Below are 57,671 nucleotides of genomic sequence, written 5' to 3'. Positions count from 1 at the left end.
ACGAGGTGGTCCCGCTCGGCCTCGGTGAGCAGGTCCAGCTCGCCGACCGGGGTGCCCGGCGCTTCGGCGATGCGGGCCAGCAACGTCGTGAAGTGGCCGGCGAGCCGCTCGATGGTGGTGGTGTCGAACAGCGCGGTCGGGTACTCGAAGATGCCGGTCAGGGCGCCATCGGCGTCCTGGGCGAGCGCGAGTTCGAGGTCGAACTTGCTCACCCGCGTGTCGACGGCGAGCTTCTCGACGGCCAGCTCCGGCAGCGCCCAGCCCGCCTCCTCGTTGTTCTGCAGCGCGAACACGATCTGCACCAGCGGGGTGCGGGTGAGGTCGCGCTGCGGGCGCAGCAGCTCGACGATCCGGTCGAACGGGACGTCGTCGTGGTCGAACGCGGCGAGGGTGCTCGTGCGGACCCTTCGCAGGAGTTCGGTGAACGCCGGGTCGCCGGTCAGGTCCGCGCGCAGCGGCACGGTGTTGACGAAGTGCCCGATGAGCGGCTCGGTCTGCGGGTGGCTGCGGCCGGACACCGGGGTGCCGATCGCGAAGTCCCGCATCGCGGTGTAGCGGCTGATCAGGACCTCGAAGGCGGCCAGGACGGTCATGAACAGGCTGGCGCCGTGCTCGGCCCCCAGCGTGGCCAGCCGGCTCACCACGGGTGCCGGGACGCGCACCGGGACCTTGGCCCCGGCGATGTCGCGGGTGAGCGGGCGCGGCCGGTCGGCGGGCAGCTCGGCGACGTGCGGCATGCCGTCGAGCGCCTGCCGCCAGAACGCGAGCCCGGCTTCATCGGACGCCGCGGCCTGCCACGCGGCGACGTCGCCGAACTGCACGGGCAGGGCGGCGGGCCGGATCCCGGCGTAGTGGTCCCGCAGTTCCGAGGCCAGCACGCCCATCGACCACCCGTCGGCGACGATGTGGTGCAGCAGCAGGACGAGCACGTGGTCGGTGTCCGACACCCGGCCCAGCGCGGCGCGGAAGACGGGCCCGTGCTCGAGGTCGAGCGGGGTGTCCACTTGCGACCGCACGAAGGCCTCGACGTCGGCCACGTCCGTGACCGGCAGCGGGACCGGCCGGACCGGGTCCACGACCTGCGCGGGCTCGCCGTCGACTTCCACGAACCGGCTCCGCAGCACCTCGTGCCGCGCCACCACCGCGGACAGCGCGCCCGCCAGCGCCTCGACGTCGAGGTCGCCACCGATCCGCAGGGCCAGCGGGACGAGGTACTCCGCCGAGCCCGGGGTGAGCCGTTCGGCGAACCAGAGTCCCCGCTGCACCGGCGAAAGCGGCGTCCGGGCCGCCGCCGCGCGCACCGGGATCGGTTCGAAGTCCACAGTGGACGCTTCGGGCACCAGCCGGGCCAGCGCCGCGATCGTGGGTGCTTCGAACAGCGCCCGCACCCCCAGCCGGACGCCGAACTCCGTGCGCATCCGGCCGGTCACCTTGGCCGCCAGCAGCGAGTGCCCGCCGAGGGCGAAGAAGTTGTCCGTCACCCCCGGTTCCGGCACGCCGAGGACGTTCGCCCAGATCGCGGCGAGCGCGGTCTCCACGGCGTTCCGCGGCGCCACGTGCCCGGCGACGGTCTGCTGCGGCGCGGGCAGCGCGGCCCGGTCCAGCTTGCCGTTGGCGGTCCGCGGCAGCTCGGCCAGCGGCACGATCGCCGACGGCACCAGGTACTCCGGCAGCCGCGCGGCGGCGAACTCCGAAACCGCGGCCGGGTCGGCGGTGCCGACGACGTAGGCGACCAGCACCCCGTCCCGGACCACGACCGCCGCCTGCGTGACACCCTCGTGCGCGGCCAGCACGGCCTGCACCTCGCCGGGTTCGACGCGGAAGCCGCGGATCTTGACCTGGTCGTCCGCCCGGCCGGCGTAGGCCAGCACGCCGTCGCCGGTCCACCGGGCGAGGTCACCGGTGCGGTACAGCCGCTCCCCCGCCCGGAACGGCGACGCCACGAACCGCTCGGCCGTCGCACCGGGCTGCCCGAGGTAGCCGTGCGCGGTGCCGACGCCCGCCAGGTACAGCTCGCCGACGACCCCGGCGGGCACCGGCCGCAGCCGGGCGTCGAGGACGTAGGCGTGCTTGCCGGTCAGCGGCCGCCCGATCGGGACCGGGCCGTCGATCGCCGTGACCTCGTGGAACGTGCTGAAGCCCATCGTCTCGGCCGGGCCGTAGCCGTTGACGACGGCGACGTGCGGGTACTCGCGCAGGACCTTCGCCAGGTGGGCGGGCGAGGCCGCCTCGCCGCCGGTCAGCGCGCGGCGGACCGTCCCGAACACCGCCGGGTGCTCGTCGACCAGGAAGTTGAACAGGCTCGCCGAGACGTCCAGGACCGTGACGCCGTGCGCCAGTACCAGGTCTTCGATCAGCGCGGGCTCGGGGCGCTGGCCGGGCTGGAGCACGACCGTGCCGCCGGCCAGCAGCGGGCCGAGCAGCTGCGTGCCGAACGCGTCCCACGACACCGGCGCGCACTGCAGCCAGACGTCGTCCGGGCCGAACCCGGCGTAGTCCTGGCCGGTCAGCGTGCCCACGACGGCGCGGTGCGGGGCCGCGACCGCCTTGGGCACACCGGTCGAACCGGAGGTGAACATGACGACGGCGAGGTCGTCCGGGCTCCCCGGCAGGCCAAGCACGCCGCCGTCGCGGACGGCGATCGCGGCCGCGTCCGCCACGACATCGATCCGCCGCCACGGCAGCTCGCCGCCGTCGGTGAGCACGACCGCGGCCGACGTCCGGCGCAGCGCGCCGACCAGCCGTTCTTCCGGGAAGTCGGTGTCCAGCACGGTGTAGGCGGCCCCGACCTTGAGCACGGCCAGTAGCGCGACGGCCAGCCGCGGCGAGCGTCCGATGTGGACGCCGACCAGGTCGCCCCGGCCGACCCCCTCGGCGATCAGGTGCCGGGCGAGCCGGTTGGCCTCGGTGTCGAGCTGCCGGTAGGTCAGCGCCGAGCCCTCGAAGACCAGCGCGGGCGCGTCCGGGGCCCAGGCTGCCTGCCGCTCGACCAGCTCGTGCAGCCGCAGCGCCGGCGCGGTGACCGCGGTCGTGCCCTGGGCCAGCAGCGCGGCGCGTTCCTCGCCGGTGAGCAGGTCCAGCTCGGTCACCGGCACGTCCGGCGTGGTGACGGCGGCGGTGAGGAAGCGGGCGAACCACCGCGCGATCGAGGCGGCGGTGGCCGCGTCGAACAGGTCGGCCGCGTACTCCAGCTGCCCGGTCAGCCCGGCCGGGCTGCCGTCGGCCGCGTGGTTCTCCTCGATGCCCGCGGTCAGGTCGAACTTGGCGACGTCCCGGCGGACCGCGACGCCCTCGGTGACCAGCCCCGGCAGGCTCAGCCGCGCGGTAGTGTTGTTCTGCAGCACCAGCATCACCTGGAACAGCGGGTGCCGCGCCGCCGAACGGGCCGGGTTCAGCTCCTCGACGACCCGCTCGAACGGGACGTCGGCGTGCGCGAGCGCGGCCAGGCCGGCGTCGCGGACGCGAGCCAGGAGCTGCCGGAACGTCGGCTGCCCGGAGACGTCGGTGCGCAGGACGAGGGTGTTGACGAAGAACCCGGCGAGGTCGTCCAGCGCGGTGTCGCCGCGGCCGGCGACCGCGGTGCCGAGCGGGACGTCGTCGCCCGCGCCGAGCCGCGACAGCAGCGCCGCGAACCCGGCCTGCAGCGCCATGAACAGCGTCGCGCCGCCGTGGCGGGCCAGCTCGGCCAGTCCCATGTGGACATTGGCGTCGAGGGCGAACTCCACCGAGCCGCCCCGGTGGCTCGCGACGGCCGGGCGGACCCGGTCCGCGGGCAGGGCCAGCTCCTCCGGCGCCCCGGCGAGGGTGTCCCGCCAGAACGCCAGCTGACCGGCGATCTCGCCGTCGTCGAGGACTTCGCGCTGCCACAGGGTGTAGTCCGCGTACTGCACCGGCAGCGGCGCCCAGCCCGGTGCCTCACCGTCGACGCGGGCCGCGTAGGCGGTGGCCATGTCGCGCCACAGCGGCGCGGCGGACCAGCCGTCGGACGCGATGTGGTGCAGCACCAGCAGCAGCACGTGGTCGTCAGCGGCGACCGAGACCAGGTGTGCCCGGATCGGCAGCTCGGTGCGCAGGTCGAAGACGTGCGCGGCGGCCTCCGCGAGGACGTCGTCCAACCTGTCCTCAGTGGACTGGGTGAACGTCCACGGCACCGAAGGCGCGGTCAGGATCTCCTGCCACGGTTCGCCTTCGTGGGAAGGGAACACCGTCCGCAGCGACTCGTGCCGCTCGACGACGTCGGCCAGCGCCGCCCGCAGTGCGGCAACGTCCAAGGTGCCACGCAGGCGCAGGGCACGCGGGACGTCGTAGCCCGCGTTGGGCTCCTCGGCCTGGTCGACGAACCACAGCCGCTGCTGCGCGAACGACAGCGGCAGCCGCCCGGGCCGCTCGCGCCGCGTCACCGGCGGACGCGCCGGAGCCGCGTCGCCGAGGACCTCGGCGAGCCCGGCAACGGCCGGGGTGCGGAACAGGTCGCGGATGCCCAGCTCGACGCCGAGCACCGCGCGGACGCGGCCGATCAGCCGGGCGGCCAGCAGCGAGTGCCCGCCCAGGTCGAAGAACCCGTCGTCCAGGCCGACCTCGTCGAGGCCGAGCACCTCGGCAAAAAGTCCACAGAGGACGTTCTCGGTGACGGTCCGCGGCCGGCGCCGGGACCCCGCGGCGAAGTCGGGGGCGGGCAGCGCGCGGCAGTCGAGCTTGCCGTTCGCCGTCCGGGGCAGCTCGGCCAGCGGCACGATCGCCGACGGCACCAGGTAGTCCGGCAGCCGCTCGGCCAGGTACGCCCGCAGCGCGGCCGGTTCGGCGGTGCCGACGACGTACCCGATCAGGCGCCCGTCGCGGACGACGACCGCGGCCTGCTCGACGCCGTCGTGCCGGGCCAGCACCGCCCGGACCTCGCCGGGCTCGACGCGGAAGCCGCGGACCTTGACCTGGTCGTCGGCGCGGCCGACGTACTCCAGCACGCCGTCGGCGCGCCAGCGGACGAGGTCACCGGTGCGGTACATCCGCTCCCCCGGCACGAACGGCGAGGCCACGAACCGCTCGGCCGTCGCCGCGGGCAGGCCGCGGTAGCCGTCGGCGAGGCCGTGCCCGCCGAGATACAGCTCACCCGTGACGCCGGGCGCGGCCAGCGCCAGGTGCGCGTCGAGGACGTAGGCGCGCTTGCTCGCGACCGGCCGCCCGATCGGGATCGCCGTGCCGGTGAGGTCGGCCCCGGTGATCGGGTGGAACGTCGTGTAGCCCATGCTTTCGGCCGGGCCGTACCCGTTGATCAGCTCGACGTCCGGGAACTCGCGCAGCGCCTTCGTGACGTGCTCGACCGACGCCGGCTCGCCGCCGGTCATCGCGCGGCGCAGCACGGTGAAGACCTGGGGCTCCTGGTCCAGCAGGTAGTTGAACAGGCTCGCGGACGCGTGCAGCACGGTCACGCCGTGCTCGGCGACGAGCGCCGCGATCCGCTCCGGCTCCGGGTTCTGGCCCGGCTGCAGGGCCGTGCGGCCGCCGTAGAGCAGCGCGCCGAACAGCTGGAGCGCGAAGCCGTCCCACGACACCGGCGCGCACTGCAGCCACACCTGATCGGCGTCGAACGTGGCGTAGCCCTGGCCCATCGTGGCGACGACCCCGCGGTGCGAAGTCGCGACGCCCTTGGGGACGCCCGTCGAGCCGGAGGTGAACATGACGCAGGCCAGGTCGGCCGGGGCCAGCTCGACGTCCGGGTTCGCCGTGTCCGGGTGGCTCGGCAACGAGTCGAGGACCCGCTTGACACCTGCCTGCTCGGTGACCGCGGCCAGGCGCTCGGCCGGGTAGCTCGGGTCGAGGAGCGTGTAGGCGGCCCCGGACTTGAGCACGCCGAGCACCGCGACCGCGAACTCGAAGCCGCGCTCCATCAGGACGCCGACCACCTCGCCGCGCCGGACGCCGTCGTCGAGGAGGTGGTGGGCGACCTGGTTGGCGCGGGCGTTCAGCTCGCCGTAGGTCAGCGACTCGCTCTCGAACAGGATCGCGACGGCGGCGGGGTCCTGCCGTTCGACGATCGTGTGCAGGCAGTCCACCGGCGCGTCGCTCACCCGCACGGCGTTCCCCGCGGCCAAGACGAGATCGCGCTCCTCGGCGGCGAGCACCTCGAAGTCCGCGACGGACGTCGAAGGCGCCTCGGCGATCTGCTCCAGCAGCCGCACGAACGCCGTCGCCAGGCGCTCGGCGGTGGCCGCGTCGAACAACGCCGTCGCGTATTCGAAAGCACCGGTGACTCCGTCGCCGTGGTCCTCCAAGGCGACCGTGAGGTCGAACTTGGCGACCGCACGGGCCACCTCGTACGGCTCGGTGTCCACTCCGGACAGTGCGACGGCCGGGGCGTCCTGCTGCAGCACCAGCATCACCTGGAACAGCGGGTGCCGGGCGGCCGAGCGGGCCGGGTTCAGCTCTTCGACGAGCCGCTCGAAGGGGACGTCGTCGTGCTCGAACGCGCTCAGGTCGGCTTCGCGGACGCGGTCCAGCAGCTCGGTGAACGCCGGGGCGCCGCTGAGGTCGGTGCGCAGCACGACGGTGTTGACGAAGAACCCGACGAGGTCGTCGAGGACCGGGTCGGGGCGCCCGGCGACCGGGGTGCCGATCGGGATGTCGTCCCCGGCGCCGAACCGCGCGAGCAGGGTGGCGAGCGCGGCCTGCAGCACCATGAACAGCGTCGCGCGCTGCCCGGCCGCCAGCTCCAGGAGCCGGGCGTGCAGCGCGGGCGGGATCACGACGGGCGCGGACCCGCCGGCGTGGTCGGCGGTGGCGGGCCGGACGCGGTCGTAGGGCAGCGCCAGTTCCTCCGGCAGCCCGGTGAGGGCGCCCGCCCAGTAGGCGAGGTCGGTGTCGAGTTCCCGTTGCCACAGCGTGTAGTCCGCGTACTGCACCGGCAGCGGAGTCCACTTCGGACCGTTGCCGTCAAGCCGGGCCGCGTACGCCTCGGCGAGGTCGCGCAGCAGGACCGGGATCGACCAGCCGTCGCCGGCGATGTGGTGGGTCAGCACGAGCAGGACGTGCTCGTCGCCTTCGCCGAACAGCCACGAGCGCACCGGCGGTGCGGCGGCGAGGTCGAACGGCGTCCGCGCGGCCTCGGCGACCGAGCCGGTCGCCACCTCGAACGGAACCTCGAACGAGTCCAGGATCACCTGGTACGGCCCGGCTTCGTCCTCGGCGTAGTACGTGCGCAGGGATTCGTGGCGGCCGGCCACATCGGACAGTGCCGCCGCCAGCGCGCCGGTGTCGACGTCGCCGCGCAGCCGCAGCGCGATCGGCATGTGGTAGGCGGTGTCCTCGCGGTCCATCCGGGCCAGGAACCACAGCCGCTCCTGGCCGGGGGCCAGCGGCAGGCGGTCCGGCCGCTCGCGCCGCGTCACGGCCGGACGCGCTTCGACCGCCGCGCCGAGGGTTTCGCACAGCCCCGCCACGGTCGGGTTCGCGAACAGCGCCCGCACGGTGACGTCGAGGCCGAGCACCGCGCGGATCCGCCCGGTCAGCCGGGTGGCGAGCAGCGAATGCCCGCCCAGGTCGAAGAAGCCGTCGTCGATGCCCATCTCGGGGACGCCGAGGACTTCCCCGAACAGTTCGCAGAGCGCGTGCTCGGTCGCGGTCCGCGGGAGCCGGCCCGCGCCGGACTCGATCTCGGGCGCGGGCAGCGCCTTGCGGTCGAGCTTGCCGTTCGGGGTCCGGGGCAGCTCGTCGAGCAGCACGAACGCCGAGGGCACCATGTACCCCGGCAGCGCGGCGGCCAGGTGCCGGCGCAGCTCCTCGGCCTCGACCGGCTCGCTGGGCACGACGTAGGCGACCAGGCGCTTGTCGCCGGGCCGGTCTTCGCGGACGACGACGGCGCGCAGCGCGACCGCCGGGTGCGTGGCCAGCACGGCCTCGATCTCGCCCAGCTCGATCCGGAAGCCGCGGATCTTGACCTGGTGGTCGACGCGGCCGAGGAAGCGCAGTTCGCCGTCGCGGCGGCGGGCGACCAGGTCACCGGTGCGGTACATCCGCTCGCCGTCGGCGAAGGGGTTGGCGACGAAGCGGTCGGCGGTCAGATCGGGGCGGCCGAGGTAGCCGCGCACGACGCCGTCGCCAGCGAGGTACAGCTCGCCCGGGACACCCGGCGGCACCGGCCGCAGCGCCCGGTCCAGCACGTACACCTGCGTGTTGGCGATCGGCGTGCCGATGGTCGGCGCGCCTTCGCCGACGCGGGCGGTGGTGGACCAGATCGTGGTCTCGGTCGGCCCGTACATGTTGGTCACCGACGCGGCCCGGGCCCGCAGCGCGACCGCGAGGTCGTCCGGCAGGGCTTCGCCACCGACGAGGACGTGCACGCCGGAGAGGTCGACCGGCTCGGCGAGCAGCGCGTGGAACAGGCTCGGCGTCGCCTGCAGAAGCGTGACGCGGTCCTCCGCGAGCGCGGCCAGCGCCCGGGAGTCGCGGACGTCGTCGCGGCTCGCGAGGACGACGGTCGCCCCGGCCAGCAGCGGCGCGAAGATCTCCAGGCCGGCGATGTCGAAGCCGACCGTGGTGACGGCCAGCAGCCGGTCCCCGGCGGTGATGCCGAACCGGTCCACCATGTCCAGCAGGAAGTTCAGCAGCGGGCGGCGCGGGACGACGACGCCCTTGGGGCGGCCGGTCGAGCCCGACGTGAAGATCACGTACGCGGGGCTGTCCGGCGAGGCGGTGTGTCCGAGGTTCCCGGTTTCCCCGGCGAAGACGAGTTCGCCGGGGGTCAGCACGAGGGCCGGGTCGGCGTCCTCGAGCATCATCGCGATGCGGTCGGCCGGGTAGTCGAGGTCGAGCGCGAGGTAGCCCGCGCCGGTCTTGAGCACCGCGAGCATGGCGATGACCAGCTGCTCGTCCCGCGGCAGCGAGAGGGCGACGTACCGCTCGGGCCCGGCGCCGCGTGCGGCCAGGTGCCGGGCGAGCTGGTTGGCGCGGGCGTTCAGCTCGGCGTAGGTCAGCGTCGTCGCGCCGAACTCCAGCGCGGGCGCGTCCGGGGTGCGCGCGGCCTGGGCTTCGAACAGCTCGATCACCGAGGTGTCCGGGACCGGGATCGCCGTCGCCGCGTTGGCCGCGTCGATCGCCGCCGCTTCCGCCGGGGCCAGCAGGTCCACTGTGGACAGCGGTGCGGCGGGGTCCGCGACGGCCGCGGACAGCAGGCGGGCGAACCGGTCCGCGAGGTCGGCCGCGGTGCCCGGTTCCAGGAGGTCGGTGGCGTACTCCAGGTACCCGCCGATGCCCGCCGGGGTCCCGTCGGCGCCGGTGTTCTCCTCCAGGTTCAGGGTGAGGTCGAACTTCGCGGTCGCCGTGGCGACCGGCACGTCCGCCGCGGTCACGCCGGGCAGCGCCAGGTTGGCCGCCACGTTGTTCTGCAGCGCGAGCATGACCTGGAACAGCGGGTGCCGCGCGGTCGAGCGGGCCGGGTTGAGCCGCTCGACGATCCGTTCGAACGGGACGTCGGCGTGGTCGAACGCGGTCAGCGCGCGCTCGCGGACCCGGTGCACCAGCTCGGTGAAGCTCGGGTCGCCACCGAGGTCGGTCCGCAGCACGAGGGTGTGGACGAAGAACCCGACGAGGTCGTCGAGCGCGGCGTCCGGGCGGCCCGCGGACGGGGTGCCGATCGCGACGTCGTCGCCGGCGCCGAGGCGGGACAGGAGGGCGGCGAACCCGGCCTGCAGCACCATGAACAGCGTCGCGTGCTCGCCGCGGGCCAGCTCCAGCAGCCGGGCGTGCAGGTCCGCGCCGAGGTTCACCGGCAGGGTGGCGCCCCGGTGCGTGGCGACCGGCGGGCGCGGGTGGTCGAAGGGCAGGTTGATCTCGTCGGGCAGCCCGGCGAGCGCTTCGGCCCAGTGTTCCAGCGAGTCACCGGTCGAATCCTGTTGCCACAACGCGTAGTCCGCGTACTGCACCGGCAGCGGCGTCCAGTTCGGACATTCATTCGCGACACGGGCGGCGTAGGCGGTGGAGAGATCGCGCAGCAGCGGGGTGAACGACCAGCCGTCGCTGGCGATGTGGTGGGTGACGACGACGAGGACGTGGTCGTCACCTTCACGCCACAAGGCCGCGCGGATCGGGAGGTCAGTGGCGAGGTCGAACTCGCGAGCGGCGAACTCGGCGACGTCGACCGGTTCTTCGGTCCACGGCAGCTCGGTCAGCGGGCGGATCTCCTGACGCGGGACGCCGTCGACGTCCGGGAACACCGTCCGCAGGGCCTCGTGGCGCTCGACGACGTCGGCGAACGCCTGGCGCAGCGCGGCCACCTCGAGCGGACCGATCAGCCGCAGCGCGCGGGGGACGTTGTAGGTCGCGCCGGCCTGGTCGAGCTGCTCGACGAACCACAGGCTGCGCTGGTTCGACGACAGCGGCAGGACCTCGGGCCGCGGGCGGGCGACGACGGCCGGGCGGGCGGCGCGAGCGCTGTCGAGGACCGCGGCGAGGGCGGCGACGGTCGGCGCGCGGAAGACGTCCGCCACCCCGATCCGGGCGCCGAGCACCGCGCCGATCCGCGCGACCAGCCGGGCGGCGAGCAGGGAATGCCCGCCGAGGGCGAAGAACCCGTCGTCGACGCCGACGTCCGCGATGCCCAGCACGTCGGCGAAGAGTCCACAGAGGACTTCTTCCCGCGGGGTGCGCGGCGCGCGGCTCGTGCTCGTGCGCTCCGGCGCGGGCAGCGCGCGGTGGTCGAGCTTGCCGTTGGCGGTCAGCGGCAGGGCGTCGAGCAGCACGAACGCCGACGGCACCAGGTGCTCCGGCAGCCGCTCGGCCAGGTACGCGCGGAAGTCGGCCGGCTCGCCGACGACGTAGGCGACCAGCAGCTTCTGCCCCGGCCGGTCTTCGCGGACGACGACGGCGGACCCGGTGACGGCCGGGTGGGTGCCCAGCGCGGTCCGGATCTCGCCCGGCTCGACGCGGAACCCGCGGATCTTGACCTGGTCATCGGCACGCCCGACGTACTCCAGGACGCCGTCGGCGCGGCGGCGCACCAGGTCACCGGTGCGGTACATCCGCTCCCCCGCCTCGAAGGGGTTCGCGAGGAAGCGGACGGCGGTGAGGTCCGGGCGGCCCGCGTAACCGTCGGCGATCCCGCCGCCGGCCGCGTACAGCTCGCCGACGACGCCGGGCGCGACCGGGCGCAGCCGCTCGTCCAGCACGTACGCGCGCTTGCCGTGCAGCGGGACGCCGATCGGGATCGGCGCGCCGGTGAGGTCGGCGCTCGTGACGCGGTGGGAAGTCACGAAGATCATGTTCTCGACCGGGCCGTAGGCGTTGGTGAAGGCCACGTCCGGGAAGGACCCGACGGCCCGCGTGAGGTGCGCGACCGACGCCGCCTCCCCGCCGGTGTAGACCTCGCGGAGGTGCTCGAACACGCCGGGGTACTCGTCGAGGAGGAAGTTGAACAGGCTGGCGGAGAAGAACGCCGTGGTGACGCCGTGGCGCGCGACCAGCTCGGCGATGAGCGCGGGCTCGGGCTTCGGGCCCGGCTGCAGCACGCAGGCGGCGCCGGTGAACAGGGCGCCGAACAGCTCGAACGCGAAGGCGTCCCACGAGACCGGCGCGGTCTGCAGCCAGACGTCCCCGCCGTAGCCCTGGCCGAGGACGGTGGTGGCGACGGCTTCGTGCGAGGCGACGACGCCCTTCGGGGTGCCGGTCGACCCGGAGGTGAACATGACGCAGGCGGGCCCGGCCGGGGACACCGCGCGGTCCGGCGCGGTCGCCGCCGGCTCGACGGAGGTCAGGTCGTCGAGCACGAAGGGCGCGTCGACCTGCTCGGCCAGCAGCTGCCGCCGCTCGGCGGGAAACGACGGGTCCAGCAGCGTGTAGCCGCAGCCCGCCTTGAGCACGCCGAGGATGGCGGCGACCAGGTCCGGGCCGCGGTCGAGGCAGATCGCGACGATCCGCCCGGCCGGGACGCCGGTCAGCAGCGCGGCGACGCCGTTGGCGCGGGCGTCCAGCTCGGCGTAGGTGACGGCCTCGGCCTCGAACAGCAACGCGGTCGCGTCCGGCGTGCGGCGGGCGTGCCCCTCGATGACCTCGTGCAGCGTGACGGCCGGTGCGGCGGGCGCGAGCATGCCGCCGGTCGTGGCCTGGGCCAGCTCGGCCGTGTCGAGGAGTTCGAGGTCGCCGAGCCGGACACCGGGATTCTCCGCGACGGCGGCGAGGACGCGCAGCAGGCGCCCGGCCAGCGCGGCGGCGGTCTCGCGGTCGAACAGGTCGCTCGCGTACTCCAGCAGGCCGGTCAGCTCGCCGTCGCGCTCCTCGAAGATCGCGGCCAGGTCGAACTTCGCGTAGCCGATGTCGACGCGCTCGCCGGTGGCGCGGGTGCCGTCGATGTCCAGTTCGGCCGCGAGGTTGTTCTGCAGCACCAGCAGGACCTGGAACAGCGGGTGGCGCCCGAGCGAGCGGGCCGGGTTCAGCTCCTCGACGACCCGCTCGAACGGCACCTCGGAGTGCTCGAACGCGGCCAGGCACGTCTCGCGGGCCCGGTCCAGCAGCTCGCGGAACGTCGGGTCGCCGCCGGTGGCGGTGCGCAGGACGACGGTGTTGACGAAGAACCCGACGAGGTCGTCGAGGGCGGCGTCGGTGCGGCCGGCGACCGGCGACCCGACCGGGACGTCCTCCCCGGCACCGAGCCGGGTGAGCAGCGCGGCGAACGCGGCCTGCAGCACCATGAACAGGGTCGCGCCCGCGTCCGTGGCCAGCGCCGTCAGCTTCCGGTGGACTTCGGCGGGCACGTCCATGGCGACGACGCCGCCGCGGTGGCTCGCGACCGCCGGGCGCGGCCGGTCGGTGGGCAGCGGCAGTTCCTCGGGGGCACCGGCGAGCGCTTCGCGCCAGTACGCGAGGTCGCGGTCGACCGGCAGTTCGCGTTGCCACAGCGTGTAGTCCGCGTACTGGACCGGCAACGGCGTCCACTGTGGAGTGTCTCCGGCGAGGCGGGCCGCGTAGGCCTCGCCGACCTGGCGCAGCAGCGGCGCCATCGACCAGCCGTCGCAGGCGATGTGGTGCACGACGAGCAGCAGCACGGCGGTGTCGCCGGGCAGGGTGAACAGCGTGGCGCGGATCGGCAGCTCGCGGGCGAGGTCGAAGGCGGCCTCGGTGGCCGCGGTGAGGTCCCGGTCCAGAGTGTCCTCTGTGGACTCCTGGGAGGTCCACGGAACTTCGCCGCCGGGCAGGACGCGCTGCACCGGCTCGTCGCCGTCGCGGGTGAAGACCGTCCGGAGCGCTTCGTGGCGGGCGACGACGTCGCCGACGGCCCGCCGCAGCACCTCGGCGTCGACCGGGCCGGTCAGGCGGACGGCCTGCGGGACGTGGTAGCTCGCGTTCCGGGTGTCGGCCTGGTCGAGGAACCACAGCCGGCGCTGGGCGAACGAGAGCGGCATCGGCTCGGGCCGCGGCCGCGGGGTCAGCGGCACGCGGGCCGGGGCCGCGTCTTCGAGGAGTTCGGCCAGCCCGGCCGGGGTCGGCGCGCGGAAGACGTCGCCGATGGCCGCTTCGAGGCCGAGGGTGGCGCGGATGCCGGAGACGAGCTTCGCGGCGAGGAGGGAGTGGCCGCCGAGGGCGAGGAAGCCGTCGTCGATGCCGACGCCGTCGACGCCGAGGACCTCGGAGAACAGGGTGCAGAGCGCGGCTTCCCGCGGCGTGCGCGGGGCGCGGCCGGTGCGGGCGGCGGCCCAGTCGGGGGCGGGCAGGGCCTTGCGGTCGAGCTTGCCGCTCGGGGTCAGCGGGAAGTCGTCGAGCACGACGAACGCGGCCGGCACCATGTACTCCGGCAGGTTCTCCGCCAGGGCCGCACGCAGGGTGTCGAGGTCCGGGGCCCCGTCCGGCACGAGGTAGCCGACCAGGCGCTGGTCGCCCTCGCGGTCTTCGCGGGCCAGCACGCACGAGCCGCCGACGCCGGGCTGGCGGTCGAGGACGGCCTCGATCTCGCCCAGCTCGACGCGCAGGCCGCGGATCTTGACCTGGTGGTCGGTGCGGCCGAGGTAGTGCAGCGCCCCGGTTTCGTCCCAGCGGGCCAGGTCACCGGTGCGGTACAGCCGCTCCCCCGGCTCGAACGGGCTGGCCACGAACCGCTCGGCGGTCAGGCCGGGCCGGCCGTGGTAGCCGCGGGCCAGCTGGACGCCGGCGAGGTAGAGTTCGCCGGATTCCCCGGGTGCGACGGGCTGGAGCCGCGCGTCGAGGACGTAGGTGCGGGTGTTCCACACCGGACGTCCGATCGGGACGGTGGGGTTTTCCTTGCTGCACGCCCAATACGTGACGTCGACCGAGGCTTCGGTGGGGCCGTATAGGTTATGGAGTTCGACGCCGGGCAGGATGGCGAAGAACCGGGCCTGCAGTTCGGCGGGCAGGGCTTCGCCGCTGCACAGCACGCGGCGCAGTCCGGTGCAGGTCGCGGCGGCGGGGTCGAGCAGGAAGGCCTGCAGCATCGACGGGACGAAGTGGACGGTCGTGATCCGCTCGGCGCGGATCACCCCGGCCAGGTAGGCGGGATCGCGGTGGCCGCCGGGCCGCGCGAGGACCAGCGTGGCGCCGGTCAGCAGCGGCCAGAAGAACTCCCAGACCGAGACGTCGAAGCTCGAGGGTGTCTTCTGCAGCACGCGGTCTTCGGCGGTGAGGCCGTACTGGGCCTGGGTCCAGGCGAGCCGGTTGACGATGCCCTCGTGCGGCACCAGCACACCCTTGGGGCGGCCGGTGGAGCCGGAGGTGTAGATGGCGTACGCGAGGTCCTTTGTGGACACCTCCGGCTCGGTGACCGGGTCCGCGCCGCAGTCGACGTCGTCGAGGAGGATGGTCTCGGCGGCGAAGAGGTGTTCGTGGCGGGACTGGGTGAGCACGACCGGCGCGGCGCTGTCGGCGACCATGTAGGCGAGGCGGTCGGCCGGGTAGTCCGGGTCGAGCGGGACGTAGGCGCCGCCGGCCTTGAGCACCCCCAGCAGGGCGATCACCAGCTCGAGGGACCGGTCGGCGCAGACGCCGGTGAGGACGCCGGGCCCCACGCCCCGGTCGGCCAGGAGACTCGCGAGCCGGGCGGCCCGGTCGTGGAGTTCGCGGTAGGTGAGGGTTTCGCCCTCGAACACCAGCGCCGTCGCGTCCGGGGTGCGGGCCGCCTGCTCGGCGAGCAGCCGGGTGAGCGTGCGGCCCGCCTCCGGGACGTCGGTCGTGGTGTCGTTCCAGGCCGCCAGCAGCTGCCGGGCGTCGTGGTTCACGGTGATCAGCTCCAGTTCGTTCACTGCCGGCGGGGGAAGGGTCAGCGCATCGCGGCGACGAGGCTCGCCGGGCGCAGGTCGGTCCAGTTCTTTTCGACGTACTCCAGGCACGCGGCGCGGGTGTCCTCGCCGTGCACGGTCCGCCAGCCGGCCGGGACGTCCACGGTGGACGGCCAGAGCGAGTGCTGGTTCTCGGCGTTGACCAGGACGAGGAAGGTGCCGTTCTCGTCTTCGAAGGGGTTGCTCATGATTTCTTCTCCTCTGTGAGGGCGGCCCGGCCGAGTGCCGGGGTGGCGACGAGCAGGGCGAGCGCGACGAGCGCGACCGCGGCGTGGGCGAACATGGTCAGCGGGACGCCGAGCGCCTCGACCAGGACGCCGATCAGGAGGTTGCCGACCGGGGTGGCGGCGAGGGTGAACAGCGCGAGGATCGACATGACGCGCCCGCGCATCTCCTTCGCCGACCACCGCTGGGCGAGGCTCACGAGCACGAGCGCGGTGAGCCCGGCGACCAGGCCGAGGGTGAAGAAGGCGGCGATGCCGACGGCGAGGTTCCCGGTGGCCAGCAGGGCGAGGCAGCCGGCCTGCGCGGCGAGCCCCGCGGTGGCCAGGCGCCCGGCCTTCTCCCGCGGCGGCCACTTGACCGAGACGACGAAGGCGAGGGACGCGCCGAGCGTCATGGCGGTCAGCAGCCAGCCGGCGCCTTGGTTGCCGCCGAGCAGGACGAGCCCGAGGTTGATCGGCCCGGCGCCGCTGAGTTCGAGCAGCCCGGTGACGATCATGGCGGTCCGGAGCGCGGGCCTCCTCGCGACGTACCGCGCGCCTTCGGCTATTTCCTTGCCCAGCTGCCGGAGCTTGACGCGCTGCCGGGGTTCCTTGCTGGTCAGGGTCTTGGTGTTCCCGGCGGCGACGGCGGAGACCGCGAAGCTGACGCCGTTGACGACGGCGACGGTGACGAGCCCCCCGAGCCCGGCCAGCCACGACCCGAGCGCCCCACCCGCGGCCTGCCCCCCACGCACGGCGGCGAGGTAGACGGCGTTGCCCCGCACGAGGTGCTCGGCCGGCAGCAGGTTCGGCCGGAGCGCGTCGGAGGCCGGGATGAAGAAGGCACTGGCCACGGCCATGACGACGATCAGCCCGGCGAGCAGCGGGACCGACGGCCCGGCCACCAGGACGGCGGCCGCTCCGCCGAGCATGGCGCCGGCGCGGACGAGGTCGGTGGTGATCAGCACCCGGCGCGGCCCGGTCCGGTCGGCTACTGCGCCGCCGACGAGGAGGGTGAGGACTTTCGGGAGGGACCCGAGGGCGAGGACGAGGCCGGCGAGGGCCGGGCCCGCGGTGCCGACGAGGGTGACGGAGAGCGCGATGAGCCAGACGGCGTCGCCGAAGGAGGACAGCCCCATGGCGGCGACGAGGCCGAGGAAGGGAGCGGGAAGCGCTTTGCCCGCGCTCGCTTCCGCGCCGGGCGTCACGGCCGCCACACCCGGGCCGGCCGCCTCGGTGCGGGGCTCCTCCACCGCGGTCATGACGCACCGCCGATCAGCCCCGCGCCCTCCGGACCACCGCACCGGCGCGTCATGACAGCACCTGCTCGCGAACCGGCGCCGGCGTGCCCGGGAACCACACGTCCTCCGGCGTCAGCGCGTCCGCCTGGTACTGACCCAGCGCGCTCAGCAGCAGCCGCAGCTCCAAAGCCAGCGCCTCGACGAACCGGACCAGCCCGGCCTCCGGATCCGTGTCGACCGCCAGCAGCGCCGCCCGGCCGAGGCCCGCCGCGCGGGCGCCCAGTGCCAGGGCCTTCGCCACCCGCGTGCCCTCCCACATGCGGCCCGACGCCAGCAGGCACCCGCCCGGTACCCCGATGCGGGACAAGCACTCCCCCAACGGAAGCCCGACCGACGCGAACGACAACGGCGTCCAGCCGGACCCCCCTTCGGCACCATCGACCGTGACCGCGTCGGCACCCGCCTCCCAAGCCACCGAAGCAGCGGAAGCGACGTCGCGGCCCGGCGGGAGCTTCACCCACACCCCCGCGCGCGGGAAGTTGTTGCGCATCAAGCGGATCTGCTGCCGCAGGATCTCCGGCGTGAACGTCCCGGGCGAGCTGCTCCGCAGCACCGAAGACCCCAGCGACAGATCCACCGCATACAGAGAAGCGAGCGAAGCGGCGTCAGCAGGCGAAACCAGCGTCATCCCGCCGAGCCCCGGCTTCGCGCCCTGCCCGACCTTCAGCTCGAACGCCAGCCGCCCCGACTCCAGCAGCGGAGCCGCCGACGGGTCGGAGTACACGAGGTTCCAGACCTCCGCGTCGGCGTCCTCCGTGCTCTGCTGCACGACGACGCCGCCGAGGCCGTCCGGGACCGCGTCGCCGTACGCCCGCAGGCGCTCCAGCAACGTCCCGGCCGAAGCTCCTCCCACGCGCCCGTGGCCGTGCACCGGGACGACGTTCTCGCCGATCACCATCGGGATCCCGATGGCCGCGGCCTGCGCCGACGCCGCCGCGCCGAGGCCGGCGCCCGCGACCTGCGTCGAGCCGAACGCCGACAGGTACACCGGCAGCGCAGACGCGAACCCGCCGATCGACGTCGCGAGCGAGACGTCGCCGTACAGCGGCTCACGGCCCAGCTCGATCAGCTTCTCCAGCCGCCGCGGCACGAACACCGGGGGCACCAGCCGCGCCGCGTCCAGAACGTCCGAAGGGGCGTCCGGCGAGGCACCGAACAACGAAGTCCCGTAAGAAGAAGCGTCCGGGAACACCGCCGCGGCGCCCGACCGGGCCCGCGCCCGGACCTGGTCGGCGGGGAACCCGGCAGCGCTCAGCGCGGTCACGGCGAGACCACCCCCGGCAGCTTCGGGAACGCCGTCGCCTGCCACACCGAGTCCAGCCCGGCCACGTACCGCGTGAACCGCTGGATGCCCAGACCGAAGCCCGCGCTCGCCGGGATCCCCGACCGGACCAGGTCGAGGTACCAGGCGTACTTCGCCGGGTTCTCGCCCGTTTCGCGCATCCGCGTGACGATCCGGCCGTACTCGTGCTCCCGCTCGCTGCCGCTGCACAGCTCGCCGTACCCCTCGGGCGCGATCAGGTCGAAGTTGCGCAGGACACCGGGCACCGAAACGCTTTCCCGGTCGTAGAACCCGCGCGAGCCCTTCGGGTAGTCGACGAGGAAGAACGGCCGCGCGTGCTTCTCCGACAGGATCGCCTCGCCCGCCCAGTCGATCTCGGCGTCCGCGCTCTGCGGGTGGCCGAGCTCGCGCAGCGTCTCGACGGCGGTCGCGTGCGCCAGCCTGCCGAACGCGCCGCCGAGCAGGTCGGTGAACGCGCCCGAGTCACGGCCCAGCGCTTCCAGCACGTCGCCCGCGTCCTCGACGACCCGGCGCACCACGTGCGCCACCAGGTCCTGCAGCAGGTCGAGCACGTCGTCGCGGGACGCGCCGGCGACCTCGACGTCGAGCTGGTGGAACTCGGCCAGGTGCCGGCTCGTGTTCGCCGTCTCCAGCGGTTCGAGCCGGACGTTCGGCGCGACGTAGAAGATCTTCGGGAAGCCCAGCAGCGACGCCTGCTTGTACAGGATCGCGCTGGTCATCAGCTTGTAGCGGTGACCGTAGAAGTCGACGTCCACCTGCTTCGCGCCGCGGCCGCCCGGGTCGGTGACCGGGCCGATCACCGGCGGCAGCAGCTCGGTGAAGCCGCGGGCGCCCAGGAACGCGCGCGCCTCGGCGAGCAGCTTGTGCTGCAGGCCCAGCACGTGCCGGGTGCGCTCCGCGGTCAGGTGCGTGCGCGGGTCCGGCGGATCGGTGTACTCCATGGCGTTCTCACTCCCAGCTGGTCGGGCGGTTCAGGACAGGACCGGGTCGAGCCGTCGGCGGTGGTAGGACAGGTCGGCGAGCAGCCGGGTCGCGCTGACCCGGTCGTGGCCGCGGCGGCCGCCCAGCGCGGGCGGCAGCGGCATCCGGCCGGTGTGCCACCACTGGAGGCGGCCTTCGTCGTCGAGCACGCACCGGGTTTCGCCGCCGTTGTCGGGGTGCAGGCAGTACGGGACGTCGAGCAGTCCGCGTTCGAACGCCGCCGGCAGCGCCTCGGCCAGCGTCGGGGCGAGCGAACGCACCTCGTCGACGAGCAGCCGCGCCTGGGCGTACACCTCGGTCTCCCCCGGCGGCGCGGCGGGCGCGGGTGCCGAGCGCGCGGTCGCGTGCGCCAGTTGCAGCGCCGAGACGTTCTCTTCGACGGTCGGGATCCGGTGCGCTTCCGCGGTGGTCTTGACGATCAGCCGCTCGGTGCCCGTGCGCACGGCCAGCCGGACGCTCTCGGCGACCAGCTCCCGCGCCCCGGACGCGGACTCCGGGAACAACCCCATGTACGTGTAGAGCACGAGGTGGTGGTCCACAGTGGACAGTTCCTCTTCGCACAGCCGCCGCATCGCCCACAGCGCTTCGGCGTCCTGCTCCGGGCTCGTCTGCTGCGCGTAGCTGGCCGACACGCTGCGCACGCCGTGCTCGGCGAAGAACAGGCACTCCAGCACCGAAAGCGCGACGAGCAGGCCCGGCGGGCACAGCTGGCCGAGCATGCAGCCGCCGAAGCTCTCCAGGTGGCAGTCGACCGCCTGCCCGGCCAGCAGCGACGCCGAGCGCGACCACGCCTTCGCCGCCGTCCGCAGCGGCACGCTGCTGTAGGGCAGGCAGTAGGACACCGGCCCGCCCTCGGAGGCGTCGAGGCCGGCTTCGAGCATCACGGCGAAGATGTCTTCGGGCTGCGCCGAGCCGTGCCGCACCTGGACCGGGAAGCCGGGCAGGTCCGCCACCAGCCCGGCGGTGACCGAAGGCCCCAGTGCCACCAGCGGGAAGCCGTTGAGCGGGACCCCGGACTGGACGGACATCGCGGCGAGGTCGTGCTGCCCGGTGCGGGTGTAGCTGTCGAGCGTCACGGTGCCGACCGCCGGGACGCCGGCCCCGGCCACCGCGTGCAGCCCGCGGCGCATCGCGGCCGGGTCGGAGAACCCCATCCGCGGCTGGACGACGAGCGTCCGGCGGCGGCGGTGCTCGGCCACGAACGCGCTGAACACCGACCGGGCAGCGGTCACCGCAAGGTCCGGATGTTCGCGGCGACGAACTCGCGGAAGGACTCGATCGCCTGGCCGGAATCGCCGGCGCCGACGTGGAACACCGCGTCGTAGCCCAGCGCCAGCAGCTCGGCCTCCAGCGCGCTGTTGGCGTCGCCGTGGACGCCGAGCTTGCCGCCGATGACGGCGGGCAGCCCGGCCAGGACGGCGTCGGCCCGCAGCGCGGAGATCACCCGGGCGCCGTCGACGTGGCCGTGGCCGTTGATGGTGCTGATCACCAGGCAGTCCGGCCGCTCGGCGCGGCAGGCCGCCAGCAGCCGCTCGACCGGGACGCAGGCGCCGAGGTTGACCACCTCGTGGCCCATTTCCTCCATGATCAGCTGGAGGGCGACGAGGTTCCACATGTGCGAGTCGGACTGGACGCTGGACAGGACGAACTTCAGCGGGGACCCCGCGGACACGGCGGGCCGGTCCGGGGTCTGCTCGATCTGGAAGGTGGTCATCGTGCGTCGCTCCCTGTGCGTTCGGGGAACGTCCGCGGTGCGGGCCGCGAACTTCTCACGACGAATCGTCATCGGCCGGCGCCCGGCGCACATGGGTGCGGCGGCCCCGCATTCCCCCGCCGCCCGCCCACCCCGGTCCGCCTCGCGCGCGGGCGTCGCGGCCGCGCGCGCGTTCGCGGAGTCCTGGGTGCCGGGTGCCCCGGACGGGTGGCGCACCCCGCGTTCCTGCCCCCGGGAACCCGCCCGCCGAACGGCCCAACCGCCACGTCCACCCGGCCCCATCCCCCACTTCGCGACCAGGCGTTTTCCCGCTCGATCCCCCATGAGCCCCCAGAGCGCCCCCATGCCGCGCGGGAATGCGGGCGTAGCACCCCCATGTAACCGGCGTCACCCGCTGGCATGCTCGATCCCGTGATTCCCCCGCAGCCGAACCCGGCGACCACGACGCTCCCGCCCACCTGGTGGGCGGCCGGGCTGACCCCGCACGAGCGGCGCCCCGGCACCCGCCCCGCGTGGGTCGACTTCGCCGAGGCCGCACTTTCACGTGAAAGTGCGGCCCCCAGGTCGGCACTTTCACGTGAAAGTGCGGCTTGGCGCGAGGCGTTCGCCGGGGTGTTCCGGCCCTTCACCGACGCGGCCCGGGCCGCGATCGCGGCTGCCGCAGCGGGTTCGCCCGCCGTCGACGCCGCTTCGGTCGCGGACGGCTGCGCCGCGCAGCTCGGCCACCAGCTGGCCGGCCTCGCCGCCCGCACCCTGGTGCTGGAGCTCGGCCGGGCGCGGCACAAGGAGATCCTCGACGGCGAAACCCCGGAAGCGCGCTTCGCCGACTTCGTCCGCCGGACCGGCACCCCCGCCGGCCTGACCGACCTGCTGCACCGCTACCCCGTGCTCGCCCGGCTCGCCGCGCAGGCGTCCCTGTTCGCGATCGCCGCCACCACCGAGCTGCTGGCCCGGTTCGACGCCGACCGCGTGGCCCTCGCCGCGTTCGTCGGCACCGACCCCGGCCCGCTGGTCGAGGTGAGCGGCGGCACCGGCGACGCGCACCAGCGCGGCCGCGCGGTCCGCGAACTGCGGTTCGCCGGCGGCGCGCGGGTCGTCTACAAGCCGCGTCCGCTCGACCTGCACACGGCGTTCACCGCGCTGGTCGGCTGGCTCAACCCGCGCGTCCCCGGCCTGGAGCTGGAAACCGTCGACGTGCTCACCCGGCCCGGCTACGGCTGGCTGCGGTTCGTCGAGCACCGGCCGTGCGCGGACCTCACCCAGGTCGACCGCTTCTACCGCCGCCAAGGCGTGCTGCTCGCCCTGCTGCACGCCCTCGACGGCACCGACGTGCACTTCGAGAACATCATCGCGGCCGGCGACCAGCCGGTGCTGATCGACATCGAGACGCTGTTCCAGCCCGTGCTGCCGGCCGAAAGCACCGAAACCGACCCGGCCGCGGAGCTGCTCGCCCGCTCGGTGCACCGGACCATGCTGCTGCCGCAGATGATCGTCGGCGAGCACGGCGCGGTGGACATCTCCGGGCTCGGCGGCGGCCGCGCCGCGGCCCCGGCGCTGGAGCGCGTCGACTGGCTCGACGCCGGCACCGACCGGATGCGGCTGGTCCGGGTGCCCGGCAGCGTCGGCACCGGCGTCAACCGGCCCACCCTCGGCGGCGTCGACGTCGAGCCCGCCGAGCACGGCGCCGCGCTGCTGGCCGGGTTCCGCGCCGGGTACGACGCCATCGCCGCCGGCGCGACCGAGTTCGCCGCGCTGCTGGAAAGCTGCGCCGGCGCGGGGATCCGCGTGCTGGTCCGGCCGACCAGCTTCTACACGCGGCTGCTCGACGAGACCACGCACCCGTCCCTGCTGGCCGACGCGGCCGCGCGCGACGAGGCCTTCGGGCTGCTGCACGACGACAGCACCGACGACGTCCGCCGCGCGCTGGTGGCCGCGGAGCTGACCGACCTGTGGGCCGGCGACGTCCCGATGTTCACCGGCGAGCCCGGCTCCGCCGACGTCTGGGACACCGAGCGCAACCGGCTGGCCGGGCTGCTCGGCACGACGCCGCTGGCGTCGGTGCGGGCGAAGGTCGCCGGCATGACCACCATCGACCGCCGCGACCAGGAGTGGCTGATCTCCGCCGCGCTGGCCACCCGGCCGGACGCCGAGACGCACGCCGGCAGCGGGGTCAGCGACGGCATCCTGCCGAGCAAGACCCCCGAGCCCGCGCACCTGCTTTCGGCGGCGTGCGGGGTCGCCGACGCTATCATCGCCCGCGCCTGCACGGCCGGCGGTCGCGTCAACTGGGTGGGGCTGGAGCTGGTCGACGAGAAGTACTGGACCGTGCTGCCGATGGGCGGCGGGCTCGGCGAGGGCTACCCCGGCGTGGCGCTGTTCCTCGCCCAGCTCGCCGAGCTGACCGGCATCGACCGCTACCGGGACCTGGCCGGCAAGGCGATTTCCGGTCTGCCGTCGCTGGTTTCCGCGCTCGAAGCCGACCCGGAACTCGCCGAAGCGGCCGGGCCGGGTGGCCTGCTCGGCCTCGGCGGCGTCGCCTACGCCGCGGCCCGCCTCGCGCGGCTGCTCGACCGGCCGGACCTGCTGGACCTCTGCGCCCGCACGGTCGCGGTGATGCCGGCCCCGACACCGCGGACGTCCCCGCGGTTCACCACCGGGCTGGCCGGCGGGCTGGTCGCGCTGCGCTCGGTCGCCACCCAGACCGGCCTGGAGCCCGCCACCGCGCTCGCCGGTGCCTACGCGGCCGAGCTCGCGAGCCGGTCCATCGACCCCGACCTGGCCGACCCCGGGTTCGCGCACGGCGCGGCCGGCGTCGACTGGGCCCTGTCCGGGCACCCGCGCGAGACCGCGACGCTGCCGCCCGCGAAGGCCGCGACCGGGCACGGCTGGTGCTCCGGCCTGGCCGGCCAGGTGCTCGCCTACGCCGGCGACCCCGACGTGCTCGGCGGCCTCGACGAGCAGGTCCGGCGCCTCGCCGCCCAGGAACCGCTGCGCGACTTGTCGCTCTGCCACGGCGAAACCGGCATCACCGACGTCCTCGGCGTGCTCGCCGAGACCGGCCACGCCGGCGCGGAAGCCGCGCTCGCCACCCGGACCGGCCTGCTGCTGACCGCCGTCGAACAGGACGGCGCGCGCTGCGGCACCCCGGACGGCGTGCCCTCCCCCGGCCTGCTCACCGGCCTGGCCGGCATCGGCTACGGCCTGCTGCGCCTCGGCTTCGGCCCCCGCGTCCCGTCCGCCCTGCTCCTGCAAGCCCCGACCCGCTGATCCGCCCCACCTTCACGAGGAGAGAACCACCGATGCGCGAAACCACGACCGAGACCGCCGAAGCCACCGTCGGCGCCCTGGTGCTCCCGCAGGCGAACCACGCCGGCGCGCGCAACCAGGCGCTCGCGGGCACCCGGCCCCGGCTCTCCGGCGTCACGCTCGACACGCTCGGTTCGCCGACGGTCGTCACCAACGGCACCTTCGCTCTCTGACTCCTTTCCCCCATCCCCCGGCACCGAAGGCGAATCCCATGACCGAGCACGACTTCCCCGAGAACCCCGTCGGCGACCTGACCCTCCCGGTGTCCACCCGCACCGGCGCCCGCAACCGCGCGCTGTCCGGCCAGGCGCCGCGGCTGAGCCAGAACAGCCTGAGCACCCTCGACATCACGCCGGTCTTCACCGTCGCCTTCGCCGAATAGCTTCCGTTTAACCCCGTACGACTACCGAGAGTGGAGCCACCTGCATGACCGAGCACGACTTCGCCGGCACGGACAACCCGATCGGCGACTTGACCCTCCCGACGTCGGCCCGGACGGGCGCGCGCAACCACGCGCTGTCCGGCAAGGCGGCGCGGGTCAGCCAGAACTCCCTGACCACGATGGACATCACGGTCGTCACGGGCGCGTTCCCCGGATAGTGAGACGGACCCGGGCGTCGGTATTTCGACCTACGCCCGGAGGGGGTCCGTCCGGATATAGTGACCGCGATGGGCATCCGATCGACGCGCCTGATCGGGCGCGACAGGGAGCTCGGCGCGCTGTCCCAGGCTCTGGAGAAGGCCCGCACCGACCACGGTGGGGCCTTCTTCCTTGTCGGCGAGGGCGGGATCGGGAAGTCCCGGCTCGCCGCCGACGTCGCCGCGCGGGCACTGGCGACCGGGCTCCCCGTGCTGCGCGGGCGAGCCAGCTCGATCGGGCCGATGGTCCCGTTCCGGCCGCTGGCCGAGGCCCTGCTCTCGCACTTCCGCGGCGGCCACCCGCCCGCGGCGCCCGAACTCGACCCGCTCGTGCCGGTGCTCGCCCGGCTCGTCCCCGACTGGTACCGCGGCGACCGCCCGCACGACAACGGCAACCTCCTCGTCCTCGCCGAGGCCGTGTTCCGGCTGCTGTCGGTGGCCGGGCGCGAAGGCGGCTGCCTGATCGTGCTGGAAGACCTGCACAACGCGGACGCCGAAACCCTGTTCATCGTCGAATACCTCGTCGACAACCTGGCGTCGAGCCGGGTGATGCTGATCGGCACCCTGCGCAACGAGCCGGGTGAGGCGCTCCGGCTCGCGACGGCGGCGTCGCAGCGCTCGGCCAGCCACACCTTCGAACTGACCCGCCTCGACGCCGCGCGCACCCGCGAGTTCGCCGCCGCCTGCCTGGAAACCGAGCCGGCCGCGGTCCCCGCCGCCGTCGCGAACCTGTTGTGGCAGAACAGCGAAGGCGTCCCGTTCGTCGTCGAAGAACTGCTGCACGGCATGGTCACCGACGGCCTGCTCGTCGGCGGCGCGCACGGCTGGCAGGTCGTCGGCGAGCTGCAGGCCCGCGTGCCGGAGGCGCTGATCAGCAGCATCGCCGCGCGCGTCGACGCACTCGGGTCGGACGGCGAAACGCTGCTGTCGGTGGCCGCCGTGCTGGGCAGGCGGTTCCCGCTTTCGGTCGTGCAGGCGGTCACCGACATGGACGACCGCATGCTGCACAACCACATCAGCGCGAGCGTCGCCGCGCACTTGGTGACCACCGACGAGACCACGCCCGGCTGGTACGCCTTCCGCCACCCGCTCACCGCGGAGGCGCTGCTCGCGCGGCTCGTGCCGTCGACGAAGGCGAACCTGGCGCGCCGGGCCGCGGACGCCGTCGAGCAGCTGCACCCGGGCCTGCCCGGCGAGCTGTGCGCGCTGGCGGCGGCGTTGCGGCTGACGGCGCTGGACCACCCGGGTGCCGGGCGGCTGTTCGCCGAGGCCGGCCGCCGCGCCCTCGACGGCGGCGCGGCCGACTCGGCGGTGACCATGCTGACCCGCGCCGTCGACCTGCTGGCCACGGCGAGCCCCGACGACCGCGCCGACGCGCTGGAGTCGCTGCTGCACGCGCTCGGGCAGACCGGGCAGTTCGACCGCGCGGTCGAGTTTTCCGCTCGCTTCGCGGAGATCGGCCGGCTGGAGCGCGCGGTCGACCTGCACGTCCAGCTGGCGTGGGCGGCCTACATCGGCGGGCGGCACGACGAGTGCCTCAACCAGATCGAGCAAGCCCGCGCCCCGCTCGGCGGCGAGATGACCGAGGAGCAGAAGGCGGGCCTCGACGCCGTCGAAGCGACGCTGTGGCTGGACATCCCGGGCCCGGCGCACACCGAACGCGCCCGCCGGCTCGCCGAACAGGCGTGGCAGGTCGCCGAGCGCGCCGGCGTGCCGTTCGTGTCGTGCCAGGCGTTGCAGGTGCTCGGCATGGTGGCGCTGGAGACGGATCTGGCCGAGGCCGAGCGCTACCTGCAGCTGGCGCGGCGGCTGGCCGAGCGCCACCAGCTCACGCACCTGCGCACCCAGGTGCTGGTCCGCCTCGGCGGCCACCGGATGCTCGCCGAGGGCGACGTCCGCACGTTCGACCTCGCCCGCGCGGAGGCCCAGCGCACCGGCGCGATCACGCTCACCTGCGCGGTCGACGCGAGCCGCGCGGTGCACGCGGTGATGCGCGGCGAGTTCGCCCACGCCGAGCGCATCCTCGACGAAAACCTCGCGGTGCTGGGCCGGCTCCGGCTGGTGGCGCTGCTGCAGTACACGCACATGACGCGCGCGATGGTGGCCGCCCACCAGGCGGACCGGCCCCGGATGGAAGCCGCCCTCGACGACTTCCGCGCCGAGGGCGGCAACAGCGCGCAGGAGATGGTACTGAGCGTCGGGCTGGCACAGGTGTTCTGCTCGCTGCTGGAGGAGGACGCCGAACGCGCCCGCCGCGAGCTCGCGCAGGTGCTGGCCCTGGAGGAGCGCCAGCCGAGCCGCTTCCACCTGGCGGGCCAGCACGGCCTGCGCCTGCTGATCGAGGCCCTCGACGGCACGGCCCCTCCGGAGCGTCCCCCGGCGGCGGTGAGCGGCATGCGCTGGAACCGCCAGTTCGTCCTGCTGGGCGACGCGGTCCGCCACGGCCGCGCCGGCTCTCCGGAGCTGGCCGACGAGGCGGTCGCGGCCGCGATCGAAGCGGCGTCCCCGTTCCCGATGAGCCGCCACCTGGGCCTGCGCATGGTGGCGGAATCCGCCGCGGCCGACGGCTGGGGCGACCCGGTGACGTGGCTCAAGGAAGCGGAGGAGTACTTCCACCAGGCGGACGTGACGGCGGTGGCGAGCGCGTGCCGCGGCCTGCTGCGCAAGACGGGCGTCGCGGTCGGCCAGCGCCGCACGGGCTCCGACCGCCTCCCGGCCGGCCTGCGTTCGGCGGGGGTGACGGTCCGCGAGTACGAGGTGCTGCAGCTGCTGGCGGACAACATGGGCAACAAGGACATCGCCCGGCGGCTGCACATTTCCCCGCGGACGGTGGAGAAGCACGTGGCCAGCCTGATGGCGAAGTCGAACCTGCAGAACCGCAGCGCGTTGACGGAGTACGCCCGCAACACGCCCCACTGACGCGCCGCGGTGCGCGGGATGTCATGAAAGAGTCGTTCATCTCGCCGGACGACATGAACGACCCTTTCATGACATCCCCGCGGCGCCGGGCCGACCACGCGGCCACGCGACTCGGCCGCCGGTCACCCACTCGCCGGCGCGACTCTGCCGGAGCCCTGTCGCCGGACGCCATGAAAGGGTCGTTCACCTCGCCGGACGCCAGGGCTCCGGCAAAGTCGCGGCGGTTTGCCCGGCGGCGGGCTTCGCCGACGTCTTGAATGAGTCATTCAGGTCTTCGGAGGTCCTGAATGACTCATTCAAGACACCACAGGGCCGCCCGGCTCAACTCGCCGCGGCCGGCACCGGTCGGTTCAGACCGAGCGGCCGGCCCCGGCGCGACTTTGCCGGGCCCCTGTCACCGGACGCCATGAAAGAGTCGTTCATGACATCCGGACCAGGTCACGAGCCGATCGGGATCTCCGCCCAGACCGTCTTGCCGCCGTCCGCCCGGTGGAAGTGTCCCCGCCGTCGGCTGCACGCCGCGATCAACGCCAGCCCGGTGCCGACCGGGGCCACGTCGGGGGCCGCCGGGTCGAACCACGCCGCGCCGCCGGAGTCCTCGATGCCGATCCACACCGTCGAGTCCGCGCACGTCAGCAGCGCGCGCACCGGTCCCGTCGCGTGGCGGACGGCGTTCGCCGCCAGCTCCCCCGCGATCAGCACGACGTCCGCCGCGACCTCGTCCGGCACCTCTTCGGTCGCGGCCAGGCGGTCGCGCACCCAGGAGCGGACCCGGCGGACCTGTGCGGGCTCCCGGTCGAAGGCGAACTTGTCCAGCAGCATGCGATTTCCCTCCCCGGCCGGGAAATCGATTCCCCCTTCGCCGGGGCGTCCACACCCCACCGGGCCGAAATCGCCCGAACGGACTAGATTGGACCCGTGAGTCCAGCTACCAGGCAGTTCACCGCCAAGGGCGCCGCGACCCGGCAGCGGATCGTCGAAGGCGCAGCGGAGGAAATCCGGGAGCGCGGCGTCGCCGTCACGACGCTGGACGACATCCGGGCGCGGACCGGCACGAGCAAGAGCCAGCTCTTCCACTACTTCCCCGGCGGCAAGGACGATCTGCTGCTGGAGGTGGCCGAGTACGAAGCGGACCAGGTCATCGCGGCCCAGCAGCCGCAACTCGGTGGATTGACGTCGTGGGCGGCGTGGCGGCGCTGGCGCGACACGGTCGTCGAGCACTACACCGCGCGGGGACAGCACTGCCCGCTCAACGTGCTCATCTCGCAGCTGGGCCGCGCGACGCCCGGCGCGCAGAAGGTGGTGAGCGGGATGCTGAAGCGGTGGCAGGACGAAATTGCGGCCGGCATCCGCCACCTGCAAGCCGCCGGCGAGGTCGCCGCGGACGCCGACCCCGAACGCACCGCGGCCGCCCTGCTGGCGGGGATCCAGGGCGGCGTGGTGGTGATGCTCTCGACCGGCCGCATCGATCACCTCGAAGCGGCGCTCGACGTCGGCATCGAGAACCTGCGGGCGAGCGGGAACCGGTGAGCCCGGTTCCCGCTCCCGGCGTCAGGCGGACTTGATCGCGGAGATCTCGAACTCCAGCGTGACCTTGTCGCTCACCAGCACGCCGCCGGTCTCGAGCGCGGCGTTCCAGGTGATGCCGTAGTCCTTGCGGCTGATCGTGGTGGAGCCCTCGAAGCCGATCCGGTCGTTGCCGAACGGGTCCTTCGCGGAGCCCTCGAACTCGAACGGGACGGTCACCGAGCGGGTGACGTCCTTGATGGTCAGGTCGCCGGTGACGTCGAAGGAGGTGTCGCCGGTCTGCTTGATCTCGGTCGAGGTGAACGTGATCTGCGGGTACTCGTCCATCGACAGGAAGTCGTTGCTCTTCAGGTGCCCGTCGCGGTCGGCGTTGCGGGTGTCGATGCTGTGCGCCTGGATGGTCACCTGGACGCTCGACTTCTCCGGCGCGTCGCCGTCGATCGTCGCGGCACCGGTGAACTCGTTGAAGCTGCCGCGCACCTTGGTCACCATGGCGTGGCGGGCGACGAACCCGATCCGCGAGTGGGCGGCGTCGAGGGTGTATTCGCCGGTCAGCTGGGGGTAGGTGGTCGCGCTGGTCATCTCTGGTCTTCTCTCCTCGTGGTGGCGACCCCCAGGTGATTGAGGGTTCAACGACACTGTACTCACTTTGGCTGGTTGCGCAAGCAAGCTTTCGGTAGAGTCGCCGGTATGGGTGATCTGTCCGCGCTCGACACCGGGGAAGCCGCGTTCTGGCGGTCGCTGATCCGCGTCACGACCGTCCTGCCGCGCGCGCTGGAGGACCAGTTCCTGCCGGAGACCGGTCTCACGATCAGCGACTACGGCGTGCTCGTCGCGCTGTCGGAGGCCCCGCATCGCCTGCTGCGCATCTCCGCGCTGGCGGCGACGACCGCCCTGTCGCTGAGCCGGATCAGCCGCGTGGTCGACGACCTCACCCGCCGCGGGCTGGTCGAGAAGCGGCGCTGCACGGAAGACGGGCGCGCGTCCAACGCCGTGCTGACCGACGCCGGATTGGCCAGACTGGAGGCGGCCTACCCGAGCCACCTGGCCCGCGTCCGGGCTTCGGTGTTCGACCACTTGAACGCCGAGGAGATCCGGACGGCCGGTCCGGTGCTGGCCCGGCTGGCCGCGGCGCTCGACGCCGCTCCCCCGACCGACGAGGAGCCGAGGACGCGATGAGCGACAAGGGCGAGTACCAGCGGGACCTGAACTACCTCCCGGACCGCATCACCGCCGACGGCCGCGACGGCTGGCCGGTCGAGCCGGGCCGCTACCGGCTGATCGTCGCCCGCGCGTGCCCGTGGGCGAACCGCGCGGTGATCGTGCGGCGGCTGCTGGGCCTGGAACCCGTGCTGTCCATGGGCATCGCCGGGCCGGTGCACGACGAGCGGAGCTGGAGCTTCGACCTGGACGAAGGCGGCCGCGACCCGGTGCTCGGCATCGAGCGGCTGCAGGAAGCGTTCTTCAAGCGCGACCCGGAGTACCCGCGCGGCATCACCGTGCCCGCGTTCGTCGACGTCCCGAGCGGCAAGGTCGTGACCAACGACTTCGCGCAGATGACCCTCGACATGTCGACCGAGTGGACCGCCTACCACCGCGACGGCGCGCCCGAGCTGTACCCGGAGAAGCTGCGCGACGAGATCGACGACGTCGCGGAGAAGGTCTTCACCGACGTCAACAACGCGGTGTACCAGTGCGGGTTCGCCCGGTCCCAGGAGGCGTACGAGCACGCCTACCGCAAGCTGTTCGCCCGGCTGGACTGGCTGTCGGAGCGGCTCGCGAACCAGCGCTACCTGGTCGGCGACACGATCACCGAGGCCGACGTCCGGCTGTTCACCACGCTCGTCCGGTTCGACGCGGTCTACCACGGCCACTTCAAGTGCAACCGGCAGAAGCTCACCGAGCTGCCGGTGCTGTGGGCCTACACGCGCGACCTGTTCCAGACGCCCGGGTTCGGCGACACGATCGACTTCCCGCAGATCAAGGAGCACTACTACGTGGTGCACAAGAACGTGAACCCGACCGGGATCGTCCCGCTCGGCCCGGACGTCTCGGGCTGGCTGACCCCGCACGACCGCGAGCAGCTCGGCGGCCGCCCGTTCGGCGACGGCACCCCGCCGGGCCCGCCGCCGGCAGCCGAAAGGGTGCCGGCACTGGCGTGACTGGCTACGGTGATCGCCATGGAACGCCTGCGCGATCGCCGGATCCTCGTCACCGGCGCCGGTTCCGGCATCGGCCGGGCCACCACGCTCCGCCTGCTGGCGGAAGGGGCGCGGGTCGTCGCCACCGACGTCACGGGCCTCGACGACCTGCCCACGGCCACGGTGCCGATGGACGTCGCGGACGAGGCCGCGGTGGCCGCCGGGGTGGCGTCCGCCCTCGAGACCCTGGGCGGCCTCGACGTCCTGGTCAACGCGGCGGGCATCCTGCTGGCGTCGCACACGCACGAGACGTCGCTGGAGCTGTGGAACCGGGTGCTGGCGGTGAACCTGACCGGCACGTTCCTGGTCACGCGCGCGGCCCTGCCCGCCCTGCTGGCCACCGGCAAGAGCGTGGTGGTGAACTTCAGCTCGACATCGGCGTCGTTCGCCCACCCGTACATGGCGGCGTACTGCGCGAGCAAGGGCGGCATCCAGGCGTTCACGCATTCGCTGGCGCTGGAGTACGCGAAGCAGGGCCTGCGCGCGGTGAGCGTCGCGCCGGGCAGCGTGAAGAGCGGGATCACGGACTCGGCGGCGAGCTGGCTGCCCCAGGACGTCGACTTCACGCTGTTCGGCCGCCTGCTGCCGATCCTCCCGACCGGCCTGACCACGGAGGTCGGCAACCCGGTGGCCCGCCCGGAGGCGGTGGCGGGAGTGGTGGCGATGCTGGCTTCGGACGACGGCGAGTTCATCACGGGCACGGAGATCCGCGTGGACGGCGGGACGCACACCTAAACCGGTGCGGCGGCTCGGGCGTGGCATACCCGTGACCGCCAACGTGCCGAAAGCCGAGACCGCGTTCCGGGCCCTGTTCGCGCAGCACTTCGGCGAGCTGGTGCGGCTGGCCCACCTGCTGGGCGCGGCCGACGCCGAGGATGTCGCGCAAGAAGCGTTCGCCCGGCTCCGCGATCCCCTCGCCGATCCGTCCCGGGTGGTCCGCCGCCTCCGCGCGAGCGTGGTGCGGCTGTCGCGGAAGCGGCGCGCGCGGCGGGAGCGGCCACTCGACGGGCTGCCCCGCCGGTACCGCGAAGTCCTGGTGCTGCGGTACGGCCTCGATCTGGGTACGGCGGACATCGCCGAAACCCTCGCCCTCTCGCCGGCAGCGGTCGAAGCGGCTGTTCACTGCGCCCTGGCGAAGCTGCGCAGGCTCGAAGCCCGCTCCCCGGCCCGGCGCCGCGCGGTCGTCGTGGCGGCGGCGCTCACGGTGTCGGCGGGCGCGCTCACCGCCACTCAGCTGCTGCCGGCCGCCGACGCGTACCGCACCGAAAGCTCCTTGAGCCGGCTCGCCAGTTCCGGTGGCGATTCCACCTCGAACGGCACGTCGAGCATCCCCACGACGAACGCCACGATGTCGTACGAATCCGAAGCCAGCTCGAGCCGGCACGTCCCCGCGTCGATCGGCGTCAGCTCGCCGTCCACCCGGCCCGCCAGCTCCGACGCCGGCGCGTAGAGCTTCAGCCGGGCGCGCAGCGGCCACATCTCGCGGCCCATCGTGCGCCGGAGGTACGCCGTGAGGTCGCCGTCCGGGGGTTCGCGGTGGCTGAAGCGGGGGCCGTTGGGCGTGCGCAAGGTGAGCCGGTCCGCGCGGAACGTCCGCCAGTCCGCGCGGCCGGTGTCCCAGCCGACCAGGTACCAGCGGCGGCCCCACGACACCAGGCGGTGCGGCTCGACCGCGCGGCGGGACTCGCGGCCGTCGTGGCTCACGTAGTCGAAACGCAGGGTTTCCGACGCGCGGATCGCCGCCGACACCGCGGTGAGCACGTCCGCCGCCACCACCGGGCCGCGAGCCGGGAGCGCCAGCACGCTCGCCTCCAGCGCCGCCACGCGGTGCCGCAGCCGGGACGGCAGGACCTGCTCGACCTTCGTCAGCGCCCGCAGCGACGCCTCTTCCAGCCCCGAGACGCCGCCCGCGTGCAGGCCGACCACCACCGCGACCGCTTCGTCGTCGTCGAGCAGCAGCGGCGGGAGTTCCGCGCCCGCGCCCAGGCGGTAGCCGCCGATCGGGCCCATCGCCGCGTGCACCGGGTAGCCCAGTTCGCGCAGGCGGTCGACGTCGCGGCGGATCGTCCGGGTCGTCACGCCGAGGCGCTCGGCCAGCTCGGTGCCGGACCAGTCGCGGTGCAGCTGGAGCAGCGACAGGAGCCGGAGCAGGCGGGTTTCGCGCATGCTGCGAGTCTGCCGGACATCTAGGACCGCTTCTGTCCTACACGGGCGAGAGGGTGCCGGACATGGATCCCTTCCGCATCGACGTCCCGCAGGTCGACCTCGACGAGCTGCGCCACCGGCTCGCCCGCACCCGCTGGCCGGGCGAGCTGCCCGGCGTGGGGTGGGCGTACGGCGTCAGCGAGCCCTACCTCCGCGAGCTGGTCGAGTACTGGCAAAGCGATTTCGACTGGCGTGCGCAGGAAGCGCGGCTCAACGCGTTCCCGCAGTTCACGACCACGATCGACGGCCAGCGCGTGCACTTCCTCCACGTCCGCTCCCCCGAACCCGGCGCGAAGCCGCTCATCCTGACCCACGGCTGGCCGAGCACGGTCGCCGACTTCCTCGACGTCCTCGGCCCGCTCACCGACCCGCGCGCCCACGGCGGCGACCCGGCCGACGCCTTCCACGTCGTCGCCCCGTCGGTGCCCGGCTTCGCGTTCTCCGGCCCGACGGCCGAGCCGGGCTGGAACACGCGCCGCACGGCCCGGGCGTGGGCCGAGCTGATGCGGCGCCTCGGCTACGAGCGCTACGGCGCCCAGGGCGGCGACTTCGGCAGCATCGTCTCGCCGGAACTGGGCCGCGTCGCGCCGTCGTCGGTGCTCGGGGTGCACGTCAACGCCGTCGCGAACGCCGGGGTGCCGACGGCGCCGGGCGACCTCGAGCGGCTGTCCGAAGAGGACCGGAAACGCGCGCGGGAGAACGAGGTCTGGTGGTACGCCCACTCGGGGTACGCGACGCAGATGGCGACGCGCCCGCAGACGCTGGCGTACGCGCTGAACGACTCCCCCGCCGGGCAGCTCGCGTGGAACCTGGAGTGGTTCGTCGACTGGGACCCTTCGGCGACACGGCAGACGGCCGTGTCGTGGGACGCGATCCTGACCGACGTGACGATCTTCTGGCTCACCGGCACCGCGGGCTCGGCGGCGCGCCTCTACCTGGAAGCGGGCCAGGACGGCTGGGGCGAGCGCCCGGCCCCGTCCGGCGTCCCGACGGCGGTGGCGAACTTCCGCGGTGATCACGCGCTCCGGGGGCTGGCCGAGCTGTCCAACACGGTGACGCGGTGGTCGGAGTACGACACCGGCGGGCACTTCGCGTCACTGCAGGCGCCGGACGTGCTGGTGCGCGACATCCGGGAGTTCTTCCGGGAACTTTAGGGCAGTGCGCGGGTCAGCCAGACGACGTCTCCGCTGTCCTCTGTGGACACGTGGTGCCGCTCGAGCCCGAGCTTATCCACCGCTCGGTCTCCAGGTGGGACGCCATCGGCGCGTACACCTCAGATCTCGCGACGGCGCCGCCGGTCGACGGCGCCGTCGAGCAGCGGGCGCAGTTCCTCGACCACCGTCTCGAGCGGCGCGACGTCCCGGTGGGCCCGGGCCAGGACGATCGCGCCCTCCAGCGTGCTCAGCATGAGGACCGCCAGCGAGGCGCTGCGGGACGGCGGAACGCCCAGCTGCTCCAGGGCGGTGGCGACCGGGCGCTGCCAGCCGTCGAAGGCCTTGCCGACGGCTTCGCGGAGGCTGTCGCTGGTGGCCGCCGTGTCGGCGACGGTCGCGACCAAGGGGCAGCCCGCGTCGAAACCGTCGTCGGTGAACTGGTCGCGCCACTGGCCCGCCATCGCCGCGAAGAGCTTGCCGGGCGTCGGGTTCTCGATCTTGGTGACGACGCGCGCCACCCGCCGGGCCGCGTAGTCGCCCGCCCACGCGACCGCTTCGGCGATCAGCTGGTCCTTACCGCCCGGGAAGTAGTGCTGCAGGGACCCCCGCGGAGCTTCGGCGTGGACGGCCACGTCCCGCATGCCGGTCGCCCCGACACCGTGGATCCGCACCAGTTGCGCGGCGCTGAGCACCATCCGCTCGCGCGGCGTCCTCGTCATCGGCTGCCTCCTTCATGACGTCCGTCATGATAGCCCAGTCGGGGACCACCAGCGCGAAGTCGCGCTCGCCCCGCTCGTACGTCGGCACCGGCCGGAAGCCCTGGCCCAGCAGCAACGCTTCGGCCCCGGTGTTCCCGGCCTGGACGGTGGCCCGCACGGTCCACCCCGCCCACCGCCCGGACGCCCACAGCCACCGGCTCAGCGCGCTGCCGATCCCCTGCCGCTGCCACGCGTCGGCGACCAGGACGCCGATTTCGGCCGCGCCCGGGGTTTCCGAGACGAAGTTCAGCAGGCCGACGGGGGTGCCGCCCCGGGACGCGAGCAGCGCGACACCGGCCGGCGGCCCGGCGAGCAGGAAGCGCTGGTAGCGCCGGAAGACCTCGGCCGGCTCCGCGGGCCCGCCCATCATGAAGCGGCGCCGCAAGCTGTCCGGCGAGCACGCCGCGACCAACGCGCCGACCGGGTCGCGATCGGCCTCGCGGATCTCTATGACGGTTGTCATAGTCCCATGAGAGCACACCATGACCGCCGGCACACTATGACCGCTGTCATAGATCGAGTCGCCGGTTCGCGCCGACGCCGGGCGGGTACGTTGCCGTGGCCGCGCTCCCCCACCGCGAAAGGCGTCCCCGATGCAGCTCTACGCCGAACGGCCGATCCGCCGCACCGCCCAGCTCGTCAGCGACTTGCTCGCCCTGCTGCTCGTCGTCTTCGCGGTCTGGCTGGCCACCTCGGTGTACGACCAGGTGCTGAAGCTGCGCGCCCCCGGCGACGGCCTCGTGAACGCCGGAACCGGGCTCCGCGGCACCTTCGACGGCGCCGCGAACTCGGCCGGCGGCATCCCGCTCGTCGGCGACGCGCTCGCCAACGCGCTGCACGGCGGTTCGAACGTCGGCACCCAGCTCGCCGACGCCGGCCGCTGGCAGATCGAAGCCGTGGAGAGCCTGGCGTGGTGGATGGCGGCGATCATCGTCGTGCTGCCGGTGCTCACGCTCGTCGTGACCTGGCTCCCGTTGCGCTGGCACTTCGCCCGGCAGGCCACCGCCGCCGCGCGGCTGCGCGCCCTCGGGGACGAGGGCCTCGACCTGCTCGCCTTGCGGGCCCTGACGACACAACCCCTGCGGCGCCTGGCTTCCGGGGACGACGTGGCCACGGGCTGGCGCGAGCGGGACCGCGACGTCATCGAAGAGCTCGCCGGCCGCGAACTCGCCCGCCACGGTCTCGACCGGGTCAGCGCGGGCCCTGCCGCCGCCCGACCGAGCGGCCGATGAAGTAGCCCAGCAGCAGGCCCACGACCAGGCCGATCGCGATGAAGAAGATGATCGTCGCCGCGGCGATCTTGCCGACCGTGCCGAGGAAGCCCTTCGCCTCGAACTCCCCGACCGCCGCCACCGTCTGCGCGAGAACGTAGTGCGTCATGATCACCAGGGTGACACCGGCCCGCGCCCCGCGCACGGGGAAGGTCCCCCCACGGCGGCTCAGGACGCCGGTGGGGGGACCTCCGATCTCCGCGGCGCGGACTCAGCCGACGGAGGGGCCCATCCCGAGCGACTGCGGCGTGCTCGCGTCCGGCGAAGGCTGGTGCAGGCCCTCGTCCAGCGGCCCGAACTCGGTCATCAGCGCCGGGCTGCCACCCCACGGGGTCTGCTCCTCGGCGATCAGCGAGTTCGTCGTGAGCAGCAGGCCCGCCACCGACGCCCCGTTCTGCACCGCCGACCGGCACACCCGCAGCGGGTCGACCACGCCGAGCGCGATCATGTCGCCGTAGCGGTCGTGCAGGGCGTCGAAGCCCTCGTCGTCGCCCAGCTCCCTGGTGCGCGCGACGATCTCGTGGGCGGGGTGGCCCGCGTTGTGCGCGATGAGGAACGCGGGTTCGGCCAAGGCGCGCCGGACGATCTCGACGCCGATCGCCTGGTCACCGTCCAGCCCCAGGCCTTCCAGGGCTTTCTCCGCGTGCAGGAGCGCCGCTCCCCCGCCGGCCACGATGCCTTCGGCCATCGCCGCGCGGGTGGCCGAGAGCGCGTCCTCGACCCGGTGCTGCAGCTCCTTCAGCTCCGCCGGGGTCGCCGCGCCGACGTGGACCACCGCGACCTTGCCCGTCAGCGCGCCGATGCGCTCGGTCAGGACGTCCTCGTCGACGCCGAACTGCGCGCGCTCCAGCTCCGCCCGCAGCTGGCCGACCCGGAAGTCGACCGCGTCCGGGGAGCCCGCGCCGCCGACGATCGTCGTGCGGTTCTCGGTGACGCGGACCTGCTTGGCCCGGCCGAGGTGCTCCAGGGTCATCGTCTCCATCGTGAACCCGGACTGCCGCGAAAGGACGGCGCCGCCGACGATCGCGGCCAGGTCCTCCAGCTTGTGCAGCCGCCGGTCGCCGAAGCCGGGCGCGCGGACCGCGACCGACTGGAACGTCCCGTTCATGTGGTTGTGCACCAGCATGGACAGCGCCGTGCCCTCGACCGTCTCGCCGATCACCACCAGCGGCCGCGGCGCCCGCATCACCTTGTCCAGCAACGGCATCAGCTGCTGGACCTGGGTGATCTTCTCCGCGCACATCAGGATGTACGGGTCGTCGAGCACCGCCTCCAGCCGGCCCGCGTCGGTGACGAGGTACGGCGAGAGGTAGCCGTTGTCGAACTCGAACCCCTCCACGAAGTCGACGCCCATCCCGATCGACGGCGACTCCTCGACCGTCACGACACCGCCGTCGCCGACGGTGTGCAGCGCCTTGGCGATCACCGCGCCGACGGCGTCGTCGTCGTTGGCCGAGATCGCCGCGACCCGCGCGTAGTCCTGTTCGGACACCACCGGGTGCGCCTGCTTCTCCAGGTGCGCCACCAGCAGTCCCACGGCGTGGTCGATGCCGCGCTTGACCAGCACCGGGTTGCCGCCCGCCGCGATCGCCCGCATGCCTTCGCGGACGATCGCCTGGGCGAGCACGGTGGCCGTGGTGGTGCCGTCGCCGACGACGTCGTTGGTCTTGATCGCCGCTTCCTTGACCAGTTGCGCACCCATGTTCTCGAACTGGTTCTTCAGGTGGATCTCGCGCGCGATGGTGACGCCGTCGTTGGTGACCACCGGCGAACCGGTGATCTTCTCGATGATCACGTTGCGGCCCTTGGGGCCGAGGGTGGACTTGACCGCTTCCGCCAGCTTGTCGACGCCCGACAGCAGCAGGTCGCGGGCGTCCGGGCCGAACCGCAGTTCCTTCGCCATGTGCCTGCTCCTAGGGGGTGAGGATGGCCCGGCCGCGCACGCGCCCGGCGTCGAGGTCGGCCAGCGCGTCGAGCGCCGCGTCCAAGGGGTACTTCTTCGTGTGCAGGGTGACCTTCCCGGCCTGGGCCAGCACCATCAGCTCGGCCAGGTCGTTGTAGGTGCCCACCAGGTTGCCGATGATGTTGCGCTCGGTCGAGATGATGTCGATGGTCGGGATCTCGATGTTCGAGCCGTAGCCGATGACGAAGTGCGACCCGGCGCGCCGGGTCATCGCGAACGCGTCCTGCTGGGCGCCCTGCTCGGCGACGAAGTCGAGCACGACCTCGGCGCCGTCGCCCCCGGTCAGGTCGAGCACCGCCTCGACCTGCTTGCCGTCGGCCAGCACCGTTTCGTCGGCGCCCAGGGTGGACGCCAGCTCCAGCGCGTCGGCGTTGCGGTCGACCACGATCACGCGGGCGGCGGTCAGCGCGCGCAGCGACTGGATGCCGATGTGCCCGAGACCGCCGGCGCCGTTGACGACGCAGGTGGTGCCCGGGTACAGGTGCGCGGCCGCCTTGCGCACCGCGTGGTAGGCGGTGATCCCCGCGTCGGCCAGCGCGGCCACATCGGACGGTTGCGTCGACGGGTCCAGCTTGATGCACGCCCTCGCTGACGTCAGCAGGTACTCCGCCATGCCACCGTCGGTGTTGATGCCGGGGAAGGTCCCGTTCGGACAGTGCATGTCGTCGCCCGCGCGGCAGGCGTGGCACAGCCCGCACGTCGGCGTCGGGTGCAGGATGACTGTGTCACCGACCTCCACATTGGACACCGCCGGGCCGACCTCGTGCACCCAGCCCGCGTTCTCGTGGCCGATCGTGTAGGGCAGCGCGACACCGGACTTCTCGGCCCACTGCTCCTCGATGATGTGCAGGTCGGTGCGGCACACGCCGGCGCCGCCGATCTTCACCACGACGTCGAAGGGTCCGGTCGCGCGCGGCTCCGGGACGTCTTCGATCACCGGTTGCTGGTGGTACTTCTGCAGCCGCACGGCCTTCATCCCGTGCCCTCCTCGTCTTCGGTCAGCGCGTACCGCGCGCGCAACATGCCGCGGCACACGCCGGAATTGGCCTCCATGCTCGTGCGGGTCAGCCGGGCGAAGGCCAGGTGGCGCTTCGCGTCGGCCGGGTCCACCGCCCGCCCGGTGGCCGGGTCGAGCAGCAGCGGGTCGCCGTCCTCGGCGGGCAGGCCCAGCTCACGGCGCCGGGCGCGCAGCCGGTCGAGGTCCGGGCTCGGCGGGACTTCGCCGAGGGTCAGGGTCGTCGGATCACGCCCCGCCAGTGACCGGCACACGCGGTCCGTTCCGGCCAGCACCGCCTTGCGGACGAAGTCGTACCGCAGCGTGTCCAGCTCGTCGGCGGCTTCGCCTTCGAACGAAGCGACGAACCCATGCCGGGCCGCCACCCCGCGGTTGATGACGTCGGAGGCGAAGTGGTCGTCGAGCCGGATGTCGAGCGAGGTCAGGCCCGGCACGCCGGCCACGGCGTCGTAGGCGTCCGCCACCATCAGGAACGCGAAGTTGGGCGCGCAGAAGTACGTCGGCAGCCGCAGCCGGATGACGGCGTGCCCCTCGTCGTCCACTTCGCAGCGGGCGACGAACCCGAGGTCGGTGAGCGGTTCGTCCAGTTCGGGATCGCGGACGGTGCCCAGCGCCGCCCACACGGCGGCGCGGGCCCCGAGCACCAGGGTGGTCATGAGTTCGGCACGCCGACCGGCTCGACCGATTCCGGATCCTTGAGCCGCAGCTCCGACGGCACGTCGATGTCGTAGAGCCGCGCGGCGTTCAGCCCGAGGATCTTCTTCTTCTGGTCGACGGTGAGCGGCGGGAAGTCCGACAGCTCGTCGTCGCCCGGCATGTTCCAGTCGACGAAGCCCTCGACCTGCCACTTGGGTTCCCAGATGGCGTAGTCCGCGCCGAAGATCAGCTTGTCCTCGCCGAGCCAGAACATCAGCTCGCCCATGACCTTCGCGAAGAACTTCGGCCGGGCGTGCATCAGGCCGCCGACCACGACGGCCAGCCCCGCGTAGACGTTGCGCTCCTGGGTGGCCATGAAGCAGAAGTCCTCGATGCGCGGCAGGCCGACGTGCTCGACGATGAAGTTGAGGCCCTGGAAGTTCGTCGCGACGTGGTCCACATCGGACACGTCGAACGCATCCTTGTCCAGCGGCCAGATCGTCGGTCCCTTGTGGACGTGGATGTTCTTGACGCCCAGCTCCTCGCACTTCTCGAAGAACCGCGCCGCTTCCGGGTCCTTGAGGCTCCAGCCGCGGGAGTCCCCGCGCCATTCGGCCGTGTACAGCTTGACGCCCTTGCAGCCGTAGCGCTTGACGCGCTCCTCGAGCCCCTTCAGGCCCTCGTCGCCTTCACGCGGGTCGAAGGTGGTGTTGACGAGGAACTTGCCGGGGTGCTTGGCGGCCAGCGCGGCGTCGGCCTCGGTGGTGTTGAAGCCGTTCTTGTACCACTGCCGCAGGTTCGTCGGCTGGAAGATGGCCGTGTCGACGTGCCCGACCTCGAACAGGTCGTGCATCATCAGCTCTTCGGAGTACTTCTGGAACCGGTCGATCGGCCAGTGCGTCTCCTTCGGGCCGAGGCCCTGGTAGGCGTGGAAGCACTCGATCCAGCCCTTGGCGTATTCCTCCTGCCCCTTCACCCAGTTGTCCGGGCTCGCGTCCCAGAAGTGGGTGTGGGCGTCCACCACGAAGTACTTTTCGCCGTCTTTTTCGTACATTTCTTTGATCCTCCTGAGCCGGACCGAGTGCTGTTTTCCTAGCGAATGGGCTTGAGGTCGAAGTCGAGGTACTCGGCCGCGTCCTCGGGGTTGGCGAACATGATCGTGCGGTCGTCTTCGTGGATCATCCGCCCGTAGTGGGTGGACATGCTCTCCTCGAACTCCGCCGCGTTGAACCAGCCTTCTTCTTCGCCGGCGGCCTCGTCGACCTCGGCGTAGACGACGTCCGTGCGGCCGACCGCGTCGACGCGGATCATCGACGGCAGCGGCGTCACGGTCACGTTGTCCTTGGCCGCCATGACCTCGGCGATGATCGCGCCGACCTGGTTGTTCATCAGGGTGAAGCCGCACATGTTGGACGCGGTGTTGTCGGCCCGGTAGGGGCTTTCCGCGGTTTTGAAGACAGTCACTGGCCCAGCTCCTCGGGTGCCTTGAGGCCCAATTCGGACAGGATTCCGGCGAACCGGCTCTTCACGCGGTCGAGGCCGTCCTCGAACCGGATCGGCTTGGCGTCGGGCTGCGACCACAGCGGCTGCAGCGCGCGGGCGGCCGCGATGCTCCGCGGCACCCAGTCCTCGAGCCACTTCTGCAGCAGCGCCTTGTTGTGGTCGGCGAACTCCTTGTCGTTGATCAGCAGGTGGAACAACGGCTTCGTGTAGCGGAGGTCGCGTTCGGAGAAGTCGAACTCCTCGGCGCCGATCAGCGTCGGGGTGACGAAGTCGCCGTTCGCCGGCGCGGCCTGCTGTACCAGGTTGCTGCGGAACAACTCGCCGACGAGGGGTTCGAAGACGACGTTCGCGGCGAAGATCGCCTCGCCCCAGTCCCAGATCCCGGTCAGCTGCTCGGCGGTCTCCCGCACGCCCTGCCACGCCGGGTCTTCGTTCCAAGTGGACAGATGAGCTGTGCCGTCGAAGCCCTCGACCTCTTCGGTGAGCGTGAGGTTGTACAGCGCCAGGTCCTGCGCCGCGCGGATCCGGTGCATGCTGTTGACCGAGATCGCGTTGTTGTGCATGTTCGTCGGCGCGCGGCGGTTGGCGTTGGCGAACAAGTAGAGGCCGAGGCCGTGGTCGACGTGCATCCACGCGCCGACGTGCTTGGCCACGAAGTCGACCCAGTTGCGGTTCCACTGCTCGAACGCCTTGGCCTGGCGCGCGGCGTCGATGTTCTGGTTCAGCTGGCGCACGACGTTCGCGTTGTACCGGTAGAGGGTGAGCTCCCACTCCTCGTTGGGGTCGCGGAACTCGTGCCAGCCGTGGGCCGGCCAGTCGTAGCCCTTGCCGCCGGAGCCCGGGCCGCGTTCGGGCAGCGGGCGGTCGGAGCCCCACGCCTTCAGCGCGGTCCACTCGAGCGGGTAGCCGCCCTTGCCGTCGGCGAAGGCGTAGAGCCAGCCCTGGGACAGGTAGTGCCGCGGGTCGGGCTGGACCTCGACGGTGACGTCCTCGTAGTGGCTCTGCTTGCGCTTGGCCGGGGTGAAGTAGTTGTACTGGCGGGCGGTGGAGTCCGGGAAGACCTTGGCGCCCGCCTCGGCGTCGGTGAACGTCGGCTTCGGCACGCTGCGTTCTTGGGTGGCTGTCATGGGTTCCTTACCCTTCGCCCGTGGTGGTGAACTTGTCGTAGAAGACGCGCTTGTCGGCGACGCCGAGCGCGGGCAGCAGTTCCAGCGCGGCTTCCACCATCGGCGGCGGGCCGCAGACGTAGGCGTCGGCTCCGGTCAGGTCGAGGCCGGCCCGGCGCAGGACGTCGGTGATCAGGCCGGTCTCGCCGTCCCAGCCGTCGTCTCCCGGCTCGGAAAGCGCTGGTACGTAACGGAAGTTCGGCAGTTTCTCTTCCAGCGCCCGCAGTTCGTCCTCGAAGCAGAGGTCGTGCCGGCGGCGGGCGCCGTAGTAGAAGACCGCCTTCCGGTCGAGGCCGCGCTCGGCCATGGACCGCAGCAGCGCCAGGATCGGCGCCATCCCGGCGCCGCCGCCGACGAAGACGAGGTCCGCGCCCGGGTTGTCCCGGAGGGTGAACACCCCGAACGGGCCGGTCACCCGGAGCCGGTCGCCGACCGCGACTTCGGCGTCGAGGAACCGGGAGAACAACCCGTCGGGGTAGATCTTGATGACGAACTCGAGCAGCCCGTCGCGCGCGGAGGTGTTGGCCATCGAGAACGACCGCGTCTCCTCGGTGCCCGGGATCGCGAAGTCCAGGTACTGCCCGGGGAAGAACTTCAGTTCCTCGTCCAGGCGCACCACCAGGTGCCGGAGGTCGTGCGTGACGTTCTCGTTCGAGACGACCTCGGCCGTCGTCTCCTGGATCGGCAGCCCGGACTGGATCATCTCCTCGTCGTAGTTGAGCAGCTCGATCGTGAGGTCCTCGTAGGCGTGGGCCCGGCACAGCAGCGTGAAGCCTTCCTCCTTTTCGTAGTCGGGAAGCGCGAAGGTCGAGTACCGGTCGTGTTCGACGTCGTCGCCGTCGAGGATGAACGACTTGCACGCCGCGCACTGCCCTTCCTTGCAGCCGTGCATGAGCATGACGCCCTGCTCGGCGGCGGCGCGCAGGATCGTGGTGTCCTCGTCGACGTCGATCTCGATCCCGACCGGCTCGAACCGGACGCGGTGCTTTTCCGCCATGCCAGCCCCAATCCGGCACTTTCACGTGAAAGTGCCCACCTGGGGGCCGCACTTTCACGTGAAAGTGCGGCCCTTCCCGTCTCGTCAGGCCGTCTGCGGGGCCGGGCGGCCGGCCGGGCCCTGGCGGTTGTAGTCGGCCACGAAGGCGGCGCGCTGCTCGTCGGTCATCTGGTTCAGCAGCACGTTCGGCGACTGCACCTCGGGCATCCGGCGCAGGTGGTCGAGCGTCCACATCTTCTTCGGGTCCAGGTTCAGGTGCGGCTGCGCGACCATGGTCTTGCCGTCGTCGCGGACGAAGCCCATGTCGGAGACGACGTCGGCCCAGTTCCAGCCGTGGTAGAGCGTCTCCCACTCGCGGGCGCCGACCAGCTGGCCCATGTTCGGGGTGTTGCGGCCCTGGTAGGTGGGCCGGAACGCCTCGGCGTCGGTCCAGCGGCACGTCTCGGAGCAGTACGTCCGGTGCTGGCCGTCGACCTGGTCGACCACCATGTCCTCGCGGATGAGGCACGGCACCATGCAGGTCCAGCAGCGGTGCGGGTACACGTAGTCGACGTCTTCGGCGACGATCGGGTGGTGCCCGTTCGGCGTCGCGAGGCGGGCGTAGTTCTCCCACCACTTGCCGTACTTGTCGTACCAGCCCGGGTACTTGTACTCGAACCACTCGAAGTCCTCGTCGGTCATCGGGTCGATCCGCCAGTAGTTGGCGAGCCACCCGGTGGCGAAGAACTGCGCGACCTCGTGGACGTAGCCCTTGTTCCAGATCCGGTTCCAGGCTTCCTCGATGAGGTCGTGCGGGATGACGAGCCCGTACTTCTCCAGCGGAACGAGGTAGCTGCGGTAGTAGTCGTCGTAGATCCAGCGGCGCCACATCTCCGCGTAGCTTTCGCGGTCCTTGCGGCGGTCCTTGGTGCCGTACTCGATGAACGTGCCGATCGCGGCGTCGACGACGGCGTGGTTGTTCCACCACGCGTACCGCAGGTCGCGTTCGAGCAGCTGGTGATTGCTCTCGTCCGACAACGCCATCAGCAGTGTCGCGTAGCCGTTGCTGATGTGGCGGGACTCGTCGGACTGCACCGAGTGGAACACCGTGGGCAGCAGGTAGTCGCCGTTCGCGGCGGCCTCGGCCGGCATGGCGACGAACAGCGTGTTCGTGAACGCCGTTTCCGCGACGATGGTGAGGTAGATGCTCGCCGCGGTGATCGCGTCACCGGTAATGAAGCCTTCGGCGAACTGGCGGCCGATGGTGCCGCAGTAGTCGTTCTGGAAGTTGCGCAGGCTCGAGTTGAAGCCCGCCGGGTCGATGTAGTTCTGCATGTACAGGCGCTTGAGGTTCTGCTGGATCGTCGAGTGGCGGACCTCGTCGATCATCTGGATCGCCTGGCCGTTGTGCAGTTCCGGGTTCGGGACCGTGCGGAACAGCAGCGGCATCGCCCGTGCCGCGGAGATCTCGGGCAGCGGGATGATCGACAGGAACAGCTTCTGCCACTCCAGCCAGCGTTCCTGCACCTGGCGGAACATGTTGCCGCGGATCGCGCCGTCCTCGGCGCCGTAGACCCGGTGGTCCTTCTCCTCCTGCATCGGGAAGTACGAGCGGAGGACCTGCTTCAGCGGGTCCTTCTTCTTGGCCTTCTGGAAGGTGTAGTCGGTGCCGTAGTGCGAGACCGGGGTGTGGTACGCCGGTTCCCACGACAGTTCCTGGATCTTCTGGTGGGCTTTCGCCACACTCTGGCGACTCATGGATCAGCTCCTTCATCCGTGGCTCGCCGCCCGGGGCGTCCTGCGTTGACCATTGAAGGGGCGCCCGCGGGTGACGCGGGTCTCAATCTGATACAGAACCGCTGCTCAGGGCGTTTCGCCGGGGCCGAGCACCCGTGCGCGCAGGGCGGCGAGCTCCTCGTGGACGCCGGCCTGCACGCGCGCGTCGCCCTCGACGGTCGGGACGATGCCGAGCGCGCGCAGGAGCGCCGCGGCGGGTTCTCCGGGGTGGCCCTCCGCGCCGAGCGTCGGGTGCAGGCCCGCCTCCGCCAGGTGGGTGAAGACCAGGTTGACGATCGTCCAGGGGTTGTACGTTTCGGCGGCCATGCCCCCATGGCACCGCCGCCGCGGGGGGCGGGAGCGTCTCAATTTGAGACACCGGCGCCCGCGGGAGACGCTTACGCTGGACGGGCGGCACAACGGGTGTGCCCGCACCCACGTGGGCCGCGGGAAGCTGGAGGTCACGTGGACGAGAACGCGCCCGGAACCCTGCTCGCCGACGACGAGCTCGCCCGCAACCGGGTGCGTTTCCTGACCGCCGAAACGGTGTCCCCCGGGATCGTGCGGCAGACGATCCTGGCGTCGTGGCGGCGCTCGCGGGAGTTCCGCGTCGAGGCCGACCGGATCGACCCGCTCTACCTCGGCGACCAGAACCTCGACATCCCGCTGATGCGCGGCGCGGAACCGGTGCTGCACAAGCTCGGCGAGCAGTTCGACGGCCAGCCGATCAGCCTCATCCTCACCGACCCGGCCGGGGTCGTGCTCACCCAGCGGACCGGCGACGCCGACCTGCGGCGGCACCTGGAGCGCGTCGAGCTGGTGCCGGGGTTCAGCTACGGCGAGCAGTCCGTCGGGACCAACGGCATCGGCACCGCGCTGGAGGACGGGCGCGCGACGACCGTGTTCGGGCACGAGCACTACGCCGAGCACCTGGAGAACCTCGCGTGCGCGGGCGTGCCGATCCACCACCCGATCTCCGGCAAGAAGGTCGGCGCGGTCGACCTCACCTGCTGGCACAAGGACGCGGGCGGCCTGCTCATCGCGCTGGCCCGCTCGACGGCCGAGCAGATCCGCCAGGCCCTGCTGCGACACAGCGACCTGCGCGAGATGATCCTCTTCCAGGCCTACCTGCAGACGTGCCGCCGCTGGACGGGCATCGTGCTGGCGTTCAACGACGACATCGTGATGATGAACGACCGGGCCCGCCAGCTGCTCGACCCGGCCGACCAGTCCGTGCTGCTCGGCCACGCCACGGAGGCGCTGGCCGAAGGACGCCGGACCCCGGCGACGCTGTCGCTGTCCAGCGGCCTGCGCGTCCGGGTGTTCTGCCGCCGCGTCCCGGGCCAGCGCGAGACCGACACCGCGGGCGGCGTCCTGTCGGTGAAGCTGATCGAAGCCGACGAGACGCTGGCCGCGTCGACGCCGATGCTTCCGATGTACCTGCCGGGTGTGGTCGGCTCGGCCCCGCTGTGGCTGCGCTGCGGGCACGAGCTGGACGCCGGTCACCAGCGCGGCGAGTGGGTCGCGCTGGAGGGCGAGCCGGGCACCGGCAAGCTCACCCTGGCCAAGGGCCTGCACCAGCGCCACCACCCGGCGGCCCGCCTGGTCACCCTCGACGCGGCCGACCCCCTGGACGGCGACGCCCTGCTGCGCGAGCACGCCGAAGCCCCGATCCGCACGCTGGTGATCCGCCACGCCGACCGCCTGACGGCCCCGGACGCCTTGGCGGCGGTGCTGCGCCGGCTGCGCGAAGGGCCGGTCGCGCCGTGGGTCGTCCTCACGCTGGTCCCCGAAGCGGAGACCGAGCCGAGGCTGGCGGAGCTGCTCAAGGCGTTCCCGCGCACGGTCCGGGTCCCGCCGCTGCGCCACCACGTCGAGGACCTGGCCGAGCTGGTCCCCCTGGTCCTGAGCAAGCTCGGCTACGGCGGCCGCCTCACGTGCTCGGCGGCGGCCCTGCACCTGCTGATGCGCGCGGAGTGGCCGGGCAACACCGGGCAGCTGTACGCGGTGCTGCGCACGGTCGCCCAGCGCCGCCGGGCGGGCACGATCCGCCCGGGCGACCTCCCGGCGGAGTTCCACGCGGTGGCCCGGCGCCCGCTCAACCGCTTCGAGTCGATCGAGCGGGACGCGATCGTGCGCTGCCTGGAGGACGCGGACGGCAACAAGGTGCGGGCGGCGAAGCTGCTGGGTATTTCACGGGCGACGATCTACCGGAAGATCCACGAGTACGGGATCGTGCCCCCGGCCCGCTGAGCCGCCGAGACCGGCTCGCCAAACGGGCGTCACTTCGGGGGGTTCACCGCCTTGGCGACGTCCGCGATCGTCTTCGGGTCGACCAGGCCGGTGTCCTCCAGAACCGTCATGTGGTCCAGGACCGTCTGGTTCGCCTGGGTCGCGTGGCGCCGGATCACGTCGTTCTGCGTGCCCGCGCGGACCTCGGCGATGGTCGCGAAGATCTTCCCGTGCGAGGCACGCAGCAGGTTCGTGAACAGCCTGTCGAACTCCAGGCCCTGAGCCGCGGTCAGCTGGCGGACCCAGCCCTGCTGTTCGGCGCTCGCCTGGTCCGGCAGCTGCACGCCGAGCAGCTTCGCGTCCTCGCGGACCAGCTGGTCCAGGTGCGCGTGGCCGTCCAGCAGGTGGAGGCCGGCGCGCTTGACCGCCTCGCTGCTCGCGTGGGTCTGGGCCAGCTCGCCCGCGGGCATCTCCCACAGCCCGGCCTGGCGGACCTTGACCAGGAACGTCTTGTCCAGCTCGGTGACCGGCCCGGCGCCGGCGATGCCGGCGGCGGAGACCGGCTGCATGCCCGCCATGTCGTGCCCGTACGCCGGGACCTGCGCCTGCGTCGAGCCCGGCGCGGTCTGGGCGCTGGCCTTCAGCACCAGGACCGAGCCCACGCCGAGGACGGCGAGGGTGGCCACGACGACCAGGATGGTCCGGGCCCTGACCTTGGCCGTCATGCCACGGTGATCCGGCATCTTTCCTCCTCGTGCGACAGGTGCCTGTACGGGGTACTACGGCTCCCGGCACGAGGAGGTTCACCCGGGTTTCGTTGCGCCTCAACACAATCCGGACCGAAACAAGTCCATTGTGGACGCATGACGAGGAGGCCCCGGCAACCCGGGGGCCACCCATCTTGACCGATCCTCTTGCGGTTGGCAAGTATTGCTCCATGCAAACCCTCGAAGACGCCGACCCGGACGTGGTGGCCCTGGACGGTCTCACCCTGGTCCTGGTCGGGATCGCGTGGGAGTGCGCGCACGCCGCGCCGCCCGAGGTGTCCTTCCCCCAGACCCGGCTCCTGCTCGTGCTCGACCGGCTCGGCCGGGTGCCCAGCTCGCGGCTGGCCGAGGCGATGGGCGTCAACGCGTCGTCGGTGACGCGGCTGGCCGACCGCCTGGAAGCCCTCGGCTACGTCGCCCGCGGCCGCGACCCGCGCAACCGCAGCGTCGTCACGCTGGAGGTCACCGAGACCGGGGGCGTGCTGGTGCGCGAGATCCTCGACCGGCGGCACGCGGCGCTCGGCGAACTGCTGGACCGGCTGCCGCCCGCCCACCGCAAGGCCGCGGCCACGGCGGCCCGGCGGCTGGTCCACTCGGCCGCCACCATCCCGGCACTCGGCCCGGCCGCCCTGTGAGTGCCATCCTGGACGGCATGCCGACCCGCTGGACGTGCCCCCGCTGCGACCGCGAGTTCGCGCGCGCCCGCCAAGGGCACACCTGCGTCCCCGGCTGCACCGTCGAGGAGACCTTCGCCGGGAAGCCGCCGTGGCAGCGCGCGGTCTACGACGCCGTCATCGGGCACCTGCGCGACCTCGGCGACGTCCACGAGGACGCCGTCAAGGTCGGGGTGTTCCTCAAGCGCGACCACAAGCTCGCCGAGCTGCGGCCGCGGTCCAAGGACGTCCTGGTGTACCTGTGGCTGCCGCACCCGGTGACGACCGCGCGGATCGCGCCGGCGCGCTGGGCCAGCGGACCCCGCGTGGGGCACCAGCTCAAGCTGCGTGGAGTGTCCGATGTGGACGACGAGGTCCGGAACTGGCTGACGCTGGCCTACGAGACGTCCTGACCCGACACCGGCGCCAGGAGCAGGCCGGTGATGGCGTCGATCAGGCCGGTCCCCGCGTCGTCCCAGCTCGCCCGCGGCGTGGCCGTCGCCTCCGCGAGCGCGCGTTCGCGCTCGGCCGTCATGTGGATCATCAGCTGGCGGGCCATGTCGAGGCGCTCGGCGCGCACCTCCGGGGGCAGGCCGTCCAGGTACCGGTTCAGGCCCTCGACCGCCCGCGCGAGCGCCGGCGAGGACAGCGACTCCTCGGCGATGATCGCCCGCAGCGCCGGGTCGGTCATCACCTGGGCGCTGAACCGCGCGAACCACGTCGGCGCGCCCAGCTCCCGCAGGTGGCTCGTGCTCGGGCGGACCAGGCAGGCCACCCAGTCGCGGAGGTCGCCTTCGCCGTCGATCGCCTCGACGAGCTCCGCGCGCAGCCGCTCCATGGGCCCCGCGTGCTTGCGGACGATCGCGCGGACCAGGTCGGCCTTGGTGCCGAAGTGGTAGTTCACCGCCGCGTTGTTGCCCTGCCCGGCCGCCTCGCTGATGTGCCGGTTGGACACCACATGCACCCCGTGCTCGGCGAAGAGCCGCTCCGCCGTCGCGAGGATGCTTTCCCGCGTCGCACTCGCGCGGTCCGCCTTCACGTTCATCCAGCCCACCCTGATCGATCCCCGGTGGACACTTTACGGAGCGGGTCCCGCTGGCGAGAACCCGGCGGAGGGTGGCCGGACAGCCACTGGTCCCGCGGCCGCGCTGTTCCTAGCGTTTTCCGGCGTGATCCAGATCCTCGCGCCGATCCTGATCGGCCTCCTCTACGCCGGCCTCAACTCGTTCATCGCCGAACCGCACCGGCGGCGGTTCAACGCCGTCGTGGTCGGTGGCGCGGGTGCCGCCTACCTCTCCGGCGGCGCGCTCGGGCCGTGGGAGCTCGCCTTCTGCGCCGTCATGACCTACGTCGCCTTCCGCGGGCTCGACTCGTGGACGTTCATCGGCATCGGCTGGCTGCTGCACACCGGCTGGGACGTCGTGCACCACCTCAAGGGCCAGCCGATCCTGCCGTTCGCGCACGACTCGTCGTTCGGCTGCGCGCTCTGCGACCCGGTCATCGCGATCTGGTGCTTCACCGGCGGCCGGTCGGTGCCGGGTTGGCGCACCGCGGTCAGGGGTACCCCGGTGCCATGAGCGCCGACGTCGAGCGCGCCGCGCACGCCTACTGCCCCCGGTGCCACCCGCAGCCGCGGCCTGGGGACGTGATCACGGCGCTGTGCGGCGCGCGCCACCCGTACTACGGCCGCCGCGACCGGCCGGTCAACACGTGCCCCACGTGCGTCGCGCTCGCTTCGGCGAACGTCTACGCCTGCGGTCACCCCGGCGCCTGAGCCGCTCCGGCAAAACGGGAAATCGGGAGTTCCGGAACCGCCCGCCGACCCGACCACCTACGCTGACCGGCATGAAGAGGGTGGGGATCGCCACGGCGACCGCGGCGATCGCCGCGCTCGTGCTGGCGCTCGTCCTCGGTCTGCTGGGCGGCACACCGACCGGCGCCGGGGACAACGGGGACGGTTACCGGCTGTTCTGCGGGCCCGGGCTGACGCCGGCCACGCCGGACCACAAGGCGAGCTGGCTGGGCGGCGTGGTGCTCGCCTTCGGGCGCGGCACGCCGTGCCCGGACCCGCAGCCGTCGAGCGCCGCGGTGCTCTTCGGGTCCGTCGCCGGCGGGGACGGCTCGTTCAGCCTGGTCAAGCTGGGCTGGCTGTACGTGCTGCTGGTCTTCCTGGTCACGCTGCCGGCCGCGTGGGCGATGCAGGCCCGCGGCACCCGGCGCCTGCTGTTCCTGCTGCCGCCGCTGCTCCCCCTGCTCGAGCCGTCCTTCGCGCGGCTGTTCATCTCGACGTTCGCCGAGCCCGCGGGCCTGTTCGGCGCGTACACGCTGCTGTGCGGGCTGGCGGTGATCGCCGCGACCAAGGCCGAGGACGGCTTCGCGCGGCTGGCGGCGCTCGGCCTGGTCGCCGTCGGCGGGGTCGTGGGCGGGCTGGCGAAGATCGGCTTCCTGCCCCTGTTCGTGCTGGCCGTGCTCGTGTGCGCGGTCACCGCGGCCAAGCCGGGCCGGGGCCGCTGGTGGTCCGGCCGGATCGTCGGGCCGGTGCTCGCGCTCCTGCTGGTGCTGGAGCTCATCGCGCCGATCCGCGCGAACCTGGCCTGGCAGAACCGCAACTACAGCGACGTCAACGCGGTCAACGTGGTCTACACCCTCGGCCTGGTCGAACTGCCCGGTTCGGCGGCGCGGCTCGGCCTGCCGGCGGAGGCGCAGCAGAGCGCGGGCCACGCGTACTACCCGGACGGCCCCGAGGCCCTGGCCGGCGCGGACGTGCTGCTGGAGGACCCGGCGACGGTCAAGCACAAGGTCTGGGACCTGCTGCTGGCGAACCCGGGCGCGCTGGTGGCCGCGATCGGCACCGGCCTGCAGGCCACCCTCGGGCGCAGCCTCCCCTACCTGCCGGACGAGCCGTGGACGGCGGAGACCCGGCCCCCGGACAACTCGGCCCCGGTCAGCGGCGACATGGGTGGCGACGCCACGACGTTCCAGGCCTGGCTGGACAGCATGGGCCTGTGGTGGTGGCCGGTGCTGCTCGTCCTGCTGGGCCTGGCCGCGACGGTACTGGCCCTGCTGCGCCGCCACCGGGCCACGACCCGCTACGGCGTCGTGGCGGGGGTGGCGGTGACGAGCGCGCTCGGCATCGTGACGATGTCGGTGGTCGGCGACGGCTACTTCGAGATCGCCAAGCACGTCTGGCTGGCGGCGTACCTCCTGGACGTGGCGGCGCTGGCGCTGTGCGTGGTGGCGGCGCCCCCGCTCTACCGGCGGGCGAAGGCGCGGTGGGACCGGCGCCGGGCAGGCACGGCTCCCGCGGCGGAGGAACGGGAGCCGCAGCCGGTCACCTGACTCCCTGCTGACCGGTCAGCCCAGCGAAGACAGGGGCACGGCGAACACCGTCCGCCCGCACGTCTGACCTTGCGCCTGGCAATCCGCCGTCGACCACTCGGACTGGGACCAGACCAGGCCCGTCGCCCAGTCGTAGGTCAGCGCCTCCGGGTGGACCGCCCAGCACGCCGTCGTCGTGCCGCACGTCGCCGAGGTGCTCGCCGTGGTCGTCTGGGCCCAGAGCTGGCCGTTGAGCGTCGCCGAGCTGTGGGCCACGTACCACTTGCCGTTGTGGGACAGCACGCCCTGCATGTTGCCCACCGAGCTGCGGAACGCCTCCGACGCGGTCCCCGTCGGCAGGTAGTCCGAACCCATCGGGAACCGGTACAGGCGGCCGTGCAGGGACTGGTCGGAGAAGTACTCCGTCGTCACGATCGAAGCCGGCGACGTGGTGCGGTCCAGCGACAGCGACGAGAAGCACGGCACACCCGTGTCGGAGGACATGCTGCAGGTGCCGCCCGCGTAGGTGTAGTAGCCGATCTGCATCATCGCGTACTTGTAGGTGTAGGCCGCGTACCCGGCCGACGTCTTGCCGATCGCGTTCGACGTCGTGTCGCTCAGCTGCAGGATGTGCTTGGTGCTGAACACGCGGATCGCGGTCGAGGTGTTGCCGACGGCGGTGACGTAGATCTTGTCGCCCAGCCAGGCCATCCCGCCCATGTGCGCCTTCGCCGCGCTGAAGCTGCTGCCGGTGCTGTTCGGCACGGCCAGGTACACCATCCGGTGCGCGGCCGACGCCGGGTCGTTGTAGTTGACCGCCTGGATCCGGGCGTCGTTGTACCGGCCGAGCGCGTCGGTGCCGTGCCAGCCGGACAGGATGATCTTGTCCGCGCCCCACATGCCGTCGTCGTCGGCGTCGCCGGACGTCGTGATGCCCTGCGGCACCCACGACGTGCTGCCGGCGCGCTCGCTGTCCCAGCACAGCGCCTTGGTGGCCACCGGCGCCTTGGGCAGCGCGGCCTTCTCCGCGCTCGTGCAGCCGGTCATCGCGTAGCTGGTGTCGTTGACGACGGTGTTGAGGCTGACGTTCGGCAGCGCGTTGTCCAGCGCGGTGAGCGCCGCGGCCGGGGTCGCGTGCCAGACCAGGTTCTGCTTCGTGGTGGTCGTCAGCGGGTCGCTGTAGGCGGCGCTCGCCGTCCCGGGCAGCGCCAGTGCGCCGGCCACCACGGCCAGCGCGAGGACGATCGCTTTCGGAATTCGCATGGGCGCCAGTGCGCCACACGCGGGTCCAAAATCCGTACAACGCCCGTACTAATCCGCCAGCGAAAGCACCACCCGCGCCTGCTCGACCATCGCGACGTCGAGGAACGTGCCGTCGGGCAACGCGATCGCGCCGACGCCCGCCGCCGTCGCGCCGGCCACCCGCGCGATCACCTCGCGCGCTCGCGAGACCTCCTCACGCGTCGGCAGGAACGCCGTCCGGATCGTCTCGAGCTGCACCGGGTGGATCGCCGTCCGGCCGCGGAACCCGAGCGCCCGCCCGGCGCGGCAGGACGCCGCGAGCCCGTCGAGGTCGCGGACGTTCGGGTAGGCGGACATCGCGGGCGGGGCGAGCCGCGCGGCCCGCGCCGCGACGATCACCCGGCTGCGCGCCCAGGTCAGCCCGGCGTCGTCGGCCACGCCGAGGTCCGAGCGCAGGTCGGCCTCGCCCAGCCCGATCGACGCCACCCGCGGCGACGCCGTCGCGATCTCCAACGCCCGTTCGACGCCGAGCGCGGACTCGATCAGCGGGTGCAGGTCCCGGTCCGGCAGCACCGCGGCGACGGCCAGGACCTCTTCCGGCGCTTCGACTTTCGGGAGCCGCACGCCCACCGACGGCGGAAGGCCCGCGACCGCCGCGAGATCGGCGTCGTGCCACGGCGTGCTCGGGTGGTTGACGCGCACCTGCACCGGCCTCGACACCGCAGCGAGCAGCTCGACCGCGGTGGCGCGGGCATCGTCCTTCCGGGCCGGGGCGACGGCGTCCTCGAGGTCGACGAGCACGACGTCGGCCGCGGACGCCAGTGCCTTGCGCACCCGGTCCGGCCGGTCGGCGGGCGCGTAGAGGAGCGTGAGCGGCGGCGTCACACCGCACCCCGCTCCCGCAGTTCGGCCACCCGCTCCGGCGAGAACCCGAGCTCGTCGAGGACCGCGTCGGTGTCGGCGCCGTGCGGGCGCCCGGTGAACCCGATGACGCCGTCGTGGCCCGAGAGCCGGAACAGCGGGCCCTGCATGAGCATCGGCCCCAGCTCGGCGTCCTCGATCTCGTGGATCGTGCCGAGCGCCCGGAACTGCGGGTCGGCGACGATGTCGGCGGCGTCGTAGATCGGCGCCACCGCGGCCTGCGCTTCTTCGAACGCGGCGACGACCTCGTCGCGCGTGCGCTGCCCGATCCACTTGCCGACGGCTTCGTCGAGTTCGTCGGCGTGCTGCGCGCGTTCGGCACCGCTGGCGAACCACGGCTCGTCGGCCAGGTCGGGCCGGCCGACCATCCGGACCACGCGTTCGGCGATCGACTGGGCCGAAGTGGACACCGCGACCCACTGGCCGTCGGCGGTGCGGTAGGTGTTGCGCGGCGCGTTGTTGATCGACCGGTTGCCGGTGCGCGGCTGGACGGTGCCCAGCTGGTCCCAGCGCGTGATCTGCGGGCCGAGCATGGCGAGCATCGGCTCGATGATCGCGGTGTCGACGACCTGCCCGCGCCCGGTGTTCGCGCGCGCGGCGAGCGCGACCATGATCGCGTACGCCGTGGCCAGGGACGCGATGCCGTCGGCCAGCCCGAACGGCGGCAGCGTCGGCGGGCCGTCCGGCTCCCCCGTGGTCGCCGCGAAGCCGCTCATCGCCTCGGCGAGGGTGCCGAAGCCGGGCCGTGTCCGATAAGGACCGAGCTGCCCGAATCCCGTGACGCGGGCGAGGACGAGCTCCGGGTTCCAGCTCGCCAGCTCGTCGTACCCGAGGCCCCAGCGCTCGAGGGTGCCCGGGCGGAAGTTCTCGATCACGACGTCGGCGGTGGTGGCGAGGGCGAGGAAGACCTCGCGGCCGCCTTCGCTGCCGAGGTCGGCGGTGATCGTGCGCTTGTTGCGGCCCAGCGTCTTCCACCAGAGGTTGACACCGTCCTTGGCGACGCCGTGGGTCCGCGCCGGGTCCGGCTTGCGCGGGTGCTCGACCTTGATCACCTCGGCACCCATGTCGCCGAGGTGCATCGCGGCCATCGGCCCGGCGAAGAGCGTGGACGCGTCGACGACGCGCAGCCCGGCCAGTGCCCCGGCGGCGGGGTCGCGGGAGACGGTCACGACGGCACCTCCCAGGCGCACCGGAAGCCGACGGTCGCGCTCCGGGCGAGGCCCAGGCCGGGCAAGAGGAGTTTCACGGTGTACTCGGGTCCTTTCCGGCCGCCTTCGACGTACCACTCCGAGCCTTCGGCCCGGTAGTCGCTGCCGCCCTTGAGCAGCACGAACCGCGTGCGGCCGTCGGAGTGCTCGCTCTCGGTCCAGTTCCACACGGCCGGGGTGCCGCGGCGCAGCCTGTCCCCCGCCAGCTGCCATTCGTCCTCGGTCGGCAGGCGGCCGCCGCGCCAGGCGCAGTACGCGCGGGCGTCGTCGAGGTCGACGTGGGTGACGGGGGCGTCCGGCGCGCCCGGGTGCTCCCGCGCCGGTTCGTGGCCGGTGGCGGCCAGGAACTCCGCGTACTGCGCGTTGGTCACTTCGGTGACGCCGACCGCGACGGCCGTCGCCAGCTCGCCTTCGCGCTGCAGCGTCCGGGCGTCGTGCAGGCGCGGCGGGAGGGGCTTCCATTCGTCCACATAGGGCGCTCCCTGGTACATGCCCGTTTCGCGAGCGCGGTACCGGACGGTCAGCACGTACGGCCCGGCCGGGACGACGACGGCGTCTTCGTCGGGCACGCCGGTTGTCCGTGGTGGACTCACCCGGCGCGCGATCCGGTGCGGGAACCGGGCATCCGGGTCGTGCGGCAGGTCCGGGAGGTCCGGGTGCCAGCCCTCCGCGGTCGCGCCGATGCCACGCGCCGGGACCCCGCCGAGGAGATCCGTGCCGGGCAGCGGGCCGTGGTAGTCGGTGTCGCCGCGGTTGACGAGTGTCCACAGTGTCCGGTCACCCAATTCCCACTTGGACGCGTAGACACCGGCGGCTTCGGCCTCGGGTGGCAGCTCGGGCAGGGGGGTCCACTCGCCGTCGAGCAGGAGGTCCTTCGCCAGGCGCTGCAGGGTGACCATCCGGCGGACGGTGGCGGCGTCGCGGGGCGACCAGCCGACCCAGACGCCGAAGACGACCTCCCAGACCATGACGCCGACGCCGTTGAGCCACGCCGACTGCAGTTCTTCGCTGTGGTCGCGGTGCCAGCGGCGGACGTGGTGCTGCATGTGGCGCCGCTCGTACCAGTGGGCGCGCAGCACGCCGGGCACGGGCGAGTCGGCGAAGAACTGGGCCCACGACGCCGCGTGGTCCTCGATCCGCTCGACGGCGAGCTTCGACTCGCCTTCGAGGACGATCCCGGGCCGGGCGGCTTCCAGGCGCTCGACGAACTCCGGCTCGGCCTTCTTGAGCGTGTCGAGGAAGACGCCGTCGGCTTCGAAGTCCTTGACCAGCGCGGCCAGTTCGGTGAGATCGTCTGCGCCGCGGCGGGTGCCGACGTCCCAGGGGTTGTAGTCGACGAAGACGTGCAGGCCCTCGGCGTGCAGGGTGGCGATCAGCTCGGCGAGGCCGGGGACCTCGCGGTAGAAGTCCCACTGGTTGCGGTCGTCGAGACCGATCACCGGGTAGGCGTGCCAGAGGACGACGGCGTCGAGCCCGCCGAAGCGGTCTCGCGCGTCGGCGAGGAAGCGCTCGGGCGTGAAGCGGCGGTCTTCGAACGAGTAGAG

General features: G+C 72.7%; 44 protein-coding genes and 2 pseudogenes (2 of these 46 only partly in view). 18 read left to right on the top strand and 28 right to left on the bottom strand.

Going from position 1 to position 57,671, the window contains the following annotated elements; genetic code table 11:
* The 7 genes and pseudogenes from EIY87_RS41165 to EIY87_RS41135 form a co-directional block, all read right to left on the bottom strand.
* Positions 1–15,233: pseudogene (locus EIY87_RS41165) on the bottom strand (non-ribosomal peptide synthase/polyketide synthase); its annotated part reaches 4,807 nt to the left of the window's first position; the annotation flags it as partial.
* Between the two features lie 17 nt (positions 15,234–15,250).
* Positions 15,251–15,457 (bottom strand): MbtH family protein, encoded by a 207-nt coding sequence (locus EIY87_RS41160; protein ID WP_125315379.1) that lies wholly within the window; start codon positions 15,455–15,457, stop codon positions 15,251–15,253.
* Positions 15,454–16,734, bottom strand: a complete 1,281-nt coding sequence (locus EIY87_RS41155; protein ID WP_125315378.1) for an MFS transporter — start codon at positions 16,732–16,734, stop codon at positions 15,454–15,456. The genes EIY87_RS41160 and EIY87_RS41155 overlap by 4 nt, the downstream gene beginning before the upstream one ends.
* A 49-nt stretch (positions 16,735–16,783) precedes the next feature.
* Positions 16,784–18,037: a glutamate synthase-related protein gene (locus EIY87_RS41150; RefSeq protein WP_125315377.1), complete on the bottom strand. Its 1,254-nt coding sequence runs from the start codon at positions 18,035–18,037 to the stop codon at positions 16,784–16,786.
* The gene (locus tag EIY87_RS41145) at positions 18,034–19,017 is read right to left on the bottom strand and encodes an asparagine synthetase A (RefSeq protein ID WP_125315376.1); all 984 of its coding nucleotides are present in this window, start codon (positions 19,015–19,017) and stop codon (positions 18,034–18,036) included. Before EIY87_RS41145 ends, EIY87_RS41150 begins: the two co-directional genes overlap by 4 nt.
* A 30-nt stretch (positions 19,018–19,047) precedes the next feature.
* Complete coding sequence (locus tag EIY87_RS41140) at positions 19,048–20,289, bottom strand: methylaspartate mutase (protein ID WP_125315375.1); 1,242 nt, start codon at positions 20,287–20,289, stop codon at positions 19,048–19,050.
* Positions 20,286–20,771, bottom strand: a complete 486-nt coding sequence (locus tag EIY87_RS41135) for a cobalamin B12-binding domain-containing protein (protein WP_125315374.1) — start codon at positions 20,769–20,771, stop codon at positions 20,286–20,288. The genes EIY87_RS41140 and EIY87_RS41135 overlap by 4 nt, the downstream gene beginning before the upstream one ends.
* A 411-nt stretch (positions 20,772–21,182) precedes the next feature.
* Between EIY87_RS41135 and EIY87_RS41130 the strand changes: the two genes are divergently transcribed.
* The 5 genes from EIY87_RS41130 (at position 21,183) to EIY87_RS41120 (ending at position 27,635) form a co-directional block, all read left to right on the top strand.
* Complete coding sequence (locus tag EIY87_RS41130) at positions 21,183–24,038, top strand: type 2 lanthipeptide synthetase LanM family protein (protein WP_225440362.1); 2,856 nt, start codon at positions 21,183–21,185, stop codon at positions 24,036–24,038.
* A 32-nt stretch (positions 24,039–24,070) separates the two neighbouring features.
* Positions 24,071–24,250 carry a hypothetical protein gene (locus EIY87_RS41125; protein WP_125315372.1) on the top strand — a complete coding sequence of 60 codons (180 nt, stop codon included), beginning with the start codon at positions 24,071–24,073 and terminating at the stop codon, positions 24,248–24,250.
* A gap of 38 nt (positions 24,251–24,288) precedes the next feature.
* Positions 24,289–24,459 carry a hypothetical protein gene (locus EIY87_RS47925; protein WP_158641454.1) on the top strand — a complete coding sequence of 57 codons (171 nt, stop codon included), beginning with the start codon at positions 24,289–24,291 and terminating at the stop codon, positions 24,457–24,459.
* Between the two features lie 44 nt (positions 24,460–24,503).
* Positions 24,504–24,677: a hypothetical protein gene (locus tag EIY87_RS47920; protein ID WP_158104460.1), complete on the top strand. Its 174-nt coding sequence runs from the start codon at positions 24,504–24,506 to the stop codon at positions 24,675–24,677.
* 69 nt (positions 24,678–24,746) lie between these two features.
* Positions 24,747–27,635, top strand: a complete 2,889-nt coding sequence (locus tag EIY87_RS41120) for a helix-turn-helix transcriptional regulator (RefSeq protein ID WP_125315371.1) — start codon at positions 24,747–24,749, stop codon at positions 27,633–27,635.
* 438 nt (positions 27,636–28,073) lie between these two features.
* Here the strand turns inward: EIY87_RS41120 and EIY87_RS41115 are convergent, their stop codons facing one another.
* Positions 28,074–28,457: an ATP-binding protein gene (locus EIY87_RS41115; protein ID WP_125315370.1), complete on the bottom strand. Its 384-nt coding sequence runs from the start codon at positions 28,455–28,457 to the stop codon at positions 28,074–28,076.
* Positions 28,458–28,553: 96 nt separating this feature from the next.
* On the opposite strand from EIY87_RS41115, the gene EIY87_RS41110 reads away from it, so the two are divergent.
* Positions 28,554–29,165, top strand: a complete 612-nt coding sequence (locus EIY87_RS41110; RefSeq protein WP_125315369.1) for a TetR/AcrR family transcriptional regulator — start codon at positions 28,554–28,556, stop codon at positions 29,163–29,165.
* A 21-nt stretch (positions 29,166–29,186) separates the two neighbouring features.
* Here EIY87_RS41110 and EIY87_RS41105 read toward each other — a convergent pair whose 3' ends face one another.
* Positions 29,187–29,744: a YceI family protein gene (locus EIY87_RS41105; protein ID WP_086865416.1), complete on the bottom strand. Its 558-nt coding sequence runs from the start codon at positions 29,742–29,744 to the stop codon at positions 29,187–29,189.
* 108 nt (positions 29,745–29,852) lie between these two features.
* Between EIY87_RS41105 and EIY87_RS41100 the strand changes: the two genes are divergently transcribed.
* The 4 genes and pseudogenes from EIY87_RS41100 to EIY87_RS49205 all read left to right on the top strand — a co-directional run.
* Positions 29,853–30,341, top strand: a complete 489-nt coding sequence (locus EIY87_RS41100; protein WP_125315368.1) for a MarR family winged helix-turn-helix transcriptional regulator — start codon at positions 29,853–29,855, stop codon at positions 30,339–30,341.
* Positions 30,338–31,324, top strand: a complete 987-nt coding sequence (locus tag EIY87_RS41095; protein ID WP_125315367.1) for a glutathione S-transferase family protein — start codon at positions 30,338–30,340, stop codon at positions 31,322–31,324. The genes EIY87_RS41100 and EIY87_RS41095 overlap by 4 nt, the downstream gene beginning before the upstream one ends.
* 18 nt (positions 31,325–31,342) lie before the next feature.
* Positions 31,343–32,098: an SDR family NAD(P)-dependent oxidoreductase gene (locus EIY87_RS41090; protein WP_125315366.1), complete on the top strand. Its 756-nt coding sequence runs from the start codon at positions 31,343–31,345 to the stop codon at positions 32,096–32,098.
* Positions 32,099–32,102: 4 nt separating this feature from the next.
* Positions 32,103–32,495, top strand: a pseudogene (locus EIY87_RS49205) (RNA polymerase sigma factor); the annotation flags it as partial.
* A 98-nt stretch (positions 32,496–32,593) separates the two neighbouring features.
* On the opposite strand, the gene EIY87_RS41080 reads toward EIY87_RS49205, so the two are convergent.
* Positions 32,594–33,529, bottom strand: a complete 936-nt coding sequence (locus tag EIY87_RS41080) for a helix-turn-helix transcriptional regulator (RefSeq protein WP_125315365.1) — start codon at positions 33,527–33,529, stop codon at positions 32,594–32,596.
* A gap of 62 nt (positions 33,530–33,591) precedes the next feature.
* On the opposite strand from EIY87_RS41080, the gene EIY87_RS41075 reads away from it, so the two are divergent.
* On the top strand, positions 33,592–34,722 hold the full coding sequence (locus tag EIY87_RS41075) for an epoxide hydrolase family protein (RefSeq protein ID WP_125315364.1): 1,131 nt from the start codon (positions 33,592–33,594) through the stop codon (positions 34,720–34,722).
* A gap of 119 nt (positions 34,723–34,841) precedes the next feature.
* Here the strand turns inward: EIY87_RS41075 and EIY87_RS41065 are convergent, their stop codons facing one another.
* A complete protein-coding gene (locus EIY87_RS41065) occupies positions 34,842–35,363 on the bottom strand; it encodes an LmrA/YxaF family transcription factor (protein ID WP_449657974.1) in 522 nt (173 codons plus the stop codon).
* On the bottom strand, positions 35,296–35,943 hold the full coding sequence (locus tag EIY87_RS41060; RefSeq protein WP_225440360.1) for a GNAT family N-acetyltransferase: 648 nt from the start codon (positions 35,941–35,943) through the stop codon (positions 35,296–35,298). The genes EIY87_RS41065 and EIY87_RS41060 overlap by 68 nt, the downstream gene beginning before the upstream one ends.
* 130 nt (positions 35,944–36,073) lie before the next feature.
* Here EIY87_RS41060 and EIY87_RS41055 point away from each other — a divergent pair, with 130 nt between their 5' ends.
* Entirely contained in the window at positions 36,074–36,712 is a 639-nt protein-coding gene (locus EIY87_RS41055; protein WP_125315362.1) for a hypothetical protein, read from the top strand.
* Here EIY87_RS41055 and EIY87_RS41050 read toward each other — a convergent pair.
* The 10 genes from EIY87_RS41050 to EIY87_RS41005 all read right to left on the bottom strand — a co-directional run bounded on the left by EIY87_RS41050 (position 36,672) and on the right by EIY87_RS41005 (position 46,113).
* Positions 36,672–36,860, bottom strand: coding sequence for a hypothetical protein (locus EIY87_RS41050; protein WP_125315361.1), 189 nt, complete (start codon positions 36,858–36,860; stop codon positions 36,672–36,674). The two genes, EIY87_RS41055 and EIY87_RS41050, sit on opposite strands and share 41 nt — an antisense overlap.
* 102 nt (positions 36,861–36,962) lie before the next feature.
* Entirely contained in the window at positions 36,963–38,654 is a 1,692-nt protein-coding gene (gene groL, locus EIY87_RS41045) for a chaperonin GroEL (RefSeq protein WP_125315360.1), read from the bottom strand.
* Between the two features lie 10 nt (positions 38,655–38,664).
* Positions 38,665–39,690: an NAD(P)-dependent alcohol dehydrogenase gene (locus EIY87_RS41040; RefSeq protein ID WP_125315359.1), complete on the bottom strand. Its 1,026-nt coding sequence runs from the start codon at positions 39,688–39,690 to the stop codon at positions 38,665–38,667.
* Entirely contained in the window at positions 39,687–40,385 is a 699-nt protein-coding gene (locus tag EIY87_RS41035) for a metal-sulfur cluster assembly factor (protein ID WP_125315358.1), read from the bottom strand. Before EIY87_RS41035 ends, EIY87_RS41040 begins: the two co-directional genes overlap by 4 nt.
* Positions 40,382–41,419, bottom strand: coding sequence for an amidohydrolase family protein (locus tag EIY87_RS41030; protein WP_125315357.1), 1,038 nt, complete (start codon positions 41,417–41,419; stop codon positions 40,382–40,384). Before EIY87_RS41030 ends, EIY87_RS41035 begins: the two co-directional genes overlap by 4 nt.
* Positions 41,420–41,457: 38 nt before the next feature.
* Positions 41,458–41,829 (bottom strand): propane 2-monooxygenase effector subunit MimD, encoded by a 372-nt coding sequence (gene mimD, locus EIY87_RS41025; protein ID WP_125315356.1) that lies wholly within the window; start codon positions 41,827–41,829, stop codon positions 41,458–41,460.
* Positions 41,826–42,995 (bottom strand): aromatic/alkene monooxygenase hydroxylase subunit beta, encoded by a 1,170-nt coding sequence (locus tag EIY87_RS41020; RefSeq protein ID WP_125315355.1) that lies wholly within the window; start codon positions 42,993–42,995, stop codon positions 41,826–41,828. Before EIY87_RS41020 ends, mimD begins: the two co-directional genes overlap by 4 nt.
* Positions 42,996–43,002: 7 nt before the next feature.
* Positions 43,003–44,031, bottom strand: coding sequence for an NADH:ubiquinone reductase (Na(+)-transporting) subunit F (locus EIY87_RS41015; protein WP_125315354.1), 1,029 nt, complete (start codon positions 44,029–44,031; stop codon positions 43,003–43,005).
* An 84-nt stretch (positions 44,032–44,115) separates the two neighbouring features.
* Positions 44,116–45,768, bottom strand: a complete 1,653-nt coding sequence (locus EIY87_RS41010) for a ferritin family protein (RefSeq protein WP_125315353.1) — start codon at positions 45,766–45,768, stop codon at positions 44,116–44,118.
* Between the two features lie 105 nt (positions 45,769–45,873).
* On the bottom strand, positions 45,874–46,113 hold the full coding sequence (locus EIY87_RS41005; RefSeq protein ID WP_125315352.1) for a hypothetical protein: 240 nt from the start codon (positions 46,111–46,113) through the stop codon (positions 45,874–45,876).
* A 138-nt stretch (positions 46,114–46,251) separates the two neighbouring features.
* On the opposite strand from EIY87_RS41005, the gene EIY87_RS41000 reads away from it, so the two are divergent.
* Positions 46,252–48,039, top strand: coding sequence for a sigma-54-dependent Fis family transcriptional regulator (locus tag EIY87_RS41000; protein ID WP_125315351.1), 1,788 nt, complete (start codon positions 46,252–46,254; stop codon positions 48,037–48,039).
* Between the two features lie 29 nt (positions 48,040–48,068).
* On the opposite strand, the gene EIY87_RS40995 is transcribed toward EIY87_RS41000, so the two are convergent.
* Positions 48,069–48,761: a DUF4142 domain-containing protein gene (locus EIY87_RS40995; RefSeq protein WP_125315350.1), complete on the bottom strand. Its 693-nt coding sequence runs from the start codon at positions 48,759–48,761 to the stop codon at positions 48,069–48,071.
* A gap of 194 nt (positions 48,762–48,955) precedes the next feature.
* On the opposite strand from EIY87_RS40995, the gene EIY87_RS40990 reads away from it, so the two are divergent.
* Entirely contained in the window at positions 48,956–49,420 is a 465-nt protein-coding gene (locus EIY87_RS40990; RefSeq protein WP_125315349.1) for a MarR family transcriptional regulator, read from the top strand.
* Positions 49,421–49,437: 17 nt separating this feature from the next.
* Positions 49,438–49,851 carry a DUF5655 domain-containing protein gene (locus EIY87_RS40985; protein ID WP_225440359.1) on the top strand — a complete coding sequence of 138 codons (414 nt, stop codon included), beginning with the start codon at positions 49,438–49,440 and terminating at the stop codon, positions 49,849–49,851.
* Here EIY87_RS40985 and EIY87_RS40980 read toward each other — a convergent pair.
* Positions 49,836–50,483, bottom strand: a complete 648-nt coding sequence (locus tag EIY87_RS40980; RefSeq protein ID WP_125315347.1) for a TetR/AcrR family transcriptional regulator — start codon at positions 50,481–50,483, stop codon at positions 49,836–49,838. The two genes, EIY87_RS40985 and EIY87_RS40980, sit on opposite strands and share 16 nt — an antisense overlap.
* Before the next feature lie 124 nt (positions 50,484–50,607).
* Between EIY87_RS40980 and EIY87_RS40975 the strand changes: the two genes are divergently transcribed.
* The 3 genes from EIY87_RS40975 (at position 50,608) to wsfD (ending at position 52,777) form a co-directional block, all read left to right on the top strand.
* Complete coding sequence (locus EIY87_RS40975; RefSeq protein ID WP_125315346.1) at positions 50,608–51,015, top strand: DUF6010 family protein; 408 nt, start codon at positions 50,608–50,610, stop codon at positions 51,013–51,015.
* Positions 51,012–51,212: a hypothetical protein gene (locus tag EIY87_RS40970; RefSeq protein WP_125315345.1), complete on the top strand. Its 201-nt coding sequence runs from the start codon at positions 51,012–51,014 to the stop codon at positions 51,210–51,212. Before EIY87_RS40975 ends, EIY87_RS40970 begins: the two co-directional genes overlap by 4 nt.
* Before the next feature lie 71 nt (positions 51,213–51,283).
* Entirely contained in the window at positions 51,284–52,777 is a 1,494-nt protein-coding gene (gene wsfD, locus EIY87_RS40965) for a glycan biosynthesis hexose transferase WsfD (RefSeq protein WP_191984452.1), read from the top strand.
* A gap of 15 nt (positions 52,778–52,792) precedes the next feature.
* On the opposite strand, the gene EIY87_RS40960 is transcribed toward wsfD, so the two are convergent.
* The 4 genes in view from EIY87_RS40960 to EIY87_RS40945 are tightly spaced (at most 48 nt apart) and all read right to left on the bottom strand, a layout consistent with a single transcriptional unit that may run on beyond the window.
* Positions 52,793–54,019 carry a hypothetical protein gene (locus EIY87_RS40960; RefSeq protein WP_125315344.1) on the bottom strand — a complete coding sequence of 409 codons (1,227 nt, stop codon included), beginning with the start codon at positions 54,017–54,019 and terminating at the stop codon, positions 52,793–52,795.
* Between the two features lie 48 nt (positions 54,020–54,067).
* On the bottom strand, positions 54,068–54,883 hold the full coding sequence (locus EIY87_RS40955; RefSeq protein ID WP_125315343.1) for an HpcH/HpaI aldolase/citrate lyase family protein: 816 nt from the start codon (positions 54,881–54,883) through the stop codon (positions 54,068–54,070).
* Positions 54,880–56,088, bottom strand: a complete 1,209-nt coding sequence (locus EIY87_RS40950) for a CaiB/BaiF CoA transferase family protein (protein WP_125315342.1) — start codon at positions 56,086–56,088, stop codon at positions 54,880–54,882. Before EIY87_RS40950 ends, EIY87_RS40955 begins: the two co-directional genes overlap by 4 nt.
* On the bottom strand, positions 56,085–57,671 hold the 3' portion of the coding sequence (locus EIY87_RS40945) for an SUMF1/EgtB/PvdO family nonheme iron enzyme (protein WP_125315341.1). 267 nt of this gene lie beyond the right edge of the window; only the last 1,587 of its 1,854 coding nucleotides appear in the window; its start codon lies off the right edge, out of view; the stop codon is at positions 56,085–56,087. Before EIY87_RS40945 ends, EIY87_RS40950 begins: the two co-directional genes overlap by 4 nt.

Source organism: Amycolatopsis eburnea (genome assembly GCF_003937945.1).
In the GTDB taxonomy this organism is placed as follows: domain Bacteria; phylum Actinomycetota; class Actinomycetes; order Mycobacteriales; family Pseudonocardiaceae; genus Amycolatopsis; species Amycolatopsis eburnea.
The sequence above is the reverse complement of the archived record's forward strand: the minus strand, read 5'-3'. Positions and strand labels throughout refer to the sequence as shown.

Excerpts from the sequence above, each read along its gene's own strand:
- EIY87_RS40995 (WP_125315350.1), bottom strand. The coding sequence starts at position 48,761 with ATGCCGGATCACCGTGGCATGACGGCCAAGGTCAGGGCCCGGACCATC.
- EIY87_RS41050 (WP_125315361.1), bottom strand. The coding sequence starts at position 36,860 with ATGACGCACTACGTTCTCGCGCAGACGGTGGCGGCGGTCGGGGAGTTC.
- EIY87_RS41155 (WP_125315378.1), bottom strand. The coding sequence starts at position 16,734 with ATGACCGCGGTGGAGGAGCCCCGCACCGAGGCGGCCGGCCCGGGTGTG.
- EIY87_RS41115 (WP_125315370.1), bottom strand. The coding sequence starts at position 28,457 with ATGCTGCTGGACAAGTTCGCCTTCGACCGGGAGCCCGCACAGGTCCGC.
- EIY87_RS41065 (WP_449657974.1), bottom strand. The coding sequence starts at position 35,363 with ATGCGGGACGTGGCCGTCCACGCCGAAGCTCCGCGGGGGTCCCTGCAG.
- EIY87_RS41015 (WP_125315354.1), bottom strand. The coding sequence starts at position 44,031 with ATGGCGGAAAAGCACCGCGTCCGGTTCGAGCCGGTCGGGATCGAGATC.
- EIY87_RS47920 (WP_158104460.1), top strand. The coding sequence starts at position 24,504 with ATGACCGAGCACGACTTCGCCGGCACGGACAACCCGATCGGCGACTTG.
- EIY87_RS41145 (WP_125315376.1), bottom strand. The coding sequence starts at position 19,017 with ATGGAGTACACCGATCCGCCGGACCCGCGCACGCACCTGACCGCGGAG.
- EIY87_RS41120 (WP_125315371.1), top strand. The coding sequence starts at position 24,747 with ATGGGCATCCGATCGACGCGCCTGATCGGGCGCGACAGGGAGCTCGGC.
- EIY87_RS41095 (WP_125315367.1), top strand. The coding sequence starts at position 30,338 with ATGAGCGACAAGGGCGAGTACCAGCGGGACCTGAACTACCTCCCGGAC.
- EIY87_RS41030 (WP_125315357.1), bottom strand. The coding sequence starts at position 41,419 with ATGTACGAAAAAGACGGCGAAAAGTACTTCGTGGTGGACGCCCACACC.
- EIY87_RS41040 (WP_125315359.1), bottom strand. The coding sequence starts at position 39,690 with ATGAAGGCCGTGCGGCTGCAGAAGTACCACCAGCAACCGGTGATCGAA.
- EIY87_RS41135 (WP_125315374.1), bottom strand. The coding sequence starts at position 20,771 with ATGACCACCTTCCAGATCGAGCAGACCCCGGACCGGCCCGCCGTGTCC.
- EIY87_RS41100 (WP_125315368.1), top strand. The coding sequence starts at position 29,853 with ATGGGTGATCTGTCCGCGCTCGACACCGGGGAAGCCGCGTTCTGGCGG.
- EIY87_RS41055 (WP_125315362.1), top strand. The coding sequence starts at position 36,074 with ATGCAGCTCTACGCCGAACGGCCGATCCGCCGCACCGCCCAGCTCGTC.
- EIY87_RS41035 (WP_125315358.1), bottom strand. The coding sequence starts at position 40,385 with ATGACCACCCTGGTGCTCGGGGCCCGCGCCGCCGTGTGGGCGGCGCTG.
- EIY87_RS40985 (WP_225440359.1), top strand. The coding sequence starts at position 49,438 with ATGCCGACCCGCTGGACGTGCCCCCGCTGCGACCGCGAGTTCGCGCGC.
- EIY87_RS41005 (WP_125315352.1), bottom strand. The coding sequence starts at position 46,113 with ATGGCCGCCGAAACGTACAACCCCTGGACGATCGTCAACCTGGTCTTC.
- EIY87_RS41090 (WP_125315366.1), top strand. The coding sequence starts at position 31,343 with ATGGAACGCCTGCGCGATCGCCGGATCCTCGTCACCGGCGCCGGTTCC.
- EIY87_RS41080 (WP_125315365.1), bottom strand. The coding sequence starts at position 33,529 with ATGCGCGAAACCCGCCTGCTCCGGCTCCTGTCGCTGCTCCAGCTGCAC.
- EIY87_RS41125 (WP_125315372.1), top strand. The coding sequence starts at position 24,071 with ATGCGCGAAACCACGACCGAGACCGCCGAAGCCACCGTCGGCGCCCTG.
- EIY87_RS41105 (WP_086865416.1), bottom strand. The coding sequence starts at position 29,744 with ATGACCAGCGCGACCACCTACCCCCAGCTGACCGGCGAATACACCCTC.
- EIY87_RS41075 (WP_125315364.1), top strand. The coding sequence starts at position 33,592 with ATGGATCCCTTCCGCATCGACGTCCCGCAGGTCGACCTCGACGAGCTG.
- EIY87_RS41060 (WP_225440360.1), bottom strand. The coding sequence starts at position 35,943 with ATGACAACCGTCATAGAGATCCGCGAGGCCGATCGCGACCCGGTCGGC.
- EIY87_RS41020 (WP_125315355.1), bottom strand. The coding sequence starts at position 42,995 with ATGACAGCCACCCAAGAACGCAGCGTGCCGAAGCCGACGTTCACCGAC.
- EIY87_RS41160 (WP_125315379.1), bottom strand. The coding sequence starts at position 15,457 with ATGAGCAACCCCTTCGAAGACGAGAACGGCACCTTCCTCGTCCTGGTC.
- EIY87_RS40970 (WP_125315345.1), top strand. The coding sequence starts at position 51,012 with ATGAGCGCCGACGTCGAGCGCGCCGCGCACGCCTACTGCCCCCGGTGC.
- EIY87_RS47925 (WP_158641454.1), top strand. The coding sequence starts at position 24,289 with ATGACCGAGCACGACTTCCCCGAGAACCCCGTCGGCGACCTGACCCTC.
- EIY87_RS40990 (WP_125315349.1), top strand. The coding sequence starts at position 48,956 with ATGCAAACCCTCGAAGACGCCGACCCGGACGTGGTGGCCCTGGACGGT.
- EIY87_RS40960 (WP_125315344.1), bottom strand. The coding sequence starts at position 54,019 with ATGCGAATTCCGAAAGCGATCGTCCTCGCGCTGGCCGTGGTGGCCGGC.
- wsfD (WP_191984452.1), top strand. The coding sequence starts at position 51,284 with ATGAAGAGGGTGGGGATCGCCACGGCGACCGCGGCGATCGCCGCGCTC.
- EIY87_RS41010 (WP_125315353.1), bottom strand. The coding sequence starts at position 45,768 with ATGAGTCGCCAGAGTGTGGCGAAAGCCCACCAGAAGATCCAGGAACTG.
- groL (WP_125315360.1), bottom strand. The coding sequence starts at position 38,654 with ATGGCGAAGGAACTGCGGTTCGGCCCGGACGCCCGCGACCTGCTGCTG.
- EIY87_RS40980 (WP_125315347.1), bottom strand. The coding sequence starts at position 50,483 with ATGAACGTGAAGGCGGACCGCGCGAGTGCGACGCGGGAAAGCATCCTC.